Raw genomic sequence first — 57,378 nt, 5'->3', positions numbered from 1 at the left:
GGGAGTGGGACGTGCCCCGGGCGCAGCACTGGCTCGGCTACCTCGCGCACCACCTGGTGCGGCTCGACCGGGAGCGCCAGGACCTCGCCTGGTGGCAGTTGGGGGACTCGGTCCGGCGCTCGACGCAGGTGCTGACCACGGTGCTGGTCGCGACGGTCTGCCTGATGGTGCCGGACTGGCTGCTCGCGGGCGTGTTCGTCCCGTACGGACCGGGCGAGTCGCTGCTGGAGGGCGCGCTGATGGGCCCGATCGCCGGGCTGGCGTTCGGTCTGGTGCACGCCGTCCTGGCGCTGTTCGGCAGTGAGGAGTTCGAGCCGGCCCGGGTGCGGCTGCGGCTGCCCCGCCCGGGCGGCGGCCTGGACCGCAGGGCGCTGCGGCAGTTCATGTCCCGGTCCGGTGCGGTACTGCTCGGCGGCTCGGTGATGGGCATCGGCGCCGCCTGGGCGCTCAGCCTGGAGCGGGTGGTGTCCTGGGGGGTGTCGGTCTCCACGCCGGGGTTCCTGGAGGCCACGCTGATCAACATGCTCGTGTTCGGACTGATCTTCGGCCTGTCGACCGCGGTGGTGTTCGGCCTGCTCACCGTCTTCGAGTCACCCTTGGACATCACTGCGGCTGCTTCCCCGGTCGACCTGCTGGCGGCCAACCGCGCGACGGTGAGCCGTCAGCTGCTGGTGCTCGCACCGTCCCTGGCCCTGACGATCGCCGCGACCGGGCGCCTGGTGGTCGTCCTGCTGCAGCCCTTGCTGGGGCCGATGAGCTGGACCCTGGTCAACGGACTGGTGATCGGTGCCATCGGCGGGATCGGCGGCTCGCTGGCGTACACCTTCTGCTTCACCGCCTGGGGCCGCTGGGTGGTGCTGGTGCGGCTGTTCCTCCCGCTGACCGGGCGGCTGCCCTGGCGCACCGTCGAGTTCCTGGACGACGCGTACCGCCGGGGCGTGCTGCGCCGCACCGGCGCCGTCTACCAGTTCCGCCACCTGCGGCTGCAGCACCACCTCGGGAACGCCTACCGGGCCGGCCGGTCCAACTTCGCCCCGGTCCGGCTGGAGCCGTGAGAAAAGAGGGAGGGGGTGCGGCCCAGCGCCGCACCCCCTCCCTCGGCTCGGTACTACGGCATCGCGTGCACGTGCGCGCCGACGTTGTTGGAGAAGTCGTTGGCGTTGGCCGCGTCCCAGTTGGTGGACCAGGTCATCGCGCCGCGGATGGCCGGCCACTTGGCCGGGGGCACGAAGGTGCCGCAGTGGCTGCCGGTGGCCAGGCAGTCCAGCGCGTTGTCCACCACGGTCGGGGAGACGTAGCCGCTGCCCGCGCCCTTGGCCGAGGCCGGGACGCCGATGCCGACCTGGTCGGGCCGCAGGCCGCCCTGGATGTGGGTGCAGACCTGGCTGGTGATGAAGTCCACCGTGCCCTGGGAGTAGACGTTGCCGTCACAGCCGTTCATCGAGCCCGAGTTGTAGAACTGGGTGTTGACGACGGTCAGGATGTCCTTGGTGTTCAGCGCCAGCTGGAAGTAGGCGCCGGAGGTGTTGTACATCCCGATGGTCTCGGGGGCCATGGTCAGCACGAAGCCGGAGCCCACCTTGCCCGCCAGGGTGTGCAGCGACTGCGCCAGGTACGTCGGGTCGACGCCGTTCTCCAGGTCGATGTCCACGCCGTCGAAGCCGTAGCTCTGGATCAGCGCGTAGGCGCTGTTCGCGAAGTTGGCGGCGGCGGTGGAGTTGGCGACGCTGATCGCGCCGTTCTGGCCGCCGACCGAGAGCACGACCTTCTTGCCGGCCGCGTGCTTGGCGGCGATGTCCGCCTTGAAGTCGGCGTCGGTGTAGCCGCCGAGCGCGGTGGCGAGCTTCGGGTCGAGCGTGAAGGTGATGCCGCCGGGCTTGGTGGCGTCGGCGTCGGCGAAGGAGACCGCGATGATGTCGTACGCGCTCTGGACGTCCTTGAGCTTCTGCACGGTGGCGCCGTTGTCGAAGTCCTGCCAGTAGCCGGTCAGCACGTGCTTGGGCAGGCCGGTTGCCGGGGGCGGCGTGGTCGGCGTGGAGGTCGGGCTGGAGCTGGGGCTCGACGTGGGGCTCGAGGTCGGGGTCGAGGTGGGGGTCGACGTCGGGCTCGACGAGGGCGAGCTGGAGGGGGAGGAGGACGGCGAGCTGGACGGCGAGCTGCTCGGCGAGGGCGAGGAGGTGCCGCCCGGTCCGGTCAGGGTGATGTCGTCCGCGTTGTAGGTGCCCTGCCCGTACCAGCCGTGCACGTAGAGGGTGACGCTGGTGGTGCTGGGGCCGGTGGTGAAGGTGGAGCCGAGCTGGTTCCAGCTGGTCTGGCTGGACCACGAGCTCGGGTCGGTGCCGCCGGTGCCGGTCGCGCCGAGGTAGACGTACGGGCCCTGGACCCAGCCGCTCAGCGTGTAGCTGGTGCCGGGGAGCACCGAGACGGTCTGCGTGCACTGGGCGGTGTCGGAGCTGCTCGGGGTCGCGGCCAGGGCGGCGGCGCCCGAGTGGGCGGGGGCGCCGGTGGTCGCGGTGCCGACGCAGCTCCAGCCGGAGAGGCCGTTCTCGAAGCCGCTGTTGGTGACCAGGTTGCCGACGGCGGCGTTGGCGCCGCCGGCGAAGAGGGCGAGGCCGGTGCCGGCCAGGGCGAGGGCGGTGGTGCCGGCCAGCAGAGCGGCGGGGCGGCGGCGGGTGGTGCGGTGACGGGCCATGGGTGCGCTCCGTATAGGGGAAGGAGCCGCCGCGGTGGGGGCGCGGCGGCTCCGCGTGGGGGAGGAAGGGATCGCAGGGTGATGTGTCCTCGGTCACAAGCTGGACTAGACCAATGGCAGCCGTCAAGCATTCAACGGGTCGCTTACGAGACATTTAAGGAACCGGAGACCGTTCCGTGTCCGCTCCGCCCACCCGTGGCTCACGGCCTCCGCACCAGACCGTGACCCTGTCGATACCTGCGGCTTTACCGTGTCCGGGCAGGCCGGAGTAGGCTGCGCGGGGGCATTTTTTTCGCAACCAGGGGCTGAGTACGGAGGGGCCGTAACGTCATGGGTCTGCGCGACGTGGTCGAGCGCACGCCGGGTCTGCGGACCCTGCTGGAGAACGCCTACCGGGTGTACGGCCGTCGGGTCGAGGTGCACCTGGACCAGACCCCGCACCACATCGGCGTCATCCTGGACGGCAACCGCCGCTGGGCCAAGGCGGTCGGCGGTACCACCGCCCACGGCCACCAGCGCGGCGCCGACAAGATCAGCGAGTTCCTGGGCTGGTGCGAGGAGACCAGGGTCCAGGTCGTGACGCTGTGGATGCTCTCCACCGACAACCTCTCCCGCCCGGCGGAGGAGCTGGTGCCGCTGCTCGGCATCATCGAGGACACCGTCCGGCGCCTGGCCGCCGACGGCCGCTGGAAGGTCCACCCCGTCGGCGCGCTCGACCTGCTGCCGCAGCACACCTCGGACGTGCTCAAGGAGGCCGCGCAGGCCACCGCCGACAACAGGGGCGTCACCGTCAACGTCGCGGTGGGCTACGGCGGGCGGCACGAGATCGCCGACGCCGTCCGCTCGCTGCTCCAGGAGCACGCCGGCAAGGGCACCTCGATCGAGGAGCTGGCCGGGCTGCTGGACGTCGAGCACATCGCCGAGCACCTCTACACCAAGGGCCAGCCCGATCCGGACCTGGTGATCCGCACCTCCGGCGAGCAGCGGCTGTCCGGCTTCCTGCTCTGGCAGAGCGCGCACAGCGAGTTCTACTTCTGCGAGGCCTACTGGCCGGCCTTCCGCCGGGTCGACTTCCTCCGGGCACTGCGCGACTACCAGCAGCGCAACCGCCGGATGGGGCTGTAGTCCCCACAGGTACCCGGGTGGTCCCACGACACGCCAGGACTCCCGTCCCGACTTCGGGGCGATCAGGTAAACGTTCATCAACATCGGCCACCGGCATGAATGCTCCTGGCCCCGGTGGGAATACCGAAGGCAGACCGGTACCCCGGCCACCGGGGTCGCGGGGACCGGCATGCCGCGGGTGACGCAGGGTCATCCGCTCTGGAGGCCTAGTGGTCAGTACCAAGAGCCGCCGGACACCAGACCGGCGCACGTACGTTCTCGACACCAGCGTGCTCCTGGCAGACCCGCTCGCGCTGACGCGCTTCGAGGAGCACGAGGTCGTCCTCCCCGTGGTGGTGGTCACCGAGCTGGAGGCCAAGCGCCACCACCCCGAGCTGGGGTACTTCGCCCGACAAGCGCTCAGTCTGCTGGACGACTACCGGATCAGACACGGGCGCCTGGACGAGCCGATCCCGGTGGGGGAGCTGGGCGGCACCATCCGGGTGGAGCTCAACCACTCCGACACCTCCGTCCTGCCCGCCGGCTACCGCCTCGGCGGAGGAGAGGCGGACACCCGCATCCTGGCGGTGGCCAGGAACCTCCAGGCCGAGGGGTACGACGTCACGGTCGTCTCCAAGGACCTGCCGATGCGGATCAAGGCCAGTTCGGTAGGCCTGCTCGCGGAGGAGTACCGGGCCGAGCTGGCGATCACCTCGGGCTGGACGGGCATGTCCGAACTCCACGTCGGCGGCGACCAGGTGGACGCCCTGTTCGGCGCCGGCCACGACGCCGCGGTGGAGATCGACGGTGCGGAGGACCTGCCGGTGCACACCGGCCTGGTGCTCACCTCCGAGCGCGGGCGGGCGCTCGGCCGGGTGACCAGCGACGGCCGGGTCCGGCTGGTGCGGGGCGACCGCGAGGCGTTCGGCCTGCGCGGGCGCAGCGCCGAGCAGCGCGTCGCGCTCGACCTGCTGCTCGACCCGGAGGTCGGCATCGTCTCGATGGGGGGCCGGGCGGGCACCGGCAAGTCGGCGCTGGCGCTCTGCGCGGGCCTGGAGGCGGTGCTGGAGCGTCAGCAGCACCGCAAGGTGATGGTCTTCCGTCCGCTCTACGCGGTGGGCGGGCAGGAGCTCGGCTACCTGCCGGGCTCGGAGACCGAGAAGATGAGCCCCTGGGCACAGGCCGTCTTCGACACCCTCTCCGCCGTCACCACGCCGGACGTGATCGAGGAGGTGATCTCCCGCGGGATGCTGGAGGTGCTGCCGCTCACCCACATCCGGGGGCGCTCGCTGCACGACGCCTTCGTGATCGTGGACGAGGCGCAGTCGCTGGAGCGCAACGTGCTGCTCACGGTGCTCTCCCGGATCGGCCAGGGCTCCCGGGTGGTGCTGACCCACGATGTCGCGCAGCGTGACAACCTGCGGGTCGGCCGGTACGACGGAGTGGTGGCGGTGGTGGAGAAGCTGAAGGGGCATCCACTCTTCGCACACATCACCCTCACCCGCTCCGAGCGTTCGCCGATCGCGGCGCTGGTGACCGAGATGCTGGAGGACATCCAGCTCTGACCTGCGCGGACGGGCTGCACCTGACCGCCTGACAATCCGGGCATAGGGTGTCGAACTACCCCGCCGGAGCGCACCGTTCGACGGTGCGCTCCGGCTTTCGCATCACATCCGACTGTCGTTTGTCAGGAGAATCACGAAACTGCCCGGGCATCCCCCTTGTGAGATGCGCCACGCAACCGAGAATTGCGCCCGGCCGTCCAAGTGCGGCATGGTGAGGTTTCTGTCAGGCCCCGCGTACGGCGTGACAGGGCTTCCGAGAGGCGGCCCGCGCCACCGAAAGGTGACGGTGTGTACGAATCGCCCGGCAACTCCGGTCGGCGGGCGGACAACTGAAGACCGCTGAGCCGTACGCCGCCCGATCCAACCGCCGAGCCGACGCGAGTCGACCAGGCGCCGGGCCAGTGCCTCCCGTGACCAGCGCGGTGTGGAGGCCAGTGCCAAGGGGCATGTTGCGCCCTCACGGTCACGCGCGGGCGATGCTGGAAGGAAACCATGTGACTCGGATCTCGGTCCGGGGAGTTGCTGTGGCCTCCGCCACCGCCGTCACCGCTGTCGGTGCCGTCGTGGGTGTGGCCTCGGGCAGCGAGGGCTCTCAGGTCTCGACGGTGGACGTCGCGGGTGCGACGCTGCTCGCCGACGTGCCGATGGGCGCCCACGCGCAGACCGTCAGCGACAACTTCAGCGCTCAGGCCAACGCTCAGCAGGTCTCGGCAGACGCTGCCGCCAAGAAGGCCGCGGAGGAGGCAGCCCGTCAGAAGGCCGCCGCCGACGCTCAGGCCAAGGCGGACGCGGAGAAGGCCGCCAAGGCCGCCGACGACAAGCGCAAGGCCGACGAGGAGGCCGCCAACCGCGCCAAGGCGCGTTCGGCCCTGGTCGCCGACACGACCTCGTACAGCCCTGGCTCCGTCCAGGCGCTGGCCGCGGGGATCATCGGTGACGACGCCCAGTTCCAGTGCTTCAGCCAGATCGTGAAGCGCGAGAGCGGGTGGGACTACACCGCCACGAACTCCGGCTCCGGTGCGTACGGCCTCGTGCAGGCCCTGCCCGGCTCCAAGATGTCCTCGGCGGGCTCCGACTGGCGCACCAACCCGGCCACCCAGATCAAGTGGGGCCTGGGCTACATGAACGACCGCTACGGCTCGCCCTGTGGCGCGTGGTCCTTCTGGCAGTCGCACCACTGGTACTAGAACTGCCGCAAGAGGCCCCCGACCTTCCGGTCGGGGGCCTCTTCGTGTCTGCTTCGTGTCTGCTTCGTGTCTGCTTCGTGCCTGCCGGCGAGGGCGGGCCACGCCGCCCGGCGGACGCTGACCTGGGCCCGGCGCGGGCGGTGCGGCCCTGGGATGCGGACGCGGGGCGCCGGAGAGGGTCCTGGTGCTCCGGCCCCGGCCGGTCCGCCGACAGTTGGCCTTGTGGCTGGTCTCCTCCCCCGTTTCAGCTGACTGAAACCACCTGATCCGTCATCTTTCGGGCGTTTTGTCCCCTGACGGATTCCGGCCCGGTCTCCGGCGGCGCCCGCCGGGGCAGGTAGCGTCGTGCCGGACGGCCGTGGCGGGGACCAACGGCCGCTGAGCCGGACGGGGATCGGTGGATGTCGGATTTGCGAGGTCGACGGGTGGTGTCCTGGGCCGGAGCGCTGGCCACCAGGACCCTGACCGCGATGGAGCAGCGGCGCCGGGCCGCCGGGCGACAGGAGGACGGACCGGTGGGCACAGGCGACAGGACGACGGTGGTGGCGGAGCCCGAGGTGCTGCCCGCGCCTCGAGAGCCCGGTGAGCGCTACGGCCGGGACCACCGGCCGGGCCGCCCGGCCCACCCGGCCGAGGCGGTGCCGTGGAGCCTGCGGGTGGCCGCCGAGTCCACCTGGCGGCTGCTGCTGCTCGCGGCGGCGCTCTACCTGGTCTTCGAAGTGGTCGACATGCTGCGCCTGGTCGCCTTCGCGGTGCTGGCCGGCCTGCTGATCTCGGCCCTGCTCGAGCCGACCGTCTCCTGGCTCAAGCGGCACGGCTGGCCGCGCTGGCTGGCCGCCGCGGCGACCTTCCTGAGCGGGGTGGCCGGGATCGTCGGGGTCGGCTGGTTCGTGGTCTGGCAGGTGACCAGCAATCTCAAGTCGGTCTCCGACCAGGCCCAGCAGGGCGTCTACCGGCTGCGGGACTCGCTGATCAGCGGGCCGTTCCACCTGACCCAGCAGCAGATCTCCGACTTCGCCAAGCAGATCTCCACCGCGATCGGCACCAACACCGAGCAGATCACCTCGCTGGGCTTCACCGGCGTGGCGATCGCCATCGAGGTGCTCACCGGCATCCTGCTGGCCGCCTTCACCACGTACTTCCTGCTCTACGACGGCGCCAGGATCTGGAGCTGGCTGCTGCGCGCGCTGCCCCGCCACTCCCGCTACGCGATGGCGGGCGCCGGGCCCAAGGCCTGGGCGACACTGACCGCGTACGTCCGGGGCACCGTCTGCGTGGCCTTCATCGACGCGCTCTGCATCGGGATCGGCATCCAGCTGCTCGGGGTGAAGCTGGCGATGCCGCTGGCGGTGCTGATCTTCCTGGGGGCCTTCGTGCCGCTGGTCGGCGCGCTGGTCACCGGGACGATCGCGGTACTGATCGCCCTGGTCACCCAGGGGCCCTTCACCGCGCTGATGGTGCTGGTCATCCTGGTCGCCGTGCAGCAGATCGAGGGCCACCTGCTCCAGCCGCTGATCCTCGGCCGGGCGGTCCGGGTGCACCCCCTCGGCGTGGTGCTCGGCGTCGCCGCGGGCTCGATCGTCGGCGGCATCGGCGGCGCCATCGTGGCCGTCCCGCTCATCGCGGTGACCAACACCGTCGTCTCCCACCTGCGCCGCCGCAACGCCGCCGGCCAGGAGGTGTTCGAGGCCCTCGAAGCCGCCCGCCACGGCGCCTGACAGTTGGACACCTTCTCCTGATACCCTGCCGCCCTTTCGTGCTTTCTCATCCACGCCCGGTCGTGAGTGACCGAACTCCCGGGCGGGCAGGCATCATTGGGGGATCGATGCTGGGAAGACCCAGCCCTGGGCGGCCGGCGGGCAGACCCGTCGGCGGGCCCGGACGGCTGATCGGCACCGTGCTCTGTACGCTGGCCGTTCTCGCGACGGCCCTGGTCCCGGCGGCCGGTACGGCCATCGCAGCCACTGCAGCCACTGCCGCCGCCGCACCGGCCACGGCGGCGGCGAAGACCCGGCAAGCGCCGAAGGCGGCCCCGGCCGTCGCCGGGCCCTGCACCGGTCCGCTGACCTTCGGCACGCCGCTCGACTGCGTGTACATCCAGGGCGGCCAGCGCCAGAAGTACACCGTGACGACCACGGCACCCAACGACCACGTCCTGATCCGGCTGAGCGGTGCCACCGCTGTCGGCGGCACGCTCACCCTGCCGGGCGGTGACCCGGTCTCCGCCCCGATCTGCAATGCCTCGACCACCGGGTCCGTGGCCGACTGCGCCGTTCCCACCCCGGGTAGTTACGACCTGACGGTGGAGACCGGGACCGGGCTCGCCGGCCCCTACAGGGTGGTGGTCGACTCCACGGCCAGCGGCGCCTGCACCCAGCTCACCGACGCCGACTTCGCCGTCACCAGCGCCGAGCTGACCAGCACCCTGGTCGCCGGCTCCACCGGGGACTGCTACCGCTTCACCCAGCCCAAGGGCAGCCGACTGTTGCTCCTGCCCCGGGACACCACCCTGGATTTCGAGCTGCACTCCTCGCTCGTGGACGCGACGGGCCACCCCGGCTGCGAGGGCGGTGTCACCACCGGCGAGTGCACGCTCACCGGCACCGGGCCCTACACCTGGCGCGGCTACTCCGGCAGCGCCATCGCGGGGACGTACGGCCTCCACCTGACCCGGCTCGACGGCCTGCAGGGCTGCGCACCGCTCGCGGTCGCGCCGTTCGGTGACCCCGGTGCGGCCGTGACCAGCGGCACCCTCACGAACGACCTCACCTGCCGGACCGTGCACGCCGAGCCCGGCCTGCACGACGTCCGGCTGCAGCCGGGCGGCGGTGCCCTCAACTTCTCGTGGGGGGTCTACGCCAAGGACGGCACCAACGTCTGTGCGAAGACCTACCCGGGCGGCCCGTGCACCATCGCCGCCACCGGCGACTACACGCTCCTCGCGCACGGCGGCAACTACTGGCACAACGAGCCCTTCAAGCTCTCGGTCGTCAACCTCTCCGGCACCACCGGGTGCGCCCCGGCCGTCGGCACCGGCTTCGCCGCGCCGACCCTCACGGGCACCCTGGTCAGCGGGCTCGAACTCGACTGCCAGTACATCGACGCCGCGCCGGGCGAGCGGCTCATCGCGCCCAGCAAGGGGCTCGAGTCGACCTTCGCCGACTCGACGGGCACCTCCGCCTGCCGGCGGCCCGACGACCAGCCCGGCTGTGTGCTGACCGGCTCTGGCCCGTACCGGGTGCTCTCCTCCCGTGAATTCGACTCGGGCAGGTACCCCTTCGACTGGCGGATGCAGATCCGCCGGATCTCCCACCCGGCCGACTGCCCGGCGCTGGCCGCCCAGCCCTTCGGCACCGCCGCGGACACCAGCACCATTCGGTGCCGTACTGTCACCGTCGCCGCCGGGGCCCTGCTGACGAGCGCCTTCGGCCCCGGCACCGGGGGCACGACCGGCCCGCTGACCGTCGGGCTCTACGACGCCGACGGCAAGGTGATCTGCAGTCAGTACCAGCCCGGGTGCACCGTGCCCTCGGCCGGGACGTACATGATGCTGCTCGGCACCTCCCTCGACGTGGTCGAGGGCGACACCCACGTGGAGTTCCGGGCCGCGAGCGAGACCCGGGGCTGCGTCGCCACCGGTGACAGCGGCTTCGCCGACGGGCCGGTGACCGGTGCGATCACGGCGCTCGGCCAGGTCGACTGCCTGACGTTGCCGACGCCTTCGGGCGGGTCCGTGGAGCTCCACCCCACGCCCGGCGGCCCGCCGTTGACCGGCCAGGTGCTGGACGCCACCGGTGCCGTCCAGTGCGGCAAGCCGTACTGGGCCGAGTGCCCGCTGACCGGGCAGGCGCCGTTCCGGCTGCTGCTCGACCAGGGCACGGCCACCGGCGGGTACGCCGTCACCATCGGGCGCATCGACGTCCCGTCCGGCTGCGCGGCCTTCCCGCAGACCTCCTACCAGGACGCGACGGGCACGGCGGTCACGCTGGCCCAGGCGCACCCCGTCCGCTGCCTGGCCGTCCCGGCCGGACAGCACTCGACGGGCGAGCAGTTCGGCGTGGACGCGGGCCCGGTGACGCCCCTCCCGGCGTGGCTGGAGGTGTTCGGCCCGGACGGCAAGGAGGTCTGTGGCGGCGGCACCTATCAGCGGTGGGCGGCTTGCCGGCTCGACCCGGCCAAGGCGTACACCGTGCTGCTGTTCGGTGACGGGGCGGACCACGACTACCGGGTCGTCCGCCGCGACGTCGGGGCGAGCGCGCCGTGCGGCAGCCCCGCCGCCACCACGGTCGGCGGCACACCGGTCCGGGGGCAGCTGGCCGCCCCGCAGGGGGCGGCCTGCACCCGGGTGACGGCCAAGCCCACCGACCGCCTCCGGTTCACTTCGAGGAACAGCGACGGCTCCGTCCTGATGGTGGTGACCGACGCCGACGGCAAGTCGCTCTGCACCCCCAACGGCTCCTTGCCGTACTGCGACGTCACCGGCTCGACCGGCTACCAGGCGGAACTGTTCACGAACGGCGCCCAGGGCTCCGCGCTCGGCTACCAGCTCGACACCTGGCGGATCGGCGACGCGGGCGCCGTCCCGACGGACTGCCCGGTGCTCGCGGCCGACGCCAACGGCTCCGGCCCCCTCACCGGCACGCTCACCCTCGACCACCCCGCCGTCTGCCTCAGCGTCGCGATGAGGCAGTGGGGCGACATCCTGGTCAGCGGGGCGGGATTCGCCCCTGCCCTGCCGCAGGCGCAGCTGATCGGCGGTGACGGTAGCGACTACTGCACGTACTACAAGGCGACCACCGACACCACCACCACCTGTAGCGCGTACGGCGACGACCAGCCCTACCGGCTGCTGCTGACGCTGCACCCGGGCGCGACGAAGTCCGACTACCAGGTCTCGGTGACCTGCGCAGCGGGCCCCATCTGCGGGCTGGTGACCCCCGGGGTCGACCCGGGTACGGCCTTCTCCCCGCTCACTCCGTCCCGTCTGCTCGACACCCGGACCGGCCTGGGCCGGCCCGGTACGGCGGCCGTCCCGGCCGGCGGTACGGTCGACCTCCAGGTGACCGGCCGGGGCGGGGTGCCGGCGGACGGCGTCCGCTCGGTGGTGCTCAACGTGACGGTGGCCGACCCGAAGGCGGCCGGCTACCTGACCGCCTGGCCGTCCGGTACGCCGCGGCCGACGGCCTCCTCGCTCAACTGGGTGGCGGGCAGGGGCGTCCCGAACCTGGTCACCGTGCCGGTCGGCGCGAACGGCAGGGTCACGCTCTACAACGGCAGCCCCGGCACCTCGCAGTTGGTCGCCGACGTGCTCGGCTACTACGGCCGGGGGGTGGGCGCCGCGTTCGATCCGCTCACGCCGCAGCGGGTGCTCGACACCCGGACCGGCCTGGGCCGGTCCGGCGGCGATCCGGTCGGGGCCGGGCAGACGGTGGTGCTGAAGGTCGCGGGCCAGGGCGGCGTCCCGGCCACCGGGGCCTCGGCGGTGGCGCTCAACGTCACCGTCACCGACACCACCGGGCCCGGCTACCTGACGGCCTGGCCGAGCGGCTCGGCGCGCCCGGTCGCCTCCAACCTGAACTGGGTCGCGGGGCAGACCGTGCCGAACATGGTGGTCGTGCCGATCGGGCCCGACGGCACGGTCAGCCTCTACAACGGTTCGCCGGGCAGCACGCAGCTGGTCGCCGATGTCGCCGGGTACTACGCCGGCGGCTCGGGCGGCTCGCTCTACCGCAGCGCCGGGCCGGTCCGGGTCATGGACACCAGGCTCGGCCAGGGCGCCCCGGCCGCAGCCGTCCCCTCGCACGGCACGGTGCTGCTCGACGTGAACGGCGGAGCGGGGGCCGCCAAGCCCAAGGCGGTCGTCCTCAACGTCACGGTGACCCAGCCGACGGACTGGGGTTACCTGACGGCCTGGCCGTCGGGCGGCCCCCGGCCCACCGCGTCCAACCTGAACTGGGTCAAGGGCCAGACGATCGCCAACCAGGTCGTCGTCCCGGTCGGGGCCGACGGGAAGGTCGCGTTCTACAACGGCGGAGCCGGCTCGGTGCAGGTGGTGATCGACCGGATCGGCTTCATCGGCTGACCCGCCCGAACGCCGCGAAGGCCCGCTCCCCGGAGGGAGCGGGCCTTCTGCGTGGTCTCGATGCCTCAGGCGATGGCGGCCTCGGCGTCGAGGACCGACGCCACGGCCGCGACCACCGCGGCGATCTTGATCGAGGCCTGGATGACCTCGCGCTCGACCCCGGCCTTGCGCAGGACGCCCTCGTGGGAGTCCAGGCACTGGCCGCAGCCGTTGATCGCGGAGACCGCGAAGCACCACAGCTCGAAGTCGGCCTTCTCGACGCCCGGGGTGCCGATGATGTTCATCCGCAGACCGGCCCGCATCGTGCTGTACTCCTTGTCGGAGAGCAGGTGCGTGGTCCGGTAGTAGACGTTGTTCATCCCCATGATCGCGGCGGCACCCTTGGCGGCGGTGTACGCCTCCGGCTTGAGGTTCGCCTTCGCCTCGGGCTCCAGCTCGCGCAGCACCGACGGCGACTTGGTCGCCATGGCGCAGGCGAGCACGGTGCCCCAGAGCTGCTGTGCGGGGAGGTCGGAGTTGCCGATGATCGCGCTCAGGTTGAGCTTGAGGTCCTTGGCGTACTCCGGCAGGGCGGCCTTCAGTTCGTCGAGGGCCATGGGTCAGCCCGCCAGGAGGGCCTGGGCGTCGAGGGTGTCCTCGCCCTTGTTCCAGTTGCACGGGCACAGCTCGTCGGTCTGCAGGGCGTCCAGCACCCGCAGGACCTCCTTGGGGTTACGGCCGACGGAGCCGGCGGTCACCATGACGAACTGGATCTCGTTGTTCGGGTCCACGATGAAGACGGCGCGCTGGGCGAGACCGTCGGCACCCTGGACGCCACAGGCCTGCATGAGCTCGTGCTTGACGTCGGCCAGCATCGGGAACGGCAGGTCGCGCAGGTCCTTGTGGTCCTTGCGCCAGGCGTGGTGCACGAACTCGGAGTCGCCGGAGACGCCGAGGATCTGGGCGTCGCGGTCCGCGAACTCCTCGTTCAGCTTGCCGAACGCGGCGATCTCGGTCGGGCAGACGAAGGTGAAGTCCATCGGCCAGAAGAAGACGATCTTCCACTTGCCCTCGTAGGACTTGTGGTTGATCTCGGCGAACGCGCTCGCGGCGTCGAGGTCGACACAGGCGTTGAGTTCGAACTCGGGGAACTTGTCACCGATCGTGAGCACGTTCACGTCTCCTGGGTTTGGAAGCTGAGGGAGGATGTCCGGTTTGCCTGTGGTTCGGCGGATTCCGGTACGTCATCCACAGTGACACACCGAGGACTGATCGGGGAAATAGCTAGACTCGATACATCTGATCGGAGAGAGCTATCAGTACCACCGGCCCCACCCCCGCAAAGCCCCGCGCCACCCGCACGCCCACCGTCGCCCAGCTGCGCGCCTTCACCGCCGTGGCCGAGACCCGGCACTTCCGCGACGCCGCCGCCGTGATCGGCACCAGCCAGCCCGCCCTCTCCGGGGCGGTCGCCGCCCTGGAGGAGGCCCTGGGTGCGCAGCTGGTCGAGCGCACCACCCGCAGGGTCATCATCACCCCGCTGGGCGAGCGCGTGGCCGCACATGCGCGCCGCGTGCTCTCCTCGCTGCACGAGCTGACCGAGGAGGTCGAGGCCGCCCGCCGCCCGTTCACCGGGCCGCTGCACCTGGGCGTCATCCCGACCGTCGCGCCGTACCTGCTGCCCGCCGTGCTGCGGCTGGTGCGGGCAAGCTACCCCGAGCTGGAGCTCCACGTCCACGAGGAGCGCACCCCCTCGCTGCTCGACGGGCTGGCCGCCGGGCGGCTCGACGTGCTGCTGCTCGCCCTCCCCGCCGGGGGCTCCTCGCCCACCCGGGACATCCCGCTCTTCGACGAGGACTTCGTGCTCGTCACCCCGCCCGACCACGAGCTGGCCGGGGTCACCGGCCTGCCGCGTGACGCGCTGCTCGACCTCGACGTGCTGCTGCTCGAGGAGGGCCACTGCCTGCGGGACCAGGCCCTCGACCTCTGCCGCGAGGTCGGCGCAGAGGCCACCGGCGGCTCGACCCGGGCCGCCGGGCTCTCCACCCTGGTCCAGCTGGTCGCGGGCGGCCTCGGCGTCACCCTGCTCCCGGCCACCGCCCTCGACGTGGAGGCCGGCCGCACCGACCGCCTCGCCGTCGCCCGCTTCGCCGACCCCACCCCCGGCCGCCGGATCGGCCTGGCCACCCGCCCCGGCTCGGCCCGCACCGCCGAGTACGACCGCTTCGCCGCCTCCCTGCGCGAGGCCCTGGCCGAACTCCCGGTCCGCATCGTGGAGTGAGCGTCACCCCGACGGGAAGACTGGGGGCATCCGGCGGGCGGGAGGGCACGGGGTGTACGTCTCCAGGATCAGGATCGACCAGCACAGGTACTTCCACGGCGGGCGGGCGGTCGACCTCGAGCTGACCCGCCCCGACGGCTCCCACTCCGGCTGGACGGTGCTGGCCGGGCCCAACGGCTCCGGCAAGACCAGCCTGCTCCAGGCCCTCGGCGGCCTCGGCGCCGCCCGGCTGGACGACGAGCACGGGCGGCCGCTGCGCCCCGGCGACCACTTCTGCGCCGTGCTCCCCGCCGCCCCCGCCGCCCCGGCCCGGCTGCCGGAGGGTGCGCTCGCGCTGCTCGACGACGGGCTGCTGCCCGAGGGGTACCGGATCGCCGGCCACGGCCCGGACGGGCTGCGGGTCGAACTCGGCGGCGCCGTCCTGCCGTTGGAGGCCCTCGGCGGCGGCGCCAGGGCGCTGGTCGCCCTGGTGGCCGAGCTGCTCCGGCAGGCCCACTGCTGGGAACCGGAGGAGGAGTTGGTGGTGCCCGGCGGGCCGCCGACCGCCCCGATCGCTGGCCTCGCCCTGATCGACGACGCCGAGGCGCACCTGCACCCGGCCTGGCAGCAGCGGCTCGGCGAGTGGCTGGTCGGCCACTTCCCCAACCTCCAGTTCGTGGTCGCCACCCACAGTCCGTACGTCTGCCAGGCGGCCGACCCGGGCGGCCTGATCCATCTCCCCGGGCCTGGCGAACCTCCCTCCCCGCCACGGGTGTTGGACGAGGATGAGCAGCAGCGGGTGGTCTACGGCAGTGGCGATGACGCGGCGGTCTCCGCGCTGTTCGGCCTGCCCAGCGCGTACTCGCCGCAGGCGGAGGCCGAGCGGGAGCTGCTCGTCGCGCTCGAACGCAAGCTGTACGCGGGCCAGGCCACCGCCGCCGAGATCGCCGAGTACCAGGAGCTCGGTGCCAAGCTCAACAGTTCGCTCGCCGCCCGGGCCCAGGAGTTGCGGGGGCGGATCGGCGGCGGCTCGTGATCCCGGTCCAACGGCCGCCGCTCCAGCCGCAGTTGGCGGCCGACCTGGCCCGCCGCACCGAGGCGATCCGGCACGCCGGGCCGAACACCGCCAATGGGCGGGCGGCTTGGCGCGGCGCCCGCGAACCCAAGGCGCGGATCCGGCAGTTGCTGAACCGGATGGCGCCCGGGCTGGCCCGCTGCATGTACTGCGGCGACAACCTGGGTACCGACATCGACCACTTCGAGCCGATCGCGCGGGCCCCGCTGCGGACCTTCGACTGGCACAATCACCTGCTGGCCTGCGCCTACTGCAACAGCAACCGCAAGCGCGACCGCTTCCCCTGCGACGCCGCCGGCTCGCCGCTCCTGATCGACCCGGCCCGCGAGGACCCGGCCGACCACCTGCGCCTCCTGCTCGCCTCCGGCGCCTACACCCCCCTCACCCCCAAGGGTGAGGCCACCATCGACGTCTTCGGCCTCAACTCCCGCCCCGAACTGGTCCGCGCCCGCCGTCTCGCCTTCACCGTCGTCCGCGCCCTCCTCGCCGAATGGCAGACCCGCAACGCAGCCGGCGACACCCCTGCCGCAGCGGAGATCGCGGCAGCCCTGCGCGACCTCTGGCAGGCCGACGTCCTCCGAGCCGTCCGCCGCCTCGCCGACAACCCGCCCCTGGCCCAAGCCGTCCTCGGCGACCGCGCCTGGGAAGCCTTGAGGCACATGGGAAACCATTAGGGGCGCGAGGAACTGCGCTGCCAACCACGCACGGCCTGCAGCCTCCCGCTTCGCGCAGTTCCTCGCGCCCCTGGTAGTGCAACTGGCTCTCTGCGGCAGCCGGCAGGTCGGCTTCTTCCGACCCCGCGCCGTTCCCCGCGCCCCTGGAAGCTCACCCCGACGGCAGCCGCTGCTCGAACCAGACCACCTTCCCCGCCCCCAGCCGGGTCGCGCCCCAGCGCTCCGCGCAGCGTGCCACTATCTGCAACCCCCGCCCCCGCTCGTCCTCCGGCCCCGCCCGCCGAGCCCGCGGCAACAGCGCCGAGTCGTCCCCCACCTCGCACCGCAGCACCGACGTCCGCACCAGTCGCAGCGTCACCGGCCGCGTGGCGTGCTGGATGGCGTTGGTCACCAGCTCACTGACCATCAGTTCGGTGTTGTCCACGAGCAGCTCCAGCCCCCAGCGCCGCAGGGCGTGCCCCGCCAGCCGCCGCGCCCGCCCGGGCGTCTCGTGCCTCGGCTGCAGGTACCAGTACGCGACGTCCTCCGCCGGAATGCCGTCGAACGCCGCGGCCAGCAGCGCGATGTCGTCACCCCGCTCGCCCGCCGGGAGGATCCGCAGCGCCTCCTGGCAGAGCTGCTCGGGCGAGTCCCCCCGCGCGCTGGAGATCCGGCTGCGCAGCAGTTCCAGGCCCGTGGTCAGCGACCGCCGCCGCGACTCCACCAGGCCGTCGGTGAAGAGCAGCAGGGCGGACCCGGGCGGCGCCGCCAGCTCCACCGAGGTGAAGTCGACCCCGCCGACCCCGATCGGTGCGCCCGGCGGGAGGTCCAGCAGGTCCGCCCGCCCGTCCGGCTGGACGAGCAGCGGCGGGACGTGGCCCGCGTTGGCGATCACCACCCGGTTGGCGATCGGGTCGTAGACCGCGTACACGCAGGTGGCCAGGTGCTGTTCGCGGCCGAGCCGTTGGGCCTGCTCGTCCAGGTGGTAGAGGACTTCGTGCGGCGGCAGGTCGAGCGCGGCCAGGGTCTGGGCGCTGGTGCGCAGCTGTCCCATGATCGCGGCGGAGGTGAGCGAGTGGCCCATCACGTCGCCGACGATCAGGGCGACCCGGTTGCCGGGCAGCGGCACCGAGTCGTACCAGTCGCCGCCGACCTGGGCGCCGCTCTCGCTTGGCAGGTAGCGGTGGGCGAGCCGGACGCCGTGCCGCTGCGGCAGGTGGGTGGGCAGCATGGAGCGCTGCAGCTCGTCGGCGATCTCCCACTCGCGGGAGTAGCGCAGGGCGGTGTCCACGGCGAGGCCGGCCTGGGTGGCCAGATGGGCGGCGGTGGCGCTGTCGGTGGCGTCGAAGGCGCTGGCCAGGTCGTAGGCCGAGGTGAGCTCGAAGGCGGAGGTGCGCTTCAGCGCGCCGACCCGGCCGAACGGGGTGACGCCCTCCGTCTCGGCGGCCGCCTTGCCGGGGCGGCGGATCAGCAGGAGCAGCCCGAGCACCGCCTTGCGGCCGCGCAGCGGCAGGGCGAGGAGTGCGGTGCCGGGAGCCAGCCGGCTGAGCGCGCGGGGGCCGTAGAGCTCCTCCAGGAGCGGCCGCAGCGGGGCGGCCGAGGGGGTGCCGAGCACCACCGGCCCGGCGGGCAGCGCCCGGCCGAGCGCCTGGGCGAGTGCGCCGCCGGGGCGAACGTCCCGGGTGCGCAGGCGGCGGCCGAGCCGGGTGCCGAAGGACTGGTGCAGGTGGAGGGCGGTGGGGTGGCCGGGGTCGCGCTCGACGTTGGGCAGCGGGTCGCGCAGGTGCACCACGGCGGCGTCGGCCAGGGCTGGGACGAGCACCTTGCCCAGGTTGCGCAGGGTGGCGGGGAGGTCGAGCGAGCTGTTGATCCGCCGGGTGGCGCTGTCCAGGTACGCCAGCCGCTCGGCCGTCCGGGGCAGGACGGCCGGGCGCGGCGGGGCGCCCGGCGGCGAGGGCGGCCGACGCTGGGCCGGTACGACGGGCGGCTGGCCCGCCTGGGGCTTGAGGGGGTCGCGCACGGGCTTCCCGTTCTGGGAGGTCGGGGTCGGGGGGACGGGAGGGGGGTCAGCCCGTCCGCCGACAGCACAGGAACAACTGCTCCTCCGGGGGCAGGGTGGTGCTGGCGGGGGCGTACGGGTGGCCGGTCTGCGCGGTTACGGTGAAACCGGCTCTGGAGAGCGTCTGGTGCAGCTCCTCGCGGAGGTATCCGCTGATCCTTATCTCGTGGCCGAGGAAGGGCAGCGGCGCGTGGTCGAGGTCGGCCTCGACCATCCCGAGCGCCAGCAGCCCGCCGGGGCGCAGCAGGGTGCGGATGCGCGCGAGCACGAGCGGGATCTCACGCTGCGGCAGCAGGATCAGCGAGAAGAAGGCGGTGGCCGCGTCGAAGGAGCCGGCGGCCCGGGGGCCGAGCTCGGGCAGGCCCCAGGCGGTCGCCGCGCGCGGGGTGGCCAGGTCGTACATGTCGATCCGGTGGTAGGCGGCGGCCTCGGGGGTGGTGCGCCGGGCCAGGGTGAGCATGCCGTCGGAGAGGTCGACGCCGGTCACCTCGAGCCCGCCGGCCGCGAGCTGACGTACCGTCGGGTCGCCCGTGCCGCAGCCGACGTCCAGCACCCGGGCGCCGGTGGGCAGTTCGGCGAGGAGCCACTCGCCGCAGGCCAGCTGCCCGGCCTTGCCGGGGAAGACCGTGGTGTAGCTCTCGCCGATGGTGTCGAAGGCGACGGCCTGCAGGGCGCGCTCGGCGCGGCGGCGACAGGCGGCGGGGTCGGCGGCGCCGGGCCCGTGGCCCCGGGCGGGGTCGGATATCTGTCCGGTCGTCACGATTGAGAGGCACCTTCCACCCTGGCCGCAGGCAGCGGCGGGCAGACCTCACCGGCCGCCGATCCGCCCCCTGCCGCGGTCCGTCACGCCGCCGCGTCCGGCGCTGTCATCCGCGCTGTCGTACCCGCTCGTACCGCCTCCGCCGTGCTGCCGTGCCCGTTGCTTCGTGCCCGCGCCCCGGGTCGAGCAGAGAGGGGCTGGCCTCCGAGAATAGGCGTGATCACCCGGCTGTGGGGACCCTTTCCGGTCAACTCGTGCCCACCCGGACGAATATGGCCAAGAACGCGGAGGCTCGCGGCGGGGGCGTGCATGGCGCATCAGGGGCTCGTCCGGCGGGCGCACGCCGGTCGTACCCGGACCTACCCACTCTGACCTGCGAAAACGCCATAACAGCAGACGTTTATCGAACGTCAATCGGCCCCTGTCAGTCTTTGTTCAGCGCCGGGGAAGCGTCAAGGACGTTCCCGCAGCCGGGGGGCTGCGGGGACGTCGACGACGCGGACCAAGGGGGAAGGTCCGTTGGGGGACGGGCTACGGCGCGGGGGGAACGAGGGACTCGGTGTGCTGCTGGTCGATGAGGTCCTTCACGGGGGAGGCCTCGGGCACACCGAGTCGGGTGAAGATCGCGTGAGCCTCCTGGAGGCAAGCCAGTCCGCGAGCGGGCTGGCCCAACTCCAGGAGGGCCTCACCGAGCGCGGCGTTCGCCAGGCCCTGGCAGTACGCCGCGTCGAGCTCCTGAGCGATCGCCAGTGCCTCGTCGGCCGCCTCGGCGGCCTCCGGTGATTGGCCGTCACCGAGCAGACAGGTCGCGAGGCGGGCGAGGGTGTAGGCCTCGCGCAGACGGTTCCGCTGCTCCTGGTAGAGATCGCGGGCCTCGCGCAGGTGGACGGCCGCGCTGGCGGGGGAGTCCGTCGAGGAGAGCACCACACCCAGTTGGTACAGCGTGTCCGCGAGGCAGGCCATGACGCCGGACGCCCGAGCGGTCGCGACCGCCTCCCCGACCGCGGTGACCGCGGCGTCCTGCTGCCCGATGTTCAGCCGGGCCCGGGCGATGTTGCCGAGCAGCCGGGCCTCGCTGATCCGGGCGTCCAGCTCCCGGCAGAGCCCGAGGGCCTCCTCCAGGAACGGCAGGCCTTCGGCGGAGCGGTCGGCCACGGTCAGCATGATGCCGAGCAGGTTCGCGACCGTCAGCCGCAGTGATTTGCTGCCGCTCTCGTCCTGGTGCTCCAGGCTCTCCCGCAGCGAGACCTCGGCACTCTGGAAGTCGCTCGTCACGTACTGCTGGAAGCCGAGCGCGAACTGGACCCGGGCCGTCGCGGCCCGGTCCCGGTTCGCCCGGACCTTGTCGTCCGCCACCTGCAGGCTCTGCAGGATGCGCGGGCCGTGCGTCGGGTCCTCGACCATGGTGTGCAGCATGAGCAGCAGGTCGACGGCCGGCCGGGTCAGCTCGCTCGGCCCCCGGACCCCGGCCTCGACGCTGCTGAGCAGCAGAGCGGTCTCCGTACGCAGCCAGTCCTGGGCCCGCGGGGCGGTGTCCAGGGTGAGCCCCGGCCTGGCCGGGGCGTTGAGCGGCTCCAGCTCCAGGTCGTCGGGTTCGATCGCTCTGGCGGCGTTGCGGGTGGTCGCCAGCAGCAGTTCGAGCAGCCGCAGCTGGGCGGCCTGCTGCTCCTCGGTGTCCCCGAGCTTCTGGTTGCGGTGCTGGGCGTAGAGCCGGAGCAGGTCGTGGTAGCGGTACCGGCCCGGGGTGAAGCACTCCAGCATGTTGGCCTCGACCAGGGCCTCCGCCAGTTCCTCGGCCGGGTCCTCGGGCATGCCGAGGAGCGCGGCCACCGCGCTCAGCGGGAGGTCGGGGGAGTCCACCAGGGAAAGGAGGCGAAAGGCACGCGCCTGCTCGGGGCTGAGCTGCCCGTAGCCGAGTCCGATCGTGGTCTCGACCGCGAGGTTGCCGAGCTGCAGCTCGTCGAGGCGGCGCCGCTGGTCCGCTAACCGACGGGCCAGGTCGGAGACGGTCCAGCGCGGCCGGCTGGCCAGCCGGGCGGCGGCGATCCGGACGGCCAGCGGCAGGAACCCGCAGGCCGTCACCACCGCGAGCGCGGCCTCCGGCTCGGCGGCCACCCGCTGCTCGCCGACGATCGCGGAGAAGAGCGCCAGCGCCTCCTCGGGCGTCAGCTCCTCGACGTCCACCAGGTGCGCGCCGGGGATGCCGGCCAGCCGGGAGCGGCTGGTCACCAGGACCGCGCAGCCCGCGACGCCGGGGATGAGTGGGGAGAGCTGGTGGGCGTCCTGGGCGTTGTCCAGCAGGATCAGCATCCGGCGGCCCGCCAGCAGGGAGCGGTAGAGCGCGGCGCGCTGGTCCTGCGACTCCGGGGTCTCGGTGGCGCCGAGCGCGTGCAGGAAGTCACCGAGCACGACCGCCGGGTCGGCGGGCGAGGCACCGGCACCACGGAGATCGACGTACAACTGTCCGTCGGGAAATTCGGAACGGACACTGTGCGCGACATGGACGGCGAGCGTCGTCTTTCCGACCCCCCCGATCCCGGCGAGCGAGGTGACCACGACGGCTTGGCCGGACGCATTCTGCAGGACGGCTTGAAGTTCACCGACAAGTGCCGCGCGGCCGCTGAAATCGGACACATCGGCAGGGAGCTGTGCGGGCGGGGTGAAGGCCGGTCCGCTGTCCCGTTCGGAATTTTCCACCGGCATAGTCGGCGCGGGAGCGAGCGTAGGATCTGCGGCCAGAATCCTCGAGTGCATGGTGGCCAGACCGGCCCCCGGCTCGACCCCCAGCTCGTCGATCAGCAGCTTGCGGGTGTCGGCGTACACACCCAGCGACTCGGCCTGCCGCCCGCAGCGGTAGAGCGCGAGCATCAGCAGTTCGCGCAGGCGCTCGCGCAGCGGGTGCTCGGCGGCGAGCGTGCTCAGCTCGGCGACCACCTCGGCGTGCAGGCCGATGTCGAGCGCGGTGGCGCAGCGCTCCTCCCAGGCGGTGATCTGACGCTCGCCCAGCCGCAGCCGCTGCGCGTCGGCGTAGGTGCCGGGCACCCCGGCGAGCGGCCGGCCGCTCCACAGTGCGAGCGCCTCGACCAGCAGGCGGTGCGCCTGGGGGGCGTCACCGGCGACCCGGGCCGCCGAGGCCTCGGCGACCAGGGCGTCGAACACCGCGAGGTCCACCGCCTCGGGCGGCACCCGCAGCGCGTAGCCATCACTGACCGAAACCAGCAGCTCCGCCCGGGCCCGGACCTCACGGTTGGGCTCGATGACGGTGCGCAGCCGGGAGACGTAGGTGCGCAGGGCCGCGACGGCCTGCGGCGGCGGGTTCTCGCCCCAGAGGCCGTCCACCAGGTCCTGGGTGGTCACCGGGCGGCCGTGGTGCAGCAGCAGCGCGGTGAGCACGGCCTGTTGCTGCGGGGAGCCGAGTGAGAGCTGCTGCTCACCGCGCCAGGCCTGGACGGGACCGAGCACCTGGAAGCGCAGCGCTGTGGAGTGCGGCGTTTCCCGAAGCTCCATGTGATCCCCCGATGGCCTGTGATCTTGTTTGCCGAAGCGCGACGTGCATGCGGTCAGCTGCGAGGCGACAGCTTAAAGGGAGGCGCGCAAACGTTGGAGAACAGGACGAGCGGCCAGGTGTTTATAAGACATTTAACGGCCTCTACGATACTGTCCGGGCGCCCCGACCGGCTCGGTCGGGTTCGAAGATATCCGATGACTCGAAAGGCGGCCCAATCCATGGCCGAGAACCGGATCCCCGACGCGTCGGCTGGCCAGCAGCTGGTGGGGAACGACCAGGCTGTTGCCACGGACCTCACCACCGGTGACGACACGCCGGTCCAGAACATGCTGACCCACCTGGAGAACGAGGCCCCGGCCGCCACCGGAGCGGCTTCGGCGCCCGAGGCCGCCCCGGCGCCCGAGGCGGCCCCGGCCGAGACGAAGACCGGCGGGGACCACGAGTCCACCGGCTTCGTCACCAGCCTCCCGTAACCCCGCCGTGCGCCGTGGATTAACGCCGTACACCGCCGAACGCCCCGCACCACCTCCCGGTGGCCGGGGCGTTCGTCGTTCCGGGGCTGCTTCTACTCCGCGGACCGGCTCTGCCGGCTACTCCGCGGAGCGGACGCGAATGGCAGTGATCAGCGGGCCGTCCGTGACCTCGGCGAAGAAGTCGTTGCCCTTGTCGTCCACGACGATGAAGGCCGGGAAGTCCTCGACCTCGATCCGCCAGACCGCCTCCATGCCGAGCTCGGGGTACTCGAGCACCTCGACCTTCTTGATGCAGTCCTGCGCCAGCCGGGCCGCCGGGCCGCCGATCGAGCCGAGGTAGAAGCCGCCGTGCTCGTTGCAGGCCTTGGTGACCTGCTTGGAGCGGTTGCCCTTGGCCAGCATGACCATCGAGCCGCCGGCCGCCTGGAACTGGTCGACGTAGGAGTCCATCCGGCCGGCCGTGGTGGGGCCGAAGGAGCCGGAGGCGTAGCCCTCGGGGGTCTTGGCCGGGCCGGCGTAGTAGACCGGGTGGTCCTTCATGTACTGCGGCATGCCCTCGCCCGCGTCCAGGCGCTCCTTGATCTTGGCGTGCGCGATGTCGCGGGCCACGACCAGGGTGCCGCTGAGCGAGAGGCGGGTCTTCACCGGGTACTTGGCGAGCTGGGCGCGGATCTCGGCCATCGGCTGGTTGAGGTCGACGCGCACGACCTCGTCGTCGAGGTGCTCGTCCGTGGTGTCCGGCAGGTACTTCGCCGGGTCGGTCTCGAGCTGCTCGAGGAAGATGCCCTCGGCGGTGATCTTGCCGAGCGCCTGGCGGTCGGCCGAGCAGGAGACGGCCATCGCGACCGGCAGGGAGGCGCCGTGGCGCGGCAGGCGGATCACGCGGACGTCGTGGCAGAAGTACTTGCCGCCGAACTGCGCGCCGATGCCGATCTTCTGGGTCAGCTCGGTGACCTTGGCCTCCAGCTCCAGGTCCCGGAAGCCGTGGCCGGTGGCGGCGTCGCCGCTGGTCGGCAGGTTGTCCAGGTAGTGCGCGGAGGCGTACTTGGCGGTCTTGAGCGCGAACTCGGCGCTGGTGCCGCCGACCACGATCGCCAGGTGGTACGGCGGGCAGGCCGCGGTGCCGAGCGAGCGGATCTTCTGCTCCAGGAAGCTGAGCATCGACGACTCGTTGAGGATCGCCTTGGTCTCCTGGTACAGGTACGACTTGTTGGCCGAGCCGCCGCCCTTGGCCATGAAGAGGAACTTGTACGCGTCGCCGTCGGTGGCGTACAGCTCGATCTGGGCCGGGAGGTTGTTGCCGGTGTTCTTCTCGTCCCACATGGTCACCGGAGCCATCTGCGAGTACCGCAGGTTGAGCTTGGTGTACGCGTCGTAGACGCCCCGGGCGATGGCGGCCTCGTCCTGGCCGGAGGTCAGCACGTTCTGGCCGCGCTTGCCCATCACGATCGCGGTGCCGGTGTCCTGGCACATCGGCAGGATGCCGCCGGCCGAGATGTTGACGTTCTTCAGCAGGTCCAGCGCGACGAAGCGGTCGTTCGGGCTGGCCTCCGGGTCGTCCAGGATGCGGCGCAGCTGGGCGAGGTGCGCGGGGCGGAGGTAGTGCGAGATGTCGTGCATCGCCTCGGCGGTGAGCAGCCGCAGCGCCTCCGGCTCGACCTGCAGGAACGTCCGGCCGCCCGCCTCGAAGGTGGAGACACCCTCGGACGTGATCTTCCGGTACGGGGTCGGGTCGGCCCCCAGGGGGAGGAGGTCGGAGTAGGCGAACTCTGGCGTGGGAGCCATGGGGGTGTCCTTAACTGATCCGGCTGCGTCGGCGAAGCACCCTCAAGGGTAGGCGGCGGCGGCACCCCCGACGCGTACAGGTGAGCCTTCGTGACCGGGGTCACGCCGACCACGTCGGGTGGGTCATCGGCGAACTCCCGTTCGGACGGTGCCCCCGGTGACTACGCTTGGGCCGTGGAGAACACGCCGTCACAGGATGACCAGAGCCCGCAGGACGGCCAGTCCGTCCCCGACAGCCCCGTCCCGATGCGCAAGGCCGAGCCCGCGGCCGTGCCGGCGGCCGGCCCGGTCGCCGAGGCCGAGCTGCGCGCCTCGGACGCCGACCGCGAGCGGATCGCCGAACTGCTGCGCGACGCCTACGCCGAGGGCCGCCTCACCGTGGAGGAGCACTCCGAGCGGATCGAGGCCGCCTACAGCGCCCGTACCCTCGGCGAGCTGGTCCCGCTGACCAGGGACCTGCCGACCCACCGCCCGATCTCGATGGAGAAGCCGGCCCTGGCCCCCGCTCCGGCCCCCGCGCCGCTGCCCCCGGCCCGGACCGAGGCGCCCACCGCCGTCGCCGTCTTCGGTGGCGCGAGCCGGAAGGGCCGCTTCCGGGTCGGCTCCCACCTGCGCGCCGTGGCCGTCTTCGGCGGGGTCGAGATCGACCTCTCCGACGCGGTCTTCGAATCCCCCGAGGTGGTCATCGAGGTGATCGCCGTCTTCGGCGGCGTCGACATCAAGGTGCCCGAGAACGTCACCCTGCTGGGCACCGGCGCCGGGGTGTTCGGCGGCTTCGACGTCAAGGAGCAGGTCTCGGCCGACCCGTACGCTCCGGTGGTGCGGATCAAGGGCGCGGCCGTCTTCGGCGGGGTGGACGCCAAGCCGCGCCGGGGCAAGAAGCTCAAGGAGTGGGTGCGCAAGCAGCTGGGTGAGTAGGCCCGCCATGGCGGCCCGGCGAAGCCGGACATACCGTCAACTTCCGGATGGGCACTCGCTCCTGGGGTGAGTGCACTCCGTAGTCGGCCCCTTGCGGTGTGCATGAATCGCGCTACGGCGGGGTAGTTCCTGTCGCACATCGTTTCTTGTACGGCTGTGCCCCCGGAGGCAGCCGACGCCGGGGAGGTCGAGGCCGCCCGGGGTCGCGGCGCGGGGCGCGCGGGGGGCCGGGCAGAGGCGAGCCTTCCCCCGAGTCGAGTCTCGTCAGGAGTAAGCCGTGCTGCATCCGATCGAGTCCAGCGCCCGCACCGCTGTTGTTGCGGTGCGGCGCCCGCCCGCTCCCCAGGCGGGCGCCGTGGCGCAGCAGCTCGACCATCTGGACGACAATCCCTGGCACACCGGCGCGGCCTGCCGCCGGGACGAAGCGGGGCTGTTCTTCGCCCCCTCCAAGGAGCCGACCGCCGCGCGGCTGGCCCGGGAGGAGCAGGCCAAGCAGGTCTGCGCCCGCTGCCCCGTGCTCCTGGAGTGCCGCGAGCACGCCCTCCTGCAGCCCGAGCCCTACGGCGTCTGGGGCGGCCTCACCGCCGCCGAGCGCCGCGTGGTCCTCGCCCGGCGCCGCCGCCGCGAGACCGAGATCCGCGTACCGGCTGCCCGCCGGATAGCCGGCTAGTTGCACTATCTGGGGGCGCGGGGCCCTGCTTGATCAACTGCGTGCGCGAGGTCGGAAGAAGCCGACCTGCCAGGTCTCGCTATGAGCCAGTTGCAAAACCCAGGGGCGCGAGGAACTGCGCGAAGCGGTAGGCCGCAGGCCGGATCCTTCCGCATGCGCGCAGTTCCCCGCGCCCCTGGACAGTGCAACCGCGCCTTGGCGCGGACGGCTCAGTTGGCGCGGTCGAAGTCGATCGCGCTGTACGCCCGCAGCTTGGCGAGCTTGTGGGTGGAGTCGATCTGGCGGATCGTGCCGCTCTTGGAGCGCATGACCAGCGAGCTGGTGGTGGCGGTCTCCTGGCGGTAGCGGACCCCGCGCAGCAGCTCGCCGTCGGTGATGCCGGTGGCGACGAAGAAGACGTTCTCGCCGCTGACCAGGTCGTCGGTGAGGAGCACGCGGTCCAGGTCGTGGCCGGCGTCGATCGCCTTCTGGCGCTCGGCGTCGTCCTTGGGCCACAGGCGGCCCTGGATCACGCCGCCCATGCACTTCATCGCGCAGGCGGCGATGATGCCCTCCGGCGTGCCGCCGACGCCGAGCAGCAGGTCGATGCCGGTGCCCTCGCGGGCCGCCATGATCGCACCGGCCACGTCACCGTCGGAGATGAACTTGATCCGGGCACCGGCCTCGCGGACCTCGCGGGCCAGCTTCTCGTGGCGGGGGCGGTCCAGGATCATCACGGTGACGTCCTCGACGGCACTGCCCTTGGCCTTGGCGACCCGGCGGATGTTGACGGCCGGGGGAGCGGTGATGTCGACGAACTCGGCGGCCTCGGGGCCGCAGACCAGCTTGTCCATGTAGAACACGGCGCTCGGGTCGAACATGGTGCCCCGGTCGGCCACGGCCAGCACGGCGACGGCGTTGGCCATGCCCTTGGCGGTCAGCGTGGTGCCGTCCACCGGGTCCACGGCGACGTCGCACTCGGCGCCGGTGCCGTCGCCGACCCGCTCGCCGTTGTAGAGCATCGGGGCTTCGTCCTTCTCGCCCTCGCCGATGACGACGATGCCGTTCATCGAGACGGTCGAGACGAGCGTGCGCATGGCCTTCACGGCCGCGCCGTCGGCGCCGTTCTTGTCACCGCGGCCGACCCAGCGGCCGGCCGCCATCGCGGCGGCCTCGGTGACGCGGACGAGCTCCAGCGCCAGGTTGCGGTCCGGTGCCTCGGGGGCGACCTCAAGGGCGCTCGGAAGGTGGTGCGGGAACTGCGGGGCGTGCGGGGCGGTCATCGTCGATACCTCTCTGTACGCGACGGCCAGTGAGCGCCCGACTACTGCCTGGGTCGAACGCCGTGCTGAGGGTCATGCGATCGTATCTGCCCTTGAGATGACTGTCTGTGGCGCGTGTCCCCCTCACCTGCGATTGTGATCCGTTATGCGCCGTTTCACCCCTCCACCGGGACCCCGGGTGTCGGCTTCCCGACAGCGATGGGTCACCATGGACGGGTGGCAGGCAACAGCAGCAAGAGAGGCCGGCAGACCGTACGGGACATGATCCTGTCGATGCTGGCGGTGGGCGCCGTGGGCGCCGGTGCGTACGTGCTCATCCCGCACGACACCAAGGGCGACCGCATCCTCCCGATCGACTACTCCTCCTCGCTGGCCTCGGCCCGGCGGGCGGCGCCGTACCAGCTGCTCGGCCCGGCCGATCTCCCGGCGGGCTGGAAGGCGACCTCGGTCGAGTACAAGAAGGACCCGGCGGGCCACGCGGTCTGGCACCTGGGCTTCGAGACCCCGAGCAGGCAGTACGCCGCGATCGAGCAGAGCGACGGCGCCCGGGCCGACGTGCTGAAGGCCACCGTGCCCGGCGGCCAGGCCGACGGCGAGTCCAAGCTCGGCGCCCAGGACTGGCAGCGCCTGCAGGGCGAGCGCTACCGCGCGCTGACCGTCCAGACCGGCAAGGCCACCACGGTGGTCACCGGCACCGCGAGCTACGACGAGCTCGGCGTGCTGGCGCAGTCGCTGAAGTAGGCCGCTCGGGGGCGGCCCGGTGGGGCAGCCCCGGTCGGGCACGCGAAAAGGGAGGCCCCGGGCGGGGCCTCCCTTTCGTCGTTCGGCGGGCTCAGACGGAGGTGACGACCTCGTCGTAGGCCAGGCGCTCGCCGCGGGGGTAGAACGCACCCTCGGCCGGCTTGCCGATGTTGACCACGGCCAGCACCGAGTGCTTGCCCTCGCCGAAGAAGTCCTTGGTCAGGGCCTCGGCGTTGTAGCCGGCCATCGGGCCCGCGGCCAGGCCGGCGGCGCGGATGCCGAGGAAGAAGTACGCCGCCTGCAGGGTGGCGTTCATCTGCGCGGAGCCGACGCGGGCCTCGTCGTTGGCGGCGAACATGTCCTTCGCGGTCGGGTAGACCGGGAACAGGCGCGGCAGGTGCTCGTGGAACTCGTGGTCCGCGGCGAGGATGGCGGTCAGCGGGGCGGCGGCGGTCTTGGCCTTGTTGCCGTCGTTCATGTGGCCGACCAGGCGCTCCTTGGCCTCCGGGGTGCGGACCAGCACGATGCGCAGCGGCGACTGGTTCATGGCGGTCGGGGCGTACTTCACCAGGTCGTAGATGGCCTGGATCTGCTCGTCGCTGACCGGCTCGTCGGTGAAGGCGTGGGCGGTGTGGGCCTCGCGGAAGAGGAGGTCCTGAGCGGCGGCGTCGAGGGCGAAGAGCTCGGTGGCAACGGTGGTCATGATCAGGCGTACCTCGGTGTGTGAAGCGTCACGGAACGGCGAAAGGCGCGCCGTTCTACGGGTTCAACAGTAGGTGAAGCTTCAACTATTCCGCAATTCGAGTGAGCCGCGTCACACTTCTGTTTGAATCGAGGGCCGGTCGTACCTCAGCCGGCCTCCGCCACCTGCCCGGCCTCCTCGGCGGCCAGCGCCGCGTCCAGCCGGGCCCGGGCCCCGTCCAGCCAGCGCTGGCAGACCTTCGCCAGCTGCTCGCCGCGCTCCCACAGCGCGAGCGACTCCTCCAGCGGCACCCCGCCGGCCTCCAGCTGCCGCACCACGTCCAGCAGCGCGTCCCGCGCCTGCTCGTACCCGAGGCTGTCGTCCTGCTGCTGCTCCGTCATACCGCCCAGCCTAGGGGCTGGCGCCCACAAACCAGGTGTGCGGCATCGGGGGCTCCCGCTACCCTCCCGGCCATGATCACCGTGCGCCTGGCGACCCCCGACGACGCCCCCGAGCTGGTCCGGCTCCGGGCCCTGATGTTCGCGGCGATGGCCGTGGCCGACGGCCGGGAGCCCGAGCCCGAAGGGCCCGCCGAGTGGCACGCGGTGGCCGAGCGCGAGCTGCGCGGGCGCCTGGCGGCCGCGCCCGTCACCATGCCGGCCTTCGTGGTCGACGACCCGGGCCGCCCCGGCCGCCTCGCCTCCTGCGCCGTCGGCACCCTCGAGCGCCGCCTCCCGGCCCCGGGCCACCCCGACGGCCTGTTCGGCTTCGTCTTCAACATCAGCACCGACCCCGGCCACCGCCGCCACGGCTACGCCCGCGCCTGCACCGAGGCCCTGCTCGCCTGGTTCGACGCCCACCGCGCCACCCGGATCGACCTGCACGCCACCACCGACGGCCAGGACCTCTACCGCAGCCTCGGCTTCCACGAGCACTCCGTCGCCCTCTCCCGGACCCGGCTCCACCAAGCCGCCGAAAGCTAAGGTGCGACGGTGCACGAATCGAACGCCGATCCGGGAACGCCGGACATCCGCAGTGCGGTCCGCTTCCTGGTCTGGCTGACCGGCAGGCAGCGGCGCCGGGTGGCCACCGGGGCCGCGCTGAGCATCACCTGGATGCTGATGCTCACCCTGCAGCCGTACCTGCTGTCCCGGGCCGTCAACGACGGACTCTCGGCCGGCCGGCCCCGCGTGCTGCTCGCCTGGACCGCCGGGATCCTGGTGGCCGGCCTGCTCAACGCCGGGATCAGCATGCTGCGCCACCGCACCATGACCAGGCTGCGGATGGACGCCACCTTCCGCACCGTCCGGGTGGTGAACCGGCAGTCCGTCCGGCTCGGCGCGGCGCTGCCCCGGCTGGTCACCTCCGGCGAGGTGGTCACCATCGGGATCGGCGACGTCGGCCAGATCGCCCGCACGCTGACCTTCGTCGGTCCCGGCATCGGCTCGCTGGTCGCGATCGGCACGGTGGCCGTCCTGCTGCTGTCCGTCTCCCCGCTGCTCGCCGCCGTCGTGCTGATCGGTGTGCCGTTGATGACGGTGCTGGTCGGGCCGCTGCTCGGCCGCCTGCGGGGCGCGGAGTCCCGCTACCGCGACCGGCAGGGCCGGCTCGCCGCCCGGTTCGAGGACATGGCGGGCGGGCTGCGGGTGCTGAACGGCCTGGGCGGCAAGGAGACCTACGCCGAGCGCTACCGGAGCGACTCGCAGGGCCTGCGGGCCGACGGCTACCGGGTCGGCGCCGTCACCAGCTGGCTGCAGTCCTTCGGGGTCGGCCTGCCCACGCTCTTCCTCGCCGCCGTGACCTGGCTGGCCGCCCGCCTCGCCGCCTCCGGCGACATCTCGGTGGGTGAGCTGGTCGCGGTCTACGGCTACGTGGCGGTGCTGGTCTTCCCCGTGCAGTTCCTGGTCGAGAGCGGGCAGGACATCAGCCGCGGGCTGGTCGCCGCCGCCCGGGTGGTCCGCTTCCTCTCGCTCGACCCGGGCACCCGGCCGGACGGCGCCGAGGCACCCGCCGAGCCCGCCGTGCTGCGCGACCCGGAGTCCGGCGTCGAGGTGCACCCCGGCCGGCTGACGGTGCTGGCCTGCGCCCGGCCGCAGGACGCGGCCGCCGTGGTCGACCGGCTCGGCCGGTTCGCCCCGACCACCGCCGAGTGGGGCACCGAGCGGCTCGACGCCCTCGCCCTGTCCGCCGTCCGGGGCGGGATCCTGGTCGCGGACAACGAGGCCGCCCTGTTCGCGGGCCCGCTGCGCGAGGTGCTCTCCGGCCGCCACCGGCCCGAGGACCAGGCCCTGCTCACCGCCCTGGAGGCCGCCGCCGCCCTCGACGTCCTGCGCCAACTGCCGGACGGCCTGGACTCCCCGATCGAGGCGGACGGCCGGAACCTCTCCGGCGGCCAGCGCCAGCGCCTGCGGCTGGCCCGCGCGCTGGCGGCCGACCCCGAGGTGCTGCTGGCCGTCGAACCGACCTCCGCCGTCGACTCGCACACCGAGGCCGCGATGGCCGCCGGCCTGCGCCGCGCCCGGGCCGGGCGGACCACCCTGGTCACCGGCGTCTCGCCGCTCCTGCTCGACCAGGCCGACACCGTGCAGTACCTGGTCGACGGCAAGGTCGCCGCCACCGGCCGCCACCGCGACCTGCTCCGCGACCACCCCGGGTACCTCGCCCTGGTCTCCCGCGCCGAGGCCGAGGAGACCGCCGTCCCGGCCCCCCGTACCGAGGAGACCGTCCGATGAGTGCCCTCCTCCCCGTCGCCGGGCCCGCCGCCGTCCGTCGCGCCACCCTGGCGGCGGTCCGCCGGGACGTCCGGGGCTTCACCGCCCTGATCGCCCTCAATGCGCTGGCCGCCCTGGCCGGGCTGGCCGGCCCCTGGCTGCTCGGCCGGATCATCGACGAGGTCAAGCACGGCGCCGGCACCCACACCGTCGACCGGCTGGCATTGGCCATCGTGGTCGGCGCGCTCGCCCAGCTGCTGCTCGCCCGGCAGGCCCGGTACGTCGCCCACCGGTTCGGGGAGCGCACCTCGGCGCGGATCCGCGAGCAGTTCGCCGACCGCGCCCTGGCCCTGCCCCCGACCACCGTCGAACGGGCCGGGACGGGCGACCTGACCACCCGCGGCACCACCGACGTCGCCGCCGTCGGCACCGCGCTGCGGGACGCCGCCCCGGACGTGTTCGTCGCCCTGGTCCAGATCGTCTTCGTGCTCGGCGCGATCTTCGCCGTCCAGCCGCTGCTCGGCGCCTGCGGGACGGTCGGGATGGTCGGGATCTGGTCCGGCGCCCGCTGGTACCTGCGCCGGGCCCGCCCCGGCTACCTCGCCGAGGGCGCCGCCAACTCCGCGTTGGCCGAAGTCCTCGCCGCCAACGCCGCCGGCGCCCGGACGGTCGAGGCGCTCGGCCTGCAGGAGCGCCGGATCGCGGCCGGCGAGGCCGCCGTCGAGGAGTGCCGCCGCACCCGCGAGCGGACGCTGTTCCTGCGCAACGTCTTCTTCCCGATCGTCAGCTCCTCCTACACCGTCCCGGTGGTGGTGGTCCTGCTGACCGGCGGCCTGCTGCACGCGCACGGCATGGTCACCCTCGGGGAGGCCGTGGCCGCCGCGCTGTTCGTCCGCCAGCTGGAGCCGCCGTTCGACACCATCGTGATCTGGATCGACCAGCTGCAGAGCAGCGGCGCCGCCTTCGCCCGGGTCGAGGGGCTGGCCGAGGCCCCGCGGATCCCCTCGGCCCGCGGCGCCGCTCCGGCGGACGACCGGATCGAGGTGTCCGGCGTCCGCTACGCCTACGACGGCCGGGAGGACGTCCTGCACGGGGTGGACCTGACGGTCCGTCCGGGCGAGCGGCTGGCCGTGGTCGGCCCGTCCGGCTCGGGCAAGACCACCCTCGGCCGGCTGCTGGCCGGCATGGACGAGCCGCGGACCGGCACGGTGACGGTCGGCGGTGTCCCGATCGCCGGGCTCGACCCGGAGCAGCTGCGGCGCCAGGTCGTCCTGGTCACCCAGGAGCACCACGTCTTCCTCGGCACCCTGCGGGACAACCTGCAGATCGCCGCACCGGGCGCCGCCGACCCCGAGCTGCTCGCCGCCCTGGCCGCCGTCGGCTGGTCGCACGAGCTCACCGACGGCCTGGAGACCGAACTCGGCGCCGGCGGCCACCGGCTGGACGGCGCCCAGGCCCAGCAGCTCGCCCTGGCCCGGGTCGTCCTGGCCGACCCGCACACGGTGATCCTGGACGAGGCCACCGCACTGCTCGACCCGACGGTGGCCCGCCACACCGAGCGCGCCCTGGCAGCCGTCCTGGCGGGCCGCAGCGTCATCGCGATCGCCCACCGCCTGCACACCGCCCACGACGCCGACCGCGTCGCCGTGATGGAGAACGGCCGCCTCACCGAGGTCGGCCCGCACCAGGAGCTGGTCGCGGCCGGCGGCCCGTACGCGGCGCTCTGGGAGTCCTGGAACCGGTAGGTCTGTCTGACGGTGTCTCTCGGCAGCGGGCCCGCCTGCCGAAGGCGTCAGCCCTCCCGGACGGTCACCCCGAAGCCGCCCTCGGCGACCCGGGCGTGCAGCTGCTCGCCCGGGGTGACCTGGGCCGCGTCCGTCACCACGTGGCCGTCGGCCCGCTGCAGGACGGCGTAGCCGCGCTCCAGAGTGGCCAGCGGGGAGAGGGCGACCACCCGGGCCAGGGTGTGGCCGAGGTCGGACTCGGCGGCGTCCAGGCGGTGGCCGAGGCAGCGGCGGGAGCGTTCGAGCAGGGAATCGATCTCCCCGGCCGGCCCGTCCACCAACCGGTGCGGAGCGGCCAGGACCGGGCGGCTGCGGACGCTCGCCAGCCCCGCCAGCTCCCGCTCGACCCGGCCGAAGACCTGCCGCCGGGCCCGGTCGCGCAGCTGCCGGACCCGGGCCAGCTCCTCGCCGACGTCCGGCACCACCCGCTTCGCGGCGTCGGTCGGCGTCGAGGCCCGCAGATCGGCGACGAAGTCGAGCAGCGGCTGGTCGGGCTCGTGCCCGATCGCGCTGACCACCGGGGTCCGGGCCTCGGCCACCGCGCGGACCAGGCTCTCGTCGGAGAACGGCAGCAAGTCCTCCACACTGCCGCCGCCCCGGGCCACGACGATCACGTCCACCTCGGGGTGCTCGTCCAGCTCCCGCACCGCGGCGGTGACCTGGCCGACGGCGTTCACCCCCTGGACGGCGACGTTGCGCACCTCGAACCGGACGGCCGGCCAGCGCCGCCGCGCGTTCTCCAGCACGTCCCGCTCGGCCGCGCTGCCCCGGCCGGTGACCAGGCCGATGCAGTGCGGCAGGAAGGGCAGCGGCTTCTTGCGGGCCTCGGCGAACAGGCCCTCCTCGGCGAGCCGCCGCTTGAGGTGCTCCAGCCGGGCCAGCAGCTCGCCGAGGCCGACCAGCCGGATCTCGGAGGCGCGCAGCGAGAGCGTGCCGCGCGCCGCGTACCACTCCGGTTTGGCGTGCACCAGGATGCGCGAGCCCTCCTTCACGCCCTCCGCGACCCGGTCGTACACCGCGCGGAAGCAGGTGACGGTGAGCGAGACGTCCCGCTCCGGATCCCGCAGGGTCAGGAAGACCACCCCGGCCCCCGGCCGCCGGTTCAGCTGGGTGATCTGCCCCTCGACCCAGACCTCGCCCAGCCGGTCGATCCACCCCCCGATCAGTGCGGAGACCTTCGCGACCGGGATCGGTGCCTCGGGAGAGCTGCTGTTCGCCATGCCCCTGAGGGTAGGGCCTGGCTGACAATCCCCGCCGGGTCCGGCCCGCCCGGCACGCGCCCCCAGCCTTCGGCCGGGAGGTGACCCCTTCGCCGCACGGCCGGAACGCCCAAGTAGCTCCGCTACGAGGGCGTTCCTGCGGCACGCCGATAGCACGCACCGAACGACCCGGCCTGATCCGACGGGGATTGTCAGCCAGGCCCTATCGGCCGCCCCCGACGCGGCGCGGACCGTCCGCTCGTGGTCGAGCCTGACCGCTTCAGGCCGATCGTGTCCGAATCGCCGGGCGCGTCGGAGCGGCCCCGCCCCGCCCGTACCATGGGAGCCATGTCCACCACCGCACAGCGCCGCGTCCTGCTCGCCGCCCCCCGGGGTTACTGCGCCGGGGTCGACCGCGCCGTCATCGCCGTGGAGAAGGCCCTGGAGCAGTACGGGGCCCCGATCTACGTCCGCAAGCAGATCGTCCACAACAAGTACGTCGTGCAGACCCTGGAGAAGCAGGGCGCGATCTTCGTCGACGAGACGGAGGAGGTGCCCGAGGGCTCGATCGTGGTCTTCTCGGCGCACGGTGTCGCCCCCGCCGTCCACGACGAGGCCAAGGCGGGCAAGCTCGCCACCATCGACGCGACCTGCCCCCTGGTGACCAAGGTGCACAAGGAGGCCGTCCGGTTCGCCGACGAGGACTACGACATCCTGCTGGTGGGCCACGAGGGCCACGAGGAGGTCGTCGGCACGATGGGCGAGGCGCCGGAGCGGATCCACCTGGTGGACGGCCCGGAGGACGTGGCCAACGTGCGGGTCCGGGACGAGAGCAAGGTCGTCTGGCTCTCCCAGACCACCCTCTCGGTGGACGAGACCATGGCCACCGTCGGCGAGCTCAAGAAGCGCTTCCCGCTGCTGACCAGCCCCCCGAGCGACGACATCTGCTACGCGACCCAGAACCGCCAGGTGGTGGTCAAGCAGATCGCCCCGCAGACCGATCTGCTGATCGTGGTCGGCTCCAAGAACTCCTCCAACTCCGTCCGCCTGGTCGAGGTCGGCCTGGAGTACGGGGCCAAGGCGGCCCACCTGGTCGACTTCGCCGACGAGATCGACGAGAGCTGGCTGGAGGGCGTCACCACCGTCGGCCTCACCAGCGGTGCCTCGGTGCCCGAGATCCTGGTCCAGGGCGTGCTGGCCTTCCTGGCCGAGCGCGGCTTCGCGGACGTGGAGACGGTCAAGACCGCCGAGGAGCACCTGATCTTCTCGCTGCCCAAGGAGCTGCGCCGCGACCTGCGCGCCGAGGCGGCCGGCAAGCTCTGACCCGACCGCGGTCGAAAGCGCGAGCGGCCCGCGGGCCGCTCGCGCTTTCTGCTGTTCGGGGAGCGGCCCGGCCCGTCCCCTCGTACCTTTGTGCACAGGCTGTGGACAGAGGAGGGCGCGGGACCGTGAGCGGAGCGAAGGCACTCTTCGGGGTGGACATCGGCGGCTCGGGCATCAAGGGCGCGCCGGTGGACGTGGAGCGCGGCGCCCTGCTCCAGGAGCGGCACAAGGTGCTGACCCCGCAGCCGGCCTCGCCCGAGTCGGTGGTGGCCGCCGTCCGCGAGGTGGTCCGGCACTTCGACCACCGGGGGCCGGTCGGCCTCACCTTCCCCGGGGTGGTGGTCGGCGGGCACACCCGGACGGCCGCCAATGTGGACAAGGGCTGGATCGGCCTCGACGCCGCCGGGCTGTTCCGCGAGGCGCTCGACCTGCCCGCCGTGGTGCTCAACGACGCGGACGCGGCCGGGATCGCGGAGATGACGCACGGCGCGGGCCAGGGCCGTGCGGGTGTCGTGCTCGTCCTCACCTTCGGCACCGGCATCGGCAGCGCGCTCTTCACCGACGGCCGGCTCGTCCCCAACACCGAGCTGGGCCACCTCGAGCTGCGCGGCAAGGACGCCGAGCGGCGGGCCTCCTCCGCCGCGCGGGAGCGCCACGAGCTCAGCTGGCCGCAGTGGGCCGGGCGGGTGGACGAGTACCTCGACCTGGTCGAGGGGCTGTTCTCGCCGCAGCTGATCGTGATCGGCGGCGGGGTGAGCCGCAAGCACGAGAAGTTCCTGCCGCTGCTCAAGGCCCGCGAGGCCGAGATCGTCCCGGCGCTGCTGCGCAACGACGCGGGGATCGTGGGCGCGGCCATGGCGGCCGGGGCCTGACGCCCGCCGTCAGCCGCTGTTCCTGCTCCGCCGGAACCGCCGCTGGGCGACGAACCGGGCCGCGACGATCACCGCCGCCAGCGCCGTCCCGGTGAACAGCCAGCCGGCCCGGGTCGCCAGCCCGCTCGCCAGCGCCACCACCTGCGCGGTGACCCCGGAGGCGGACACCGGGCCGAGCAGCAGCAGGGCCACCGCGAAGGCGATCGGCCCGCTGATCGGCGCGGCCGGCAGATCGGCGAGCCGGACCCGGACGGCGGCCTGGAAGCAGACCACCAGGTAGCCCAGGCCGAACAGCACCCCGAGCCCGTCGAACAGCAGCCGGTCCACCGCCGCCGCCGCCAGCGTGCCGCCGAGCGCGAGCACGCCCGTACCGACCGCGGTGAGCCGGGCCGGCCGCCCGCTCCGGCGGCGCTCCCGCCCGGCCGCACCCAGCGCCGACGGCAGCCGCAGCCGCAATCGCAGCCGTGCGGCGGGCACCCGGGCCCCGGCCGGCCGGGGCGGGCCGGCCGCTCCCGGTTCGGGGGGCGCGGCGGGCCCCGGCACGGCGGCGGCCCCGCCGGTGCCCGGCGGCCGGCGGCGTCTGGGCCCGGGCGGTTGGGTACGGATGCTCTGCTCCACCCACCCAACGTACGGTCCGATCATCGCCACACTGTGTAATGGCCGCATTCGGCCGAGCCCGTGTCTCCGAACGGAGCACCACGCCACCCGGACGGACCACCGGTGGCGTACGATCCGACCGTCCGACGACCCGTCAAGTACGCCTTGCCCGACCGAGGAGCGCCGATGACCGAGCACCCCTCCGTCAGCTTCGCCCGGCTCCACCACGTCCAGCTGGACATCCCGGCGGGGGCGGAGGACCGCTGCCGCGAGTTCTGGGGCGGCGTGCTCGGCCTGGCCGAGCTGACCAAGCCGCCCGTACTGGCCGCGCGCGGCGGCTGCTGGTTCGGCGGCGGCGGGGTGGAGGTCCACCTGGGCGTCGTCCCCGAGTTCGCCCCCTCGCCCAAGGCGCACCCGGGCATCCTGGTCGACGGCCTCGACGCCCTGGCCGAGCGCCTCACCGCCCACGGCCTCCCGGTGACCTGGGACGACAACTTCCCCGGGTACCGCCGCTTCCACTCCGCCGACCCCTTCGGCAACCGGCTGGAGTTCCTGGAGCCCGCCCCCGCCGCCTGACCCGTGAGCCCGTGGCCGCTGCCCGTAGACTGGGTGGCCGGCCCGTACGGTGCCGCATTCGACTCCTCCAAGCCCACGGGACTGCGCTTCATGTCGCTCACGATCGGAATCGTCGGCCTGCCGAACGTCGGCAAGTCGACCCTGTTCAACGCCCTGACCAAGAACGACGTGCTGGCGGCCAACTACCCGTTCGCCACCATCGAGCCGAACGTCGGCGTCGTCGGCGTGCCGGATGCCCGGCTCAACAAGCTCGCCGAGATCTTCGGCTCGCAGCGCATCCTCCCGGCCACCGTCGACTTCGTCGACATCGCGGGCATCGTCCGCGGCGCCAGCGTGGGTGAGGGCCTGGGCAACAAGTTCCTCGCGAACATCCGTGAGTCGGATGCGATCTGCCAGGTCATCCGGGCCTTCGTCGACCCGGACGTGGTGCACGTCGACGGCAAGGTCTCGCCCAAGGACGACATCGAGACCATCAACACCGAGCTGATCCTCGCCGACCTCCAGTCGATCGAGAAGGTCATCCCGCGGCTCCAGAAGGAGGCCCGCCTCAAGAAGGAGTCCGCGGCCACGCTGGCCGCCGCCGAGGCCGCCCAGAAGATCCTGGAGAGCGGCAAGACCCTCTTCGAGGTCGGCTTCGACGCCGCCTCCGTCCGCGAGCTGCACCTGCTCACCACCAAGCCCTTCCTCTACGTCTTCAACGTGGACGAGGACGAGCTGGTCGACGAGGCCTTCAAGGACGAGCAGCGCGCCCTGGTCGCCCCGGCCGAGGCCATCTTCCTGAACGCCAAGATCGAGTCCGAGCTGATCGGCATGGACGAGGACGAGGCCCTCGAGCTCCTCCAGTCGATGGGCCAGGAGGAGACCGGCATGGCCACCCTCGGCCGCGTCGGCTACGAGACCCTGGGCCTCCAGAGCTACCTCACCGCCGGTCCGAAGGAAGCCCGCGCCTGGACCATCAAGAAGGGCGCCACCGCCCCCGAGGCCGCCGGTGTCATCCACACCGACTTCCAGAAGGGCTTCATCAAGGCCGAGATCATCTCCTTCGACGACCTGGTCGCCACCGGCTCCATCGCCGAGGCCCGCTCGAAGGGCAAGGCCCGCATCGAGGGCAAGGAGTACATCATGCAGGACGGCGACGTGGTGGAGTTCCGCTTCAACGTCTGACGCGTCCCGCGCGACGAGGCCGTCCGACCCGCTGCAAGGCGGGTCGGACGGCCTCTCGGGTTTTCCGGTGGAATTGCGTGCTGCTCAGCAGGCGAATCCCGGAGAGTTGGACCAGAACGTCAGGAACGACCAGGTCTGGGCGCCGATGATGCCGTCGACCGTGATTTTGGCGCACACCTGGAACCGTCGCGTCGCGGCGTCAGTGATGGGGCCGAATTCGCCGTCCACCAGCAGTTTGTCCCCCGTCAGGGAGGAATTGAGGTAGCACTGCGCCTGCTTGACCGCATCCCCCGAGGCCCCCTGCTTGATGGTCGGACGGGCTTCGGTGAAGTTGCAGATCTGGGTCGGCTGGGTGTCGGTCACCTTCGGAATTCCTTTGCAATTCGCATACGAATGTACTGGCTGGGTCTCCTGGGCATTCCCAGGGAAGCACAGGTCGTAGCGGGGTGCAGCGCAGGTGGCCCGTCCGGCGTGACGCGTGGTCAGCTGTGGAGCGGGGCGCCTTCGCCGGCGGCGGCCCGGGTGAGGGTCTCGGCGAGGAGGGCGGGGGTGGTGAGCATGGGGAAGTGGCCGGTGGGGAGTTCGAAGTAGGTGGTGGTGGGGGCGGCGAGTTTGGCGAAGCGGGGAGCTCCGGTGGCGTGGAGGGAGCGGGCGACTTCGATGCTGAGACCGTTCTCGAGGCAGAAGACGCCGGTGGTGGGGACGGCGGCCCAGGCGCCGGTCAGGGTGACGGGGTCGGTGACGGTACCGGCCGGCTGTGGGCGGGCGTGGCGGTGGTAGTGGGCCAGCAACTCGCCGGTGACGCCGGTCAGTTCGGCGGGGACGGGGAGCAGTCCGCCCGCCGTCGCGGGCGGCAGGTGGGCGCCGGCGAAGCTGGTGGCCAGCGACTCGCCGTCCTCGGGGGTGCCGGTGTCGACGAGGACGATCCGCTCGACCAGCTCCGGCCGCAGGTCGGCCGCGCCGATCGCGGGGTAGCTGCCGTAGCTGTGGGCCACCAGGACCACCGGCCCCTCCCGGTTGGCCACGGCGGCCACCGCCGCGACGTGGTCCGCGAGCCGGACCTGCCCGGCCGCCGGGCCGGCCTCGGGCTCCAGGCCGGGGAGGGTCACCGGCACCGCCCGGTGCCCCCGCGCCGTCAGCTCCTCGGCCACCGCGTCCCAGGCCCAGCCACCCATCCAGAGCCCGGGCACCAGCAGGAACGTCGTCATCGCAGACCTCTTCTCAGGGAAGGGGCGCCGGTGCGCCGCCGGAGCAGAAGGTAGGACCTCCCCCAGGGGGAGAATCCAGCCCGGGAGGCCGGGTTAGGCGGCGAGGTCGTGCGGGGCGGGCTTCGCGGCGGGCCGGTCGTCGCGCATGACCAGGGCGGCCAGCACGGCGGCGGCCAGGACACCGATCGCGCTGATGGTGAAGGTGGTGCTCATCGCGGAGGTGAAGGCGGCCCGGGCGGAGTGGACCAGGCCGGGGTCGCCGTGGGCGGCGGCGAGGGCGGCGCCGATCGAGTGCCGGGCCGCGGCGGGGGTGCCGGCGGGCAGCTCGTGGGTGAAGCGGCCGGCCAGCAGCGAGCCGAGGATGGCGATGCCCAGGGCGGTACCGGCCTGCTGGACGGTGTCGTTGAGAGCGGATCCGACCCCCGCCCGCTCGGCGGGGATGGTGCCCATCAGGGCGCCGACCGCGGCCGGCATGGCGAGCCCGGCGCCGAGGCCGAGCAGGCCGAGGGCGACGGCCGGGCGGGTGAAGCCGCCGTCCACCGGGACGGTGGTGAGCAGGCCGAAGGAGGCGGACATCACGAGCATGCCGCCGAGCACCAGGTACCGGTGGCCGAACCGGGGGTTGAGGGCGGCCCCGGCGCTGTTGCCGATCAGCGCGGCGACGGCCAGCGGCACGAAGGCGAGCCCGGCCTTGACCGGCGAGTACCCGAGCACCGACTGCAGGTACTGGGTGAGCACCAGCAGCAGGCCGCCGTTGCCGATCTGCACCAGCGTCAGGGAGAGCGAGCCGCCGGTGAAGTTGCGGTGGCGGAAGAGCGCCAGCGGGACCATCGGCGCGTCGGTCACGTGCTCCCAGAGCACGAAGCCGCCGAGGGCGAGCACGGCGACGGCGAGGGTGAGGGCGGCGTGGCCGCCGAGGGCGCCGTGCTGCGGGAGCTCGATGATCCACCAGATCAGCGCCGTCATGCCGGTGGCGGAGAGCACCGCGCCCAGCGGGTCGGCCTTCTGCCACGGGCCCTTGGACTCGGGCATCAGGGTGCGCCCGGCCAGCACGGCGAGGGCCACCACGGGGACGTTGACCAGGAAGATCGCGTGCCAGGAGAGGTGGTCGATCAGCACTCCGCCGAGCACGGGGCTGCCGACCAGGCCGAGCATCGAGACCGAGCCCCAGGCCGCCATCGCCTTGCCGCGCTCGTCCTCCTCGAAGACGGTGATCAGGATCGACAGGGTCGAGGGCATGATCAGCGCACCGCCGACCCCCATCGCGACCCGGGCGGCGATCACCTCACCGGGCGAGGCCGCGAGGCTGGCGGCCAGTGAGGCGGCGCCGAACAGCAGCAGCCCGACGATCATCACCCGCCGCCGGCCGAACCGGTCGCCGAGGCTTCCGGAGGTGAGCAGCAGCCCGGCGAAGACCAGGACGTAGGAGTCGAGGATCCACTGGGTGTCCTGCGTGGTGGCACGCAGGTCGGCGGTCATCGAGGGCACGGCCACGGTGAGGGCCATGCTGTCGACCACCAGCACCAGGGTGCTCAGGCAGAGCACCAGGAGGATCCACCACCGGCGGGGGTTGCGGGCTGTCGGGCGGGCTTCCATCAGAGTTCCTTCCGGGGTGCGCACACTGTTCCTGCGATGCGAACACTGTACGCAGCTGCGTACAGTGTTCGCAATGCCGAGGCGATGTACGCTCGGTGCGAACGCTGTACGCAGAGGAGGAGCCGATGGCAGCCGAGACCCCCGCGATCCCGTCCGTCTGGGCCCGCCCGCAGCGCGAGGCCGAGCAGCCGGTGCTGAGCCGGGAGGCCATCGTGCGCGAGGCGGTCGCGATGCTGGACGCGGACGGCGTCGAGGCGCTGAGCATGCGCAAGCTCGGGGCCCGGCTGAACGCCGGGGCGACTTCGCTCTACCGGCACATCGCGACCAAGGACGAGCTGATGGAGCTCGCGGTGGACGAGGTGATCGCGGAGATCTGCGTGCCGGCGCTGGTCGGCGACGACTGGCGGGCGGCGGTGACCGAGGCGGCCGGGGGCTTCCGGGCGACGGCGCTGCGGCACCCGTGGCTGTCGGCGGTCCTCGGGCAGGCCGGGCTGGCCTACCTGGGGCCCAATCTGATGGCGTTCTCGGAGCGGCTGGCCACGCTGTTCGCGGACGCGGGCTTCCCGGAGCCCAGCCGGGCGATCGACGCGGTGCTGGCGTTCGTCCTCGGGATGAGCGTCACCGAGGCGGCCTGGCTGAGCACGGTCGCCCGCGCCGGGGAGACCGAGACCGAGTTCGTGGCCCGCCTGATGCCCGCCGCCCGCGAGGCCGTGTCCGGCCACCAGCACCTCACCGAGGCGTACGCCGCCCAGCAGGCCCCCGACCCGGCCGAGATCCGGGAGGCCAAGTTCGCCTACGGCCTGGCGGTCGTCCTCGACGGCCTGGCACTGCGGCTCCCGCGCTAGCGCTCGAGCAGGTGCGCGTTGACCGCGCGCGCCTCGGCGGCCAGCTCGGGGAGCTCGACCACCTCGATGCCGGCGGCCGTGAGCAGGGCCGTGCCCTGACAGGCGGTGACGAAGAGGTCCGGCTCCCGCCAGGCGACCACCACGCGGGGGATGCCCGCCGCGATGATCAGCTCGGCGCAGGTGCGGGGGCGCGAGGCGCGCTGCCCACAGGGTTCGAGGGAGCTGTAGATGGTCGCGGTGCGCAGCCGCGGATCGTCGGCGGCGAGCTTGCCGAGGGCGGCCTCCTCGGCGTGGTTGTGGCCGTCCACCTCGCGGCTGTACCCCTCGGCGAGCACCGAGCCGTCCGCGCCGACGATCACCGCGCCCACCGAGAAGGCGGTCTCCGAGGGCGGGCAGCGCCGGGAGAGCTCGACGGCCCTGGTCAGCCGCAGCAGGTCGGTGGTCACGGGGCGGACTCCTTGGGGGCGTACCGGAGCAGGACGACGTCCCCCACAGTACGTGCCCCGAGCAGCCGCATCCGGCGCCCCGGCCCGCCGGGGAAGGCGGCGGGCCCGACGAAGCGCGGCGCCGCCGCCTGGCCGACCAGCAGCGGCGCGACGGCCAGCTGCAGCTCGTCCGCCAGCCCCTCGGCGAGGAACTGGGTGTGCACCCCGCTGCCGCCCTCGACCATCAGCCGGCCGACGCCCCGCCGGCCCAGCTCGTCCAGCACCGCCGCCGGGGCGACCCGCTCGCCCAGCCCCACCACCTCGGCGAGCCCCGCCAGCCGCTCCCGCAGCCCGGGGGCGGCGGCCGCTGTGGTGAACACCAGCTTCGCGCCCCCGGTGTGCCAGAACTTCAGCCCGGCGTCGAGCTCCCCGCTCGCGCTGAGCGTGACCTTGAGCGGGTACTCCGGCCGGCCCTCGGCCACCCGGGCGGCCCGGCGGGCGGCGGAGTTGACCAGCAGCCGGGGGTTGTCCACCCGCAGGGTGTTGCCGCCGACCAGCAGGGCGTCGCAGGAGGCCCGCACCTCGTCGACCCGGTCGAAGTCCTCGGCGTTGGAGAGCAGCAGCCGCTCGGGCGAGGCGTCGTCGAGGTAGCCGTCCACCGACACGGCGGCGCTGAGCAGGACGTACGGTCGGCGGATCGCCACGGCGAGAGGTCCGATCTGACGGGAGGACGGGAGGTCGGGAGGACGGGAGGACGGGGAAGGACGGGGGAGGGGCCGTCAGTCACCGTACGCTCCCGCAGGGCACTGTCCGCCCACCCGCGGCGCGGGTGCCGTCCGTGGCCGGCGGCCGGTCAGGTGCGCGGCGCCAGCGGCAGGGGCAGGGCCGGCAGGCCGTCGATGCTGGTGCCGATGAGCTCCTTGCCCTCGCAGTAGGCGGAGAAGTTCTCCTCGCCCTTGCGCTCGAAGTACTCGGCGTGCAGCGTGCGTTCCTCGCGGTAGTCCATGAACGGCACGGCGTAGCCGCAGGAGTCGCTGACCCGCTCCACCCGTACCAGGATCACCGCCCGGAGCCCGGCGCCGTCCACCGACGGATCGAAGTGGGCCAGCAGGGTGTCGAAGCGCGGGTCGTCCCGGAAGACGGCCTCGCCCCGGCCGTGCACCCGCACGATGTTCGGCGGACCGTCGAAGGCGCACCACATCAGGGTGATCCGCCCGTTCTCCCGCAGGTGGGCGATGGTCTCGGCGGTACTGCCGCCGAAGTCCAGGTAGGCCACGGTGAGTTCGTCCAGCACCACCAGGGTGCCGGCCCGGCCCTTGGGGGAGAGGTTGACGTGGCCGTCCTCGGCGAGCGGTGCGGTGGCGGTGAAGAAGAGGGGCTGGGCCTCGATGAACGTCCGCAGGCGGCCCTCGATGCGTTCGTAAGTCTTTCCCATGGCCCAAGTCTTTCGTGGAACCGGGTGGTCAGGGGAGGGCAAACAGCTGTCGTATTGCATTGTGAGACAGATCTTCTTGAGAAGTGAGACAGTATCTACTCTCGGAGCGTCGGGCCGAGTGCCCAGGAGGGGAGTCGTCATGACCGAGCATCAGGCCGTCTACACCCACGGCCACCAGGAGCCGGTGCTGCGTTCGCACCGCTCGCGCACCGCCGCCGACTCGGCGGCCTACCTGCTGCCCGAACTGCGGCCGGGCCAGGCCCTGTTGGACGTGGGCTGCGGCCCCGGCACGATCACCGCCGACCTGGCCGAGGCGGTCGGCCCCACCGGGCGGGTGGTCGCGGTGGACAGGTCGGCCGAGGTGCTGGCCCAGGCCGCCGAGTACGCGGCCGGGCGCGGGCTGTCGAACATCGTCTTCGAGGTTGCCGACATCCAGGAACTGCCTTACCAAGACGGCGAGTTCGACGTGGTCCATGCGCACCAGGTGCTGCAGCACGTGGCCGATCCGGTGCGGGGGCTGCGCGAGCTGTGCCGGGTGACGGCCCCGGGCGGGGTGGTCGGGGTGCGGGACGCGGACTACGCGGCGATGGCCTGGTACCCCGAACTGCCGGAGCTGGACGACTGGTCGGCGCTGTACCGGCGGATCGCCCGGCACAACGGCGGCGAGCCGGACGCCGGGCGGCGGCTGTCGGCCTGGGCGAGGGCGGTCGGCTGCCGCGAAGCCGTGGCGAGCACCGGCACCTGGACGTACGCGACCCCGGAGCGGCGCGCCTGGTGGGCGGGCCTGTGGGCCGACCGCACGGTCGCCACCGCCACCGCCCGCACGGCCCTCGCCGAGGGCTTCGCCACCGAGGCGGAGCTGGCCGCGATCGCCGCGGGCTGGCACCGCTGGGCGGCCGACCCGGACGGCTGGTTCGCCGTCCTGCACGGTGAACTCTTGCTGCGCCCGTAGCCGCCTGCCATTCACCAAGTCTTCACGCTCCCTACCGCCAGTCCACACCTCCCGGAAACAAGCCGCGTACCTGTCAGTGGCGACCGGCCGGTAACGTACCGGCGCATCGGGCCCGGCCCGTCCCCCACCGGGCCGGGCCTGCCACCCCTTTGCCACTACGGTCGAGGCATGACGACCACGCACCGGGTGATGCGCCAGGACGACAACGGCAACCGATTCCTGCTCGCCAAGGGCCTCACGCGGCCCGCCGCCGAGGCGCTCGCCGAGGAGTACGAGGCCCGCGGCCACAAGCAGCTCTACTGGGTCGAGGCGGAAGAGGCCCCCAGGTACGTCGTGGGCGGTGCGCTCGTGCACGGCGGCCGGGTGCTGGCCGCCCGCCGCAGTGCGCCGCCCGCGGTGGCGGGCCGGTGGGAGTTCCCCGGCGGCAAGGCCGAGCCGGGGGAGAGCCAGGAGCAGGCGCTGGAGCGCGAGCTGCTCGAGGAGCTGGGGGTGCGGGCCCGGGCGCTCGCCCCGCTGCCCGGCGGCTGGGAGGTCCGGCCCGGGCTCGAACTGCGGCTGTGGACGGCCGAGCTGCTCGACGGCGAGCCCGAACCGCTGCAGGACCACTCCGAGCTGCGCTGGCTGGGCCCGGACGAGCTCGACCAGGTCGACTGGCTGGAGCACGACCGTGAGGCGCTCCCGCACGTCGAGCAGCTGCTCCGGAGGCGCAGCACGACTTAGCCCAGGTAGGTCAATCGGAAAAGATGACCCGAAATGCCGGGATATCCGGCGAATCACCGGGGTATGTCACTGTTCGACAGTAATCGTCACCTTCGGTGAGGCGAGGCCCGGCCGCCGCACCGACCTGCGCACAGGAGGCCCCGTCGGTGTCGAGCACGGGTAGCAACAAGGGCAGCGCCGCCGCCCGGGCCCGCCTGCGCCGCCGGGGCCCGCAGTCGGCCCCCGAGCCGGGGCCGCGCGGTTCGACCCCGCCGATGCTGCGCCGCCGGCGCGAGGCCGCGCCGACCGCGCCGCAGCCGGAGCAGCCGCTCGCCACCCCCACCGTCCGGGGCCTGCCGACCGCCCCCTTCCCCGGCCCGCCCGCCGAGGCCGCCCTGCGGTACGGCCAGCAGACCGAGGGCAGCCTGCTGGACGTGGTGAAGGTCGCGATCGCCATCCTCGACACCTCCGGCCGGGTGGTGCTCTGGAGCCCGGCGGCCGAGCAGCTGCTCGGCTGGCCCAGCGAGCTGCTGGTGGGCCGCCGGATCGAGGAGCTGATGATCGACGAGCAGCTGATCGCCGACACCCGCGCCGCCATCCAGGACACCCTGCGGCACGGCAACTGGCACGGCCTCACCGCGCTGCGCCACCGCGAGGGCCCGCGCGTCCCGGTCGAGGCCCGGATCTCGCTCCTGGTCGACGGCGACGGCACCCCCTTCCTGCAGGTCGCGCTGGCCGAGGCGGCCACCGTCCGGGCCGTCGAGCGGGACCTCGCCGTCCGGGACGCGCTCTTCGAGCAGTCCCCGCTCGGCATCGCGATCCTCGACACCGACCTGCGCTACACCGCCGTCAATCAGACCCTGGCCGAGATGAACGGCCTCTCCGCCGAGGACCACGTCGGGCGCACCACGGGCGAGACCCTGCCCGAGCGGGCCGCCGACGAGATCACCGCGATCCAGCGCCAGGTGCTGGCCACCGGGGAGCCCGTCATCGACGTCACCCTCGCCGCGCCCTCCACCGCCCGCTCCGGCTTCCGCTCGATCTCCTACAGCCGGATGACCGACCGCGCGGGCAAGGTGCTCGGCATCTCCGGCACCGTGATGGACGTCACCGACCGCTACCGCGCGGTGGCCAAGGTCGAGCACGCCCGGCGCCGGCTCTCGCTGCTCAACGAGTTCGGCTCCCGGGTCGGCGACCTGCTCGACGCCTCCCGGATCGCCCAGGAGCTGGCCGGGGCCGTGGTGCCCAGGCTCGCCGACTTCGCCGCCGCGATCCTGCTGCAGGCCGTCGCGCACGGCGACGACCTGCCCCGGCACGGCCACGACCGCCGTACCTCGCTGCTGCAGCTCGGCGTCGCCTCGGTGCAGGACGGCGCCGAGGTCGAGGTGATGCTGCGCCGGGGCGCCCGGATCACCTTCGCCGAGGACTCCGCCTTCGGCCGGGTGCTGCGCACCGGCGTGCCCGAGCTGCTCACCTCCCCGGCCGAGCTGAGCGACCTCAGCTACCCGGGGGACCCGAAGGTGCAGGCCGCCCACGACCTGGGCGTGCACTCCCGCCTGGTCGTCCCGCTGCGCGCCCGGGGCATCGTGATCGGCCTGCTGGTGGTCAGCCGCTGCGGTTACCGCGAGGGCTTCGACCGGGACGACCTGGCCTTCACCGTCGAGCTGGCCGACCGGGCCGGCTCCTCGCTCGACAACGCCCGCCTCTACGCCCGCGAGCGCACCGCCGCGCTCACCCTCCAACGCACCCTGCTGCCCCAGCAGGTGCCCCAGCCGACCGGGGTCGAGGTCGCCTACCGGTACGTGCCCGGCAGCAGCGGCACCGAGGTCGGCGGCGACTGGTTCGACGTCATCCCGCTGCCCGGCGAGCGCACCGCCCTGGTGGTCGGCGACGTGATGGGCCACGGCCTGCGGGCCGCCGCCACGATGGGCCGGCTGCGCACCGCCGTCCGGACTCTGGCCGGGCTCGACCTGGCGCCGGACGTGCTGCTGCGGCACGTGCACGAGCTGGCCGACGACCTCGCCCAGGGCCCGGACGAGGCGCTGCTCGCCACCTGTGTGTACGTGGTCTTCGACCCGGCCACCCGGCGGCTGACCGCGACCAAGGCCGGCCACATCCCGCCCGTCCTGGTGGTGCCCAAGGAGCCCGTCGAGGAGATCCCCCGGATCGGCAGCGCGCTCACCGGCGGGGTCGGTCAGATCCTCGACCTGCCTTCGGGCGCGCCGCTGGGCGTGGGCGGGGTGCCGTTCGAGTCGATGGAGCTGGAGATCCCCGAGGGCAGCCTGCTCGCGCTCTGCACGGACGGCCTGGTCGAGAGCCGGGACAAGGACCTGGACGTCGGACTCGGGCGGCTGCTGAGCGTCCTGGAGCAGCCGTACGCCTCGATCCAGCAGGCCTGCGAGGCGGTGCTCGAGACGATGGAGCAGGGGCGCGAGCCGGACGACGTCGCCCTGCTGGTGGCCCGGCTCGGCCGGGGCCAGGCGGGCACCCCGACCGCCGGCTGGACGCTGCCCGCCGAGCCGACCGCCGTCTCCCGGGCCCGCCGTCTGGTGCGCGGCACCCTGACCGAGTGGGGCGTGGAGGAGCTCACCGACACGGCGGAGCTGCTGGTCAGCGAGCTGGTCACCAACTCCGTCCGCTACGCCAGCGCCCCGATCGGGGTGCGGCTCACCCTCGGCGACACCCTGCTGGTGGAGATCTCCGACCCGCTGCCCGACCCCCCGCGCGAGCGCCACGCGGCCGAGGCCGACGAAGGCGGCCGGGGCCTGGAGCTGGTCCGCCGGCTCGCGCTGCGCTGGGGCACCCGCGCGGAGGGGATGGGCAAGGTGGTCTGGTTCGAGCTCACCCTCGGCGGCGAGCCCGTACCTGAGGCGGAGAGTCTTTACGCGCTGTAGCCCTGGAGGTCGACCAGGAGGTCGGTGCGGCCGCTGAAGTTGTACACCTCGATGAAGCCGTCCGCCGAGACGGGCACCAGGGCGAGGTTGGGCACGGTCTGCCCGGCGGTGAAGTTCAGGATCGAGGTGCCCGGCCGGGAGGAGCCCGCCTGGTACGCGGTGAGGTAGCCCGGGGCGGTCGGGCCGACCGCGGTCAGGTTCACCAGGACGGCCTTCGTGTAAGCCGGGACGACGCCCGCCACCCTGATCCGCATGGTGCCCCCGGGGCCGAGCGCGCTGTGCGTGGTCCGGGTGTCCACCAGCCGGGTCGGGGTGACGGTGGTGAGCGGCCGGGTGTCCTCGCCGGGAGCGGCGTAGTAGCCCTGGAGGTCGGCGATCAGGTGCACGCTGCCGTTGTGGTTGTAGAGCGTGACGGTGCCGTCCGGGTCGATCGGGACGGTGACCTGGTTGGCGACGGTCTGCCCGACGGCGAAGTTGAGGCTGGAGCTGCTGGGCGGGTTCCCGTCGGGGGCGGCGGTCACGTAGCCGCTCTGGGTGGGCCGGGTGGCCGTCAGGTTGAGCACCACCGCGCGGGCTGCGTCCGGCAGCAGCCCGCTCCCGCGGACCTTCACCTTGACGGTGCCGCCCGCGCCCAGCGGGGTGCCGGGGCCCTGACGGGTGTCGAGCACCCGGGTCGGGGCGACGGAGCCGAGGTGGTTCCCGGCGCCGGCGGCGGGCATGGTGGTGCCGTAGTAGCCCTGGACGTCGGCGATCAGGTGGACGTCCCCGCTGAAGTTGTAGAGCGAGACGGTGCCGTCCGGGCCGACCGGGACGACGACGGCGTTGGCGACGGTCTGCCCGGTGGTGAAGTTGAGGCTGGAGACGGTCGGCCGGTCGGTGCCGGTCGGGTAGGCGGTGACGTAGCCGCCGGTCGTGGGCCGGGTGGCCGTCAGGTTGAGCAGGACGGCCGTCATCCCGCCGGCCGGCAGGCCCGCCACGCCCGCGACCTTCAGCTTGTGGACCCCACCGGGGCCGACCGGGGTGCCGGTGCCCTGGCGGGTGTCCAGGATCCGGGTGGGCTTGACCGGCGCGAACTCGGGGGTGACCGTCAGCGTCGCGGTCGCGGTGCCCGTGCGGCCCTGGGTGTCCGTCATCGTGGTCGTGACCCGGTAGAAGCCGGGCCGGGCGTACACGTGCGTCGGCTGGTCGGTGACGGGCGTCCGGTCGCCGTAGTCGAAGGTGGTGCGGGTGATCGGCCAGGGGCTCGCCACGGTGGTGACGGCGTGCACCGAGAGCAGGTCGGCATCCTGGGAGAGCTTCAGCTGGGGGGCGATCGGCGCCGTGCCGATGATGTCGACCGACAGGGTCCGGACGACGGTCTGGCCCGCGTCGTCCGTCGAGACGGCCCTGACCTGGTAGGTGCCGGTCCTGGGGAAGGTGTGCGTGAGCGGGCTGGTGGCCCCGGCCTCCACCGGGCTGCCGTCGCCGAAGTCGACCGAGGTCCTGATGCTGGTGGCCCAGGGTGAAGTGGCCTTGAAGTCGACCGTCGCGTCCAGCGGGTGGCTGATGTCGGACTTCGGTGTGACGCTCAGGCTCAGCGCGACGGGCGGGCGCTGGAACTCGGTGGCACCGCGGTCGTGGCTGCCGGTGCCGGGCACCAGCGGGTCGTGCACCCGGGCCAGCCCCCGCACGTCGGTGTCCGACTCCCCGGGGGCCTTCGGGTCGGCCGAGTCGATCACGACCGAGCCCTCGGTCGGGGTGGTGATCGAGGCGCGGTCGCCGGCGAGGTCGTGCGCGCCCTGGCCGGTGGCTCGGAACTCGGCCGGGGTGTCGTAGGTCTGACCGCCCCAGACGTAGGGGCGCGGCGCGCCGGTGGCGACCACGTTGTAGTCGGCCCTGGTACCGGTGGTCGAATCGGCGGCCACCGAGAGGCCGGAGGGGGTGGAGCCGCTCCCGGGCACGGGCACCACGGAGAGCACGTTGTTCTCGACGGTGGTCGCCGTGGAGCCGCCCGAGACCCGCACGGCAGCGCCCCGGGCATTGTCGACGGTGTTGCCGGTGACCACGGTGCCGTCGGCGCCGTCGACGGAAATGCCGTCCTTCACAGGGTCGGTGAGGACGTTGGTGGTGATCACGGCCCCGGTCACACCCGGGGTGACCGCCACGCCGACGCCGGCGCCGGAGGTCTGCAGCTGACTGTGGCTCAGGGTCACGTCGCTGCTCCGGCCGGTGATGCGGACAGCCGCGCTCTGCTCCGTCTCCTTGAGCGCGGTGCCCGTCGTGATGTCGTCCAGGACGACGTGCTGGGACCCGGTCACCTCCACCGCGCTCTTCGGCGCATTGGTGCTGACGTGCCGCAGGACCACGTCGTGCACGCCGGCCAACGTGAACCCGGTGTCGCTGCCGGTGACCGTGGCGGCCGGGTCATGGTTGTCCGGCCGCACGTCAGGGCCCTCGACGGTGATCGGAGCGCCGGGCCTGCCGGAGTGCGTGAGCCGGACGTCCTCCCGGTAGAAGCCGCCGCCGATGTGCACGGTCTGCCCGGCCTGGACGGCGGCCGTGGCGGCCGAGACGGTGCAGTACGGCGTGAGCCTGCCGCCCGCCGCGGGGGCGTAGTCCGAGCAGTTGACGGTGTTGTCGACGTACAGGTCGACCGTGTCGGCGTGGGCGACGCTGACCAGTGGCAGGCCGGCCGTGACGGACAGGACGAGAACGGCGACAGCGGTGGCGCGGTTGCGGCGCAAGACGGTTCCCCCGGGGTGGGCTGAGAAGTGGATGACATGAGGAGGGACAGTCGCGAAGTGCGGAAGGTTGTACGAAGAGTTTCCCGGGATTCTCCGTAGTCGAAAGTGTGTTCCCATCAGGGTGTGACGGTCGTGATCTTGTCTGCGGGCACGACGGTTCGGAGTGTCAGGGCCGGGTAATGGGCTCCCGGAGGTCAGCCGAGTCGATGTTGTGATGTAGCGGACGTGTCAGGCCCCGCTCGGATGATGAATACTCGGTCTTCTCGACATCCGGATGGGCACGGGTTGGAGGGGTCGGTCCGTTGAACAGCATCCCGGCATGGAGCGCGCCGAGCGGCAGCGACCATGCCGCCGTACCCGGACAGGCCGGGCCCGCCGAGGCCGAAGGCCTGCCGGGCGGCTGGGGCTACGGGCAACCGGGCTCGATCTACGACTACATCCGGGTCGCCACCTTCGCGATCGGGCCGGACGGTCTGATCAGCCAGTGGAGCAGCCGCGCCGCCGAGTTCTTCGGCGTCCCCGCCACCGAGGCGGTCGGCGCCGACCCGGTCACCGCCTTCGTGCCGCGCGAGCTGTGGCAGCGCGGCCGGTCCCGCCTGGAGCGCATCCTGGCCGGCGAGGAGTGGATCGGCACCGCCCCGTACCGGGACGGCGCCGGCAGCGAGAGCCTGGCCGAGCTGTACGTGATGCCGGACTGCGCCACCTCCGGCGCCGCCGGGGCGACCTGCCTGGCCGTGGACCTCGGGCGGCTGCGCCGGATCGAGACCGACCTGGCCGCCTCCGAGGCGGTCTTCGGCCAGACGCCCACCGGCTTCTTCCTCTTCGACCTCGACCTGAAGCTGCAGCGCGTCAACGACGCCTTCGCGGCCGGGATCGGCCTGCCCCGGACCGAGTTCGAGGGCCTCGGCCCGCACGACCTGTTCCTGCCGGGGGAGGCCGACCGGCTCGCCCTGGCGATGCGCAAGGTGCTGGCCAGCGGCGAGCCGGTGCTCGACCTGCGCTTCACCGGCACCGCCCCGCGGGTCGCCGCCGCGCCCCGCACCGGCCGCAGCGAGGGCGTGCGCCGGTGGGCGATCTCGCTCTACCGGCTGAACAGCTCCGCCGGGCACCCGATGGGAGTCGCGGGCCAGGTCCTGGACGTGACGAGCCGTCATGTCGCCGAGCGCGAGGCCGCCGGGGTCCGGCGCAGCCTCGCGCTGCTCAACGAGGCCAGCAGCCACATCGGTTCGACCCTCGACCTGGAGACCACCGCCAAGGAGCTGCTCGACGTCATCGTCCCGCAGTTCTGCGACCTGGCCAGCGTCGACCTCTACACCGCCCTGCTCAGCGGCGACGCGGGCCCGATCTCGGCCGGCCCCGGCCAGGCCGACGGCTGCGGCGAACTGCGCCGGGTCGCCGTCTCCAGCGTGGTCGGCGGCGCCGCCAGCGTGCTCGGCCCGGAGGGCACCGTCACCGTCGCCGAGGCCGGCGGCACCCTCTGCTACCCCCGCCGCTCCCCGCACGCCCGCGCCCTGCGCACCGGCCGCAGCGTGGTGCCCCAGCCCGGGCCCGACCCGCTGCTGCGCTCCACCCTGGTGGTGCCGCTGGTCGCCCGCGACCAGGTGCTCGGCCTGGTCCAGCTCTCCCGCGCGATCGGCAGCGAGCCGTTCGACGCGCGGGACGTCGCGATCGCCGAGGAGCTGGTGGCCCGCGCCGCCGTCTGCGTGGACAACGCCCGGCTCTACCGCCGCGAGCACGAGCGCGCCCTGATCCTGCAGCGCAGCCTGCTGCCCCCGGGCAACCCGGCCGCCACCGGCCTGGAGATCGCCCGCCGCTACCTGCCCAGCAACAACAACACCGAGGTCGGCGGCGACTGGTTCGACGTCATCCCGCTGCCGGGCAGCCGTACCGCCCTGGTGATCGGCGACGTGATGGGCCGCGGCCTGCGCGCCGCCGTCGCGATGGGCCAGCTGCGCACCGCCGTGCGCACCCTCGCCATGCTCGACCTCGACCCGGCCGAGGTGCTCACCGCGCTCGACGAGATCGCCCGCGGCCTCGGCGGCGACACCAGCTCACCCGGCGAGGACCCAGAGCTCTACCTCGCCACCTGCATCTACGCCGTCTACGACGCCGTCACCCAGCGCTGCGTCTTCGCCAACGCCGGCCACCTGCCGCCCGCCCTGCTCACCGAGGGCGAGCCCGCGCAGATGCTCGCCGTCCCGCCCGGCCTGCCGCTGGGCGTCGGCGGCGAGCCCTTCGAGGAGGTGGAGGTCACCCTCGAGGACGGCGCGGTGCTCGGCCTCTACACCGACGGTCTGGTCGAGTCCCGCAAGCACCAGCTGGACGAGGGCCTGCGGGCCTTCCGCACCGCCCTCACCGGCGGCTCCAAGCAGCTGGAGCAGCTCTGCGACGAAGTCCTGGACGAGCTCATCCCGCACCACGGCGAGGACGACATCGCGCTCCTGATGGCCAAGGTGCAGGCGCTGCCCGAGGACGCGGTGGGGGACTGGCGGCTCCCCTCCGAGCCCACCTCCGTCGCCAAGGCCCGCGAACTCGCCTGCGGCTGGCTGCTGGTGCGCGGCCTCGACGACCTGGTCGACACCACCGAGCTCCTGGTCAGCGAGCTCGTCACCAACGCCCTGCGGCACGGCCGCGGCGAGATCCGCCTCCGGCTCCTGCGCGACCGCACCATGGTCTGCGAGGTCTGGGACGACGGCTACGCCCAGCCCCGCCAACGCCGCGCCCAGGAGACCGACGAGGGCGGCCGCGGCCTCCAACTCGTCAGCCTCCTCGCCGAACGCTGGGGCAGCCGGCGGACTCCGAACGGCAAGATCGTCTGGTTCGAACTGACGATGTGACCCTTTCGCTGCGCGGGCCAGGTGCACTACCCAGGGGCGCGAGGAACTGCGCCCCTGGATGCTGCAACCGGGTGCTCCTGCGGACCTGTACGCCGTGTCCTCCGCGAGCTCCGCGCCATGCGGCGCTCTGATTGTCGGGTCAGCTGACCGACCGCCGGAGGAGCCATGCGCCGCCTTGCCGTTGCCGCCGCCGTCCTGCTGCTCTCCGCCTGTTCGACGGACCACGGCTCGTCGCAGACCGGCGCCGCCGGCATCACCACCGCGTCCCGCAGCCAGCTGCGGGACGGCGGCACGCTCCGCTGGGCCCTCGACACCGTCCCGGCCACGCTGAACGTCTACCAGCCCGAGGCCACCGCCGACTCCGCCCTGCTCGCCCAGGCCCTGCTGCCCGGCCTCTTCCGGCTGGACGAGCACGCCCACCCCTCCCCGGACGCGGACTTCCTGGCCGGAGCCGACGCCGCCCCCGACGGCAAGGCCGTCACCTACCGGCTCAACCCGAAGGCGGTCTGGAGCGACGGCACCCCGATCACGGCCGCCGACTTCACGGCCCAGTGGCACGCCCTGGCCGGCACCGACCCGGCCTTCCACGGCGAGCACCCGCCGGGCTACGCGGTGATCGGCGCCGTCGCCCAGGGTGACGACCCGCACCAGGTCAAGGTCACCTTCAAGCAGCCGTACGCGGGCTGGCGCTCACTCTTCAGCCCGCTCTACCCGGCCGCCGTGACCGCCACCCCGGCCGCGTTCAACCAGGCCCTGACCACCCCGGGCAAGTCGGCCGGGCCGTTCACCGTCGCCACGTACGACGCCGAGCACGGCCGGGTCGGCCTGGCCCGCAACCCCCGCTGGTGGGGGGAGACCGCCAAGGCGGCGGCGATCGACTTCCTGGCGACGGCGCCCGCCGCCCGGCTGGACGCCCTGGAGGGCGGCAAGCTCGACATCGCCGCCCTCACCACCACCGTCGACCGCGCGGTGCCCACGGGTGCCGCGGGCAACGCCGCCCCGCCGGACGCCGCCGCGCTGGCCCAGGCCAGCGCCCAGGCGCTCAAGCGGGCCGAGGCCCTGCCCGGCCTCGCCCTGCACCGGGCCCCCGCCGCGGCCCTCACCCAGCTGACCCTCAACGCCGCCCGGGGCCCGCTCACCGACACCACCGTCCGCCGGGCCCTCGCGCACGCCGTCGACCGCGGCCAGGCGGCCGCCGCGGCGCTCGGCCCGCTGGGCCTGCCGGCCACCGCGCTCGGCAGCCACCTGCTCCTGGCCGGCCAGGAGGGCTACCAGGACAACAGCTCCAGCGCCGGCACCGAGGCCCCGGCCGCCCTGCTCGACCGGGCCGGCTGGAAGACCGAGGGGCAGACCCGCCACAAGGACGGCAAGGAGCTGGCCCTGAGCCTGCTCGTCCCGGACGGCTCGGTGACCGCCCGCCGCACCGCCGACTCGATCGCGGCCAACCTGGCCGCCGTGGGGGTGGCGGTCCACCTGCAGCCCGTCCCCTTCGACGCCTTCGTCAAGGACCACCTGGCCACCGGCGACTACGACCTGGCCCTGTTCTCCTGGCCCGGCGCCGCCGATCCGGCGGCCGAGGAGCGCGCCCGCTACGCCAAGCCCCAGCCCGGCCCGGACGGCCTCCCCCTGGTCGGCCGCAACTACGCCCGCGCCGGCACCGAGGAGATCGACCACCTCTTCGACCAGGCCACCGCCACCCTGGACGAGAAGTCCCGCCTCGCGCTGCTCCAGCAGGCGGACGCCCGGATCTGGCAGCTGGCCCACTCCGTGCCGCTCTACCAGCGCCCCGATCTGGTCGCCGTCCGCACCACCGTCTCGAACGCCGGCGCCTTCGGCTTCACCACTCCGCGCTTCCAGGACATCGGCTTCCGGGCCTGACCAGGGCGGCTTCCGGGCCTGACCAGGGCGGCTCCCGGCGTTGTGATCTTGAGCGCACCCGCCCGTCCGGACCTGCCCGTTTCCTCGCCGTTGGGATGTTCCCCGTACGATAGGAGGAAGCCGTGCCATGTCGTGCCCGGCGGGTGCCGGTAGTTCGCAGATGGTGAGCCGGGCGCCGAAACCCACGATTCCGGGAGAATCAGCT

General features: G+C 73.0%; 45 protein-coding genes (1 of these 45 only partly in view). 26 read left to right on the top strand and 19 right to left on the bottom strand.

Annotated features, from left to right (window positions below; all coding sequences use genetic code 11):
• Positions 1-1,055 carry the 3' end of a helix-turn-helix domain-containing protein gene (locus tag ABT095_RS02890; RefSeq protein WP_350527455.1) on the top strand. Its footprint begins 1,300 nt before the window's first position, so 1,055 of the gene's 2,355 nt are visible here — the last part of the coding sequence; its start codon lies off the left edge, out of view; its stop codon occupies positions 1,053-1,055.
• A gap of 53 nt (positions 1,056-1,108) precedes the next feature.
• Here the strand turns inward: ABT095_RS02890 and ABT095_RS02885 are convergent, their stop codons facing one another.
• Positions 1,109-2,692, bottom strand: coding sequence for a chitinase (locus ABT095_RS02885; protein ID WP_350527454.1), 1,584 nt, complete (start codon positions 2,690-2,692; stop codon positions 1,109-1,111).
• Positions 2,693-3,022: 330 nt separating this feature from the next.
• On the opposite strand from ABT095_RS02885, the gene ABT095_RS02880 reads away from it, so the two are divergent.
• From ABT095_RS02880 to ABT095_RS02860, 5 genes are all read left to right on the top strand, one after another.
• Positions 3,023-3,817 (top strand): isoprenyl transferase, encoded by a 795-nt coding sequence (locus tag ABT095_RS02880; RefSeq protein ID WP_350527453.1) that lies wholly within the window; start codon positions 3,023-3,025, stop codon positions 3,815-3,817.
• A 209-nt stretch (positions 3,818-4,026) separates the two neighbouring features.
• Positions 4,027-5,361, top strand: a complete 1,335-nt coding sequence (gene phoH2, locus ABT095_RS02875; RefSeq protein WP_350527452.1) for an RNA 5'-3' helicase PhoH2 — start codon at positions 4,027-4,029, stop codon at positions 5,359-5,361.
• Positions 5,362-5,855: 494 nt separating this feature from the next.
• Complete coding sequence (locus ABT095_RS02870) at positions 5,856-6,548, top strand: aggregation-promoting factor C-terminal-like domain-containing protein (protein WP_502884803.1); 693 nt, start codon at positions 5,856-5,858, stop codon at positions 6,546-6,548.
• Positions 6,549-6,949: 401 nt separating this feature from the next.
• Positions 6,950-8,266 carry an AI-2E family transporter gene (locus ABT095_RS02865; RefSeq protein ID WP_350527450.1) on the top strand — a complete coding sequence of 439 codons (1,317 nt, stop codon included), beginning with the start codon at positions 6,950-6,952 and terminating at the stop codon, positions 8,264-8,266.
• A 107-nt stretch (positions 8,267-8,373) separates the two neighbouring features.
• Positions 8,374-12,630 carry a hypothetical protein gene (locus ABT095_RS02860; protein ID WP_350527449.1) on the top strand — a complete coding sequence of 1,419 codons (4,257 nt, stop codon included), beginning with the start codon at positions 8,374-8,376 and terminating at the stop codon, positions 12,628-12,630.
• Between the two features lie 65 nt (positions 12,631-12,695).
• Here ABT095_RS02860 and ABT095_RS02855 read toward each other — a convergent pair whose 3' ends face one another.
• Entirely contained in the window at positions 12,696-13,226 is a 531-nt protein-coding gene (locus ABT095_RS02855) for an alkyl hydroperoxide reductase (RefSeq protein WP_350527448.1), read from the bottom strand.
• 3 nt (positions 13,227-13,229) lie between these two features.
• The gene (locus tag ABT095_RS02850) at positions 13,230-13,781 is read right to left on the bottom strand and encodes a peroxiredoxin (RefSeq protein ID WP_350527612.1); all 552 of its coding nucleotides are present in this window, start codon (positions 13,779-13,781) and stop codon (positions 13,230-13,232) included.
• A gap of 143 nt (positions 13,782-13,924) precedes the next feature.
• Here ABT095_RS02850 and ABT095_RS02845 point away from each other — a divergent pair, with 143 nt between their 5' ends.
• From ABT095_RS02845 to ABT095_RS02835, 3 genes are read left to right on the top strand one after another with little or no spacing between them, the layout of a single operon-like run.
• A complete protein-coding gene (locus ABT095_RS02845; protein WP_350527611.1) occupies positions 13,925-14,890 on the top strand; it encodes a LysR substrate-binding domain-containing protein in 966 nt (321 codons plus the stop codon).
• A 52-nt stretch (positions 14,891-14,942) separates the two neighbouring features.
• A complete protein-coding gene (locus ABT095_RS02840; protein ID WP_350527447.1) occupies positions 14,943-15,905 on the top strand; it encodes an AAA family ATPase in 963 nt (320 codons plus the stop codon).
• Positions 15,902-16,618: an HNH endonuclease gene (locus ABT095_RS02835; RefSeq protein WP_350527446.1), complete on the top strand. Its 717-nt coding sequence runs from the start codon at positions 15,902-15,904 to the stop codon at positions 16,616-16,618. The genes ABT095_RS02840 and ABT095_RS02835 overlap by 4 nt, the downstream gene beginning before the upstream one ends.
• A gap of 151 nt (positions 16,619-16,769) precedes the next feature.
• Here the strand turns inward: ABT095_RS02835 and ABT095_RS02830 are convergent, their stop codons facing one another.
• The 3 genes from ABT095_RS02830 to ABT095_RS02820 all read right to left on the bottom strand — a co-directional run bounded on the left by ABT095_RS02830 (position 16,770) and on the right by ABT095_RS02820 (position 22,923).
• Positions 16,770-18,617 carry a SpoIIE family protein phosphatase gene (locus ABT095_RS02830; RefSeq protein WP_350527445.1) on the bottom strand — a complete coding sequence of 616 codons (1,848 nt, stop codon included), beginning with the start codon at positions 18,615-18,617 and terminating at the stop codon, positions 16,770-16,772.
• A 46-nt stretch (positions 18,618-18,663) separates the two neighbouring features.
• Entirely contained in the window at positions 18,664-19,326 is a 663-nt protein-coding gene (locus ABT095_RS02825) for a class I SAM-dependent methyltransferase (RefSeq protein ID WP_350527610.1), read from the bottom strand.
• Positions 19,327-19,947: 621 nt separating this feature from the next.
• Positions 19,948-22,923: an AfsR/SARP family transcriptional regulator gene (locus tag ABT095_RS02820; RefSeq protein ID WP_350527444.1), complete on the bottom strand. Its 2,976-nt coding sequence runs from the start codon at positions 22,921-22,923 to the stop codon at positions 19,948-19,950.
• A 219-nt stretch (positions 22,924-23,142) separates the two neighbouring features.
• Between ABT095_RS02820 and ABT095_RS02815 the strand changes: the two genes are divergently transcribed.
• Entirely contained in the window at positions 23,143-23,397 is a 255-nt protein-coding gene (locus ABT095_RS02815) for a hypothetical protein (protein WP_350527443.1), read from the top strand.
• 117 nt (positions 23,398-23,514) lie between these two features.
• On the opposite strand, the gene ABT095_RS02810 is transcribed toward ABT095_RS02815, so the two are convergent.
• Positions 23,515-25,182, bottom strand: a complete 1,668-nt coding sequence (locus ABT095_RS02810) for a fumarate hydratase (RefSeq protein WP_350527442.1) — start codon at positions 25,180-25,182, stop codon at positions 23,515-23,517.
• Between the two features lie 246 nt (positions 25,183-25,428).
• Here ABT095_RS02810 and ABT095_RS02805 point away from each other — a divergent pair, with 246 nt between their 5' ends.
• Positions 25,429-26,100, top strand: coding sequence for a DUF1707 SHOCT-like domain-containing protein (locus ABT095_RS02805; protein ID WP_350527609.1), 672 nt, complete (start codon positions 25,429-25,431; stop codon positions 26,098-26,100).
• 277 nt (positions 26,101-26,377) lie between these two features.
• Positions 26,378-26,770, top strand: a complete 393-nt coding sequence (locus ABT095_RS02800; RefSeq protein WP_350527441.1) for a WhiB family transcriptional regulator — start codon at positions 26,378-26,380, stop codon at positions 26,768-26,770.
• Between the two features lie 209 nt (positions 26,771-26,979).
• On the opposite strand, the gene glpX is transcribed toward ABT095_RS02800, so the two are convergent.
• Positions 26,980-28,032 (bottom strand): class II fructose-bisphosphatase, encoded by a 1,053-nt coding sequence (glpX, locus tag ABT095_RS02795; protein WP_350527440.1) that lies wholly within the window; start codon positions 28,030-28,032, stop codon positions 26,980-26,982.
• Positions 28,033-28,230: 198 nt separating this feature from the next.
• Between glpX and ABT095_RS02790 the strand changes: the two genes are divergently transcribed.
• Complete coding sequence (locus ABT095_RS02790) at positions 28,231-28,773, top strand: DUF4245 domain-containing protein (RefSeq protein ID WP_350527439.1); 543 nt, start codon at positions 28,231-28,233, stop codon at positions 28,771-28,773.
• A 91-nt stretch (positions 28,774-28,864) separates the two neighbouring features.
• Here ABT095_RS02790 and ABT095_RS02785 read toward each other — a convergent pair whose 3' ends face one another.
• Positions 28,865-29,476, bottom strand: coding sequence for a malonic semialdehyde reductase (locus tag ABT095_RS02785; protein WP_350527438.1), 612 nt, complete (start codon positions 29,474-29,476; stop codon positions 28,865-28,867).
• Between the two features lie 146 nt (positions 29,477-29,622).
• Entirely contained in the window at positions 29,623-29,856 is a 234-nt protein-coding gene (locus tag ABT095_RS02780) for an exodeoxyribonuclease VII small subunit (protein WP_350527437.1), read from the bottom strand.
• 72 nt (positions 29,857-29,928) lie between these two features.
• Here ABT095_RS02780 and ABT095_RS02775 point away from each other — a divergent pair, with 72 nt between their 5' ends.
• The 3 genes from ABT095_RS02775 to ABT095_RS02765 are packed head-to-tail and all read left to right on the top strand — an operon-like array spanning position 29,929 to position 33,911.
• Complete coding sequence (locus tag ABT095_RS02775; RefSeq protein WP_350527436.1) at positions 29,929-30,438, top strand: GNAT family N-acetyltransferase; 510 nt, start codon at positions 29,929-29,931, stop codon at positions 30,436-30,438.
• A gap of 9 nt (positions 30,439-30,447) precedes the next feature.
• Positions 30,448-32,187 (top strand): ABC transporter transmembrane domain-containing protein, encoded by a 1,740-nt coding sequence (locus ABT095_RS02770; protein WP_350527435.1) that lies wholly within the window; start codon positions 30,448-30,450, stop codon positions 32,185-32,187.
• Complete coding sequence (locus ABT095_RS02765) at positions 32,184-33,911, top strand: ABC transporter ATP-binding protein (RefSeq protein ID WP_350527434.1); 1,728 nt, start codon at positions 32,184-32,186, stop codon at positions 33,909-33,911. Before ABT095_RS02770 ends, ABT095_RS02765 begins: the two co-directional genes overlap by 4 nt.
• A 47-nt stretch (positions 33,912-33,958) precedes the next feature.
• Here ABT095_RS02765 and xseA read toward each other — a convergent pair whose 3' ends face one another.
• Entirely contained in the window at positions 33,959-35,170 is a 1,212-nt protein-coding gene (gene xseA / locus ABT095_RS02760) for an exodeoxyribonuclease VII large subunit (RefSeq protein WP_350527433.1), read from the bottom strand.
• 318 nt (positions 35,171-35,488) lie between these two features.
• On the opposite strand from xseA, the gene ABT095_RS02755 reads away from it, so the two are divergent.
• Positions 35,489-36,472, top strand: coding sequence for a 4-hydroxy-3-methylbut-2-enyl diphosphate reductase (locus ABT095_RS02755; RefSeq protein WP_350527432.1), 984 nt, complete (start codon positions 35,489-35,491; stop codon positions 36,470-36,472).
• 125 nt (positions 36,473-36,597) lie between these two features.
• Positions 36,598-37,344, top strand: a complete 747-nt coding sequence (gene ppgK, locus ABT095_RS02750; RefSeq protein ID WP_350527431.1) for a polyphosphate--glucose phosphotransferase — start codon at positions 36,598-36,600, stop codon at positions 37,342-37,344.
• 9 nt (positions 37,345-37,353) lie between these two features.
• On the opposite strand, the gene ABT095_RS02745 is transcribed toward ppgK, so the two are convergent.
• Positions 37,354-37,962, bottom strand: coding sequence for a DUF6542 domain-containing protein (locus ABT095_RS02745; RefSeq protein ID WP_350527430.1), 609 nt, complete (start codon positions 37,960-37,962; stop codon positions 37,354-37,356).
• A 165-nt stretch (positions 37,963-38,127) separates the two neighbouring features.
• Here ABT095_RS02745 and ABT095_RS02740 point away from each other — a divergent pair, with 165 nt between their 5' ends.
• Positions 38,128-38,517: a VOC family protein gene (locus ABT095_RS02740; protein ID WP_350527429.1), complete on the top strand. Its 390-nt coding sequence runs from the start codon at positions 38,128-38,130 to the stop codon at positions 38,515-38,517.
• 90 nt (positions 38,518-38,607) lie between these two features.
• Positions 38,608-39,681: a redox-regulated ATPase YchF gene (gene ychF / locus ABT095_RS02735; protein WP_350527428.1), complete on the top strand. Its 1,074-nt coding sequence runs from the start codon at positions 38,608-38,610 to the stop codon at positions 39,679-39,681.
• An 84-nt stretch (positions 39,682-39,765) separates the two neighbouring features.
• On the opposite strand, the gene ABT095_RS02730 is transcribed toward ychF, so the two are convergent.
• From ABT095_RS02730 to ABT095_RS02720, 3 genes are all read right to left on the bottom strand, one after another.
• Positions 39,766-40,044: a peptidoglycan-binding domain-containing protein gene (locus ABT095_RS02730; RefSeq protein ID WP_350527427.1), complete on the bottom strand. Its 279-nt coding sequence runs from the start codon at positions 40,042-40,044 to the stop codon at positions 39,766-39,768.
• Positions 40,045-40,163: 119 nt separating this feature from the next.
• Positions 40,164-40,889: an alpha/beta fold hydrolase gene (locus ABT095_RS02725; RefSeq protein WP_350527426.1), complete on the bottom strand. Its 726-nt coding sequence runs from the start codon at positions 40,887-40,889 to the stop codon at positions 40,164-40,166.
• Positions 40,890-40,982: 93 nt separating this feature from the next.
• Positions 40,983-42,485, bottom strand: coding sequence for an MFS transporter (locus tag ABT095_RS02720; RefSeq protein WP_350527425.1), 1,503 nt, complete (start codon positions 42,483-42,485; stop codon positions 40,983-40,985).
• A 125-nt stretch (positions 42,486-42,610) separates the two neighbouring features.
• On the opposite strand from ABT095_RS02720, the gene ABT095_RS02715 reads away from it, so the two are divergent.
• Positions 42,611-43,330 carry a TetR/AcrR family transcriptional regulator C-terminal domain-containing protein gene (locus ABT095_RS02715; protein ID WP_350527424.1) on the top strand — a complete coding sequence of 240 codons (720 nt, stop codon included), beginning with the start codon at positions 42,611-42,613 and terminating at the stop codon, positions 43,328-43,330.
• Here the strand turns inward: ABT095_RS02715 and ABT095_RS02710 are convergent.
• The 3 genes from ABT095_RS02710 to ABT095_RS02700 all read right to left on the bottom strand — a co-directional run bounded on the left by ABT095_RS02710 (position 43,327) and on the right by ABT095_RS02700 (position 45,190).
• The gene (locus tag ABT095_RS02710) at positions 43,327-43,776 is read right to left on the bottom strand and encodes a deaminase (protein ID WP_350527423.1); all 450 of its coding nucleotides are present in this window, start codon (positions 43,774-43,776) and stop codon (positions 43,327-43,329) included. The two genes, ABT095_RS02715 and ABT095_RS02710, sit on opposite strands and share 4 nt — an antisense overlap.
• Positions 43,773-44,459, bottom strand: coding sequence for a RibD family protein (locus tag ABT095_RS02705; RefSeq protein WP_350527422.1), 687 nt, complete (start codon positions 44,457-44,459; stop codon positions 43,773-43,775). Before ABT095_RS02705 ends, ABT095_RS02710 begins: the two co-directional genes overlap by 4 nt.
• 149 nt (positions 44,460-44,608) lie before the next feature.
• Positions 44,609-45,190: a pyridoxamine 5'-phosphate oxidase family protein gene (locus ABT095_RS02700; protein WP_350527421.1), complete on the bottom strand. Its 582-nt coding sequence runs from the start codon at positions 45,188-45,190 to the stop codon at positions 44,609-44,611.
• Between the two features lie 139 nt (positions 45,191-45,329).
• Here ABT095_RS02700 and ABT095_RS02695 point away from each other — a divergent pair, with 139 nt between their 5' ends.
• The 3 genes from ABT095_RS02695 to ABT095_RS02685 all read left to right on the top strand — a co-directional run bounded on the left by ABT095_RS02695 (position 45,330) and on the right by ABT095_RS02685 (position 49,735).
• Positions 45,330-46,142 (top strand): methyltransferase domain-containing protein, encoded by an 813-nt coding sequence (locus tag ABT095_RS02695; protein ID WP_350527420.1) that lies wholly within the window; start codon positions 45,330-45,332, stop codon positions 46,140-46,142.
• Between the two features lie 168 nt (positions 46,143-46,310).
• The gene (locus ABT095_RS02690; protein ID WP_502884802.1) at positions 46,311-46,862 is read left to right on the top strand and encodes an NUDIX domain-containing protein; all 552 of its coding nucleotides are present in this window, start codon (positions 46,311-46,313) and stop codon (positions 46,860-46,862) included.
• Positions 46,863-47,008: 146 nt separating this feature from the next.
• On the top strand, positions 47,009-49,735 hold the full coding sequence (locus ABT095_RS02685) for a SpoIIE family protein phosphatase (RefSeq protein ID WP_350527419.1): 2,727 nt from the start codon (positions 47,009-47,011) through the stop codon (positions 49,733-49,735).
• Here ABT095_RS02685 and ABT095_RS02680 read toward each other — a convergent pair.
• On the bottom strand, positions 49,723-52,458 hold the full coding sequence (locus tag ABT095_RS02680; protein WP_350527418.1) for a PKD domain-containing protein: 2,736 nt from the start codon (positions 52,456-52,458) through the stop codon (positions 49,723-49,725). The two genes, ABT095_RS02685 and ABT095_RS02680, sit on opposite strands and share 13 nt — an antisense overlap.
• A 302-nt stretch (positions 52,459-52,760) precedes the next feature.
• Between ABT095_RS02680 and ABT095_RS02675 the strand changes: the two genes are divergently transcribed.
• Together ABT095_RS02675 and ABT095_RS02670 are read left to right on the top strand one after the other, a co-directional pair.
• Positions 52,761-55,295 (top strand): SpoIIE family protein phosphatase, encoded by a 2,535-nt coding sequence (locus tag ABT095_RS02675; RefSeq protein ID WP_502884801.1) that lies wholly within the window; start codon positions 52,761-52,763, stop codon positions 55,293-55,295.
• A 165-nt stretch (positions 55,296-55,460) separates the two neighbouring features.
• Complete coding sequence (locus tag ABT095_RS02670; protein WP_350527417.1) at positions 55,461-57,173, top strand: ABC transporter family substrate-binding protein; 1,713 nt, start codon at positions 55,461-55,463, stop codon at positions 57,171-57,173.
• Positions 57,174-57,378: the final 205 nt, after the last annotated feature.

It is taken from the genome of Kitasatospora sp. NPDC002227, assembly GCF_040296285.1.
In the GTDB taxonomy this organism is placed as follows: Bacteria; Actinomycetota; Actinomycetes; order Streptomycetales; family Streptomycetaceae; genus Kitasatospora.
The sequence above is the reverse complement of the archived record's forward strand: the minus strand, read 5'-3'. Positions and strand labels throughout refer to the sequence as shown.

What these genes read in the sequence shown, in the direction of transcription:
- ABT095_RS02865 (WP_350527450.1), top strand. Translation starts at nt 6,950, where the DNA reads ATGTCGGATTTGCGAGGTCGACGGGTGGTGTCCTGGGCCGGAGCGCTG.
- ABT095_RS02755 (WP_350527432.1), top strand. Translation starts at nt 35,489, where the DNA reads ATGGGAGCCATGTCCACCACCGCACAGCGCCGCGTCCTGCTCGCCGCC.
- ABT095_RS02780 (WP_350527437.1), bottom strand. Translation starts at nt 29,856, where the DNA reads ATGACGGAGCAGCAGCAGGACGACAGCCTCGGGTACGAGCAGGCGCGG.
- ABT095_RS02785 (WP_350527438.1), bottom strand. Translation starts at nt 29,476, where the DNA reads ATGACCACCGTTGCCACCGAGCTCTTCGCCCTCGACGCCGCCGCTCAG.
- glpX (WP_350527440.1), bottom strand. Translation starts at nt 28,032, where the DNA reads ATGACCGCCCCGCACGCCCCGCAGTTCCCGCACCACCTTCCGAGCGCC.
- ABT095_RS02740 (WP_350527429.1), top strand. Translation starts at nt 38,128, where the DNA reads ATGACCGAGCACCCCTCCGTCAGCTTCGCCCGGCTCCACCACGTCCAG.
- ABT095_RS02725 (WP_350527426.1), bottom strand. Translation starts at nt 40,889, where the DNA reads ATGACGACGTTCCTGCTGGTGCCCGGGCTCTGGATGGGTGGCTGGGCC.
- ABT095_RS02670 (WP_350527417.1), top strand. Translation starts at nt 55,461, where the DNA reads ATGCGCCGCCTTGCCGTTGCCGCCGCCGTCCTGCTGCTCTCCGCCTGT.
- ABT095_RS02690 (WP_502884802.1), top strand. Translation starts at nt 46,311, where the DNA reads ATGACGACCACGCACCGGGTGATGCGCCAGGACGACAACGGCAACCGA.
- ABT095_RS02880 (WP_350527453.1), top strand. Translation starts at nt 3,023, where the DNA reads ATGGGTCTGCGCGACGTGGTCGAGCGCACGCCGGGTCTGCGGACCCTG.
- xseA (WP_350527433.1), bottom strand. Translation starts at nt 35,170, where the DNA reads ATGGCGAACAGCAGCTCTCCCGAGGCACCGATCCCGGTCGCGAAGGTC.
- ABT095_RS02855 (WP_350527448.1), bottom strand. Translation starts at nt 13,226, where the DNA reads ATGGCCCTCGACGAACTGAAGGCCGCCCTGCCGGAGTACGCCAAGGAC.
- ABT095_RS02775 (WP_350527436.1), top strand. Translation starts at nt 29,929, where the DNA reads ATGATCACCGTGCGCCTGGCGACCCCCGACGACGCCCCCGAGCTGGTC.
- ABT095_RS02860 (WP_350527449.1), top strand. Translation starts at nt 8,374, where the DNA reads ATGCTGGGAAGACCCAGCCCTGGGCGGCCGGCGGGCAGACCCGTCGGC.
- ABT095_RS02700 (WP_350527421.1), bottom strand. Translation starts at nt 45,190, where the DNA reads ATGGGAAAGACTTACGAACGCATCGAGGGCCGCCTGCGGACGTTCATC.
- ABT095_RS02695 (WP_350527420.1), top strand. Translation starts at nt 45,330, where the DNA reads ATGACCGAGCATCAGGCCGTCTACACCCACGGCCACCAGGAGCCGGTG.
- ABT095_RS02715 (WP_350527424.1), top strand. Translation starts at nt 42,611, where the DNA reads ATGGCAGCCGAGACCCCCGCGATCCCGTCCGTCTGGGCCCGCCCGCAG.
- ABT095_RS02805 (WP_350527609.1), top strand. Translation starts at nt 25,429, where the DNA reads ATGCGCAAGGCCGAGCCCGCGGCCGTGCCGGCGGCCGGCCCGGTCGCC.
- ABT095_RS02810 (WP_350527442.1), bottom strand. Translation starts at nt 25,182, where the DNA reads ATGGCTCCCACGCCAGAGTTCGCCTACTCCGACCTCCTCCCCCTGGGG.
- ABT095_RS02820 (WP_350527444.1), bottom strand. Translation starts at nt 22,923, where the DNA reads ATGGAGCTTCGGGAAACGCCGCACTCCACAGCGCTGCGCTTCCAGGTG.
- ychF (WP_350527428.1), top strand. Translation starts at nt 38,608, where the DNA reads ATGTCGCTCACGATCGGAATCGTCGGCCTGCCGAACGTCGGCAAGTCG.
- ABT095_RS02790 (WP_350527439.1), top strand. Translation starts at nt 28,231, where the DNA reads ATGGGTCACCATGGACGGGTGGCAGGCAACAGCAGCAAGAGAGGCCGG.
- ABT095_RS02720 (WP_350527425.1), bottom strand. Translation starts at nt 42,485, where the DNA reads ATGGAAGCCCGCCCGACAGCCCGCAACCCCCGCCGGTGGTGGATCCTC.
- ABT095_RS02765 (WP_350527434.1), top strand. Translation starts at nt 32,184, where the DNA reads ATGAGTGCCCTCCTCCCCGTCGCCGGGCCCGCCGCCGTCCGTCGCGCC.
- ABT095_RS02885 (WP_350527454.1), bottom strand. Translation starts at nt 2,692, where the DNA reads ATGGCCCGTCACCGCACCACCCGCCGCCGCCCCGCCGCTCTGCTGGCC.
- ABT095_RS02815 (WP_350527443.1), top strand. Translation starts at nt 23,143, where the DNA reads ATGGCCGAGAACCGGATCCCCGACGCGTCGGCTGGCCAGCAGCTGGTG.